Below are 42,336 nucleotides of genomic sequence, written 5' to 3' on the forward strand. Positions count from 1 at the left end.
TACGTACTGACAAGCAAATTTACTGCATCGGCCTCAGAAGCAGTCATAAATTGTCTCCGTCCATATATAGGTACAGAAAATGTAGTGGTAATAGGTGAAACGACTGTTGGCAAAAATGTAGCCATGGAACCATACCAAGATGAGCGTTACAACTTTATTTTATGGCCGGTTGTGGCATACGTTCTCAACTCGGCAGGACAAGCCAACTATGTAAATGGAATCACCCCCGATTTCACATTGAGCGAACGTAACCTCATCTCCCCTCTCTACCCACTGGGAGATACCAAAGAGTATTTATTGAAGAACACTATAGCTTATATTACGACAGGAAGTATGCCCGACCTGCCACAAACAGAAGAACAAGTATCAAAAGGAAAAATCATCTATAACTCACTGCTTCGAAGAAGTATGAACGGCATACGGCTACGGTAGTCCGATTTATCCAGATACAACGCCCTATTTATTAAAGACCGTGTTTAATGCATTTTAAACATGGTCTTGTTTTTTCTGAAAAGAGAGCTTATTAAAAACAAAACGGGCATAACAAATGTTATGTACCCAAATAACCATTAAAAACCTGACTTAACAATGAAAAAAGTATTTATTGCAGCAGCTTTGGCTGCCATGATTGTTTCCTGTGGCTCTAAAGGAAACAAAAGTGCTGAAATAATAGCCGAAAGTGAAAGTGACTCTATTTTCGCTGTGAACGACAGCACACTGGGTGAATTACAAACATATAGCTATGAAGGTATTCTGCCAGCTGCCGATGCCGAAGGTATCAACTATCAACTGACACTTCAGGAGGCAGGCCAAGACTCACTGGGCACGTACAATCTGACGACCACTTATTTAGGAACAAAAGATGGTAACCAGGCATTTACCGACAGTGGTACAGTTGTAACTATTATTGGAACTCCTAATGACAGCACCGCTATCGTTTATCAATTAATTTCCGCTACTCCGGGACACGAAAAGACAAACTTTCTGGCAGAGGGTGACAGTGCACTGACAATGATTGGCAAGGACTTCAAGAAAGCTGTTTCTAAACTAAATTACACTTTAAAAAAGAAACTCTAATTAACCTGGCTGCAAAAAAATTCACTAAAGAACAGACTGTTAGTGAACAAAAACATAAGCTGGCCGTTGTATGAGAGAAACTAGACGAAAAACAATTAGTATTAACTTAAACAAAAACTTGACATGAAAAAATTAATTCCTATCCTACTGGCGGTCTTTGCCTTGGTATCTTGCGAGAAAGACCCGGACATGGACAAATTGGACAATGAGTATCTGGTATTCACCAGTCATGACACTAGTACTAAGTTCAATGACTTCAGTACTTATTATATCCCCGACAGCATCCTGATCATCGGTGACAAGAAAGACCCTGAATACTGGAAGGACGAGAATGCACAGATCATCATCAATGCATTCAAGACTAAGATGAACGCTGCCGGCTACACCGCAGCTAATAAAGACGAAGCCGACCTCGGCCTACAGGTAAGCTACGTAGCAAGTACTTATTATTTCCACGGTTACTATAATGACGGACCCTGGTGGGGCTATTATCCCGGTTATTGGTATCCCGGCTACTGGGGCGGCAATTGGGGAGGTGGATGGTACTATCCCTATCCTATCACTTACAGCTATAGCACCGGTTCATTGCTGGCCGACATGATTAATTTAAAAAATGCTCCGGAAGGACAAAAAGAAAAATTAACTGTTGTCTGGAATGCATACATCAGCGGGTTACTGGGCGGAAGTGGCAGTTTGAATGTAAACCGTACAACGACTGCCATCAACCAAGCATTCACTCAGAGTCCTTATCTGAAAAAATAAACGTAAGTGAAACAAGTATTCATTTAAAATAAAAAGGAAATATGAAAACTATAAAATATTTAACTCTCAGACTGATGGCGGTAGCCGCTATCGCCATAGCCTTTGCCCTGCCGGCAAAAGCACAGGTAACTCCGTTTACCTATTTCAATGTAGACTGGCAGTTCAACGCTCCTATCAGCAATAACTTTGCAAACAAAGCAAGCGGTTGGGGTATGAACTTCGAAGGTGGATATTATATACTGCCGGATTTGTCAATCGGTGCCTTTATCAATTATCATACCAATAATGAGTATATTTCACGTCAGACACTACCAATCAGCAACTCGGCAGCCCTGACAACCGACCAGCAACATTCCGTATTTCAGTTGCCTTTCGGTTTCGCAACACACTATCGCTTCAGTGACGGTGCATGCCAACCTTATATCGGATTGAAGCTGGGTGCCAACTATACCAAAATGTCCAGTGACTTTTACATTTACGAAGTGAAAGACAACACTTGGGGTTTCTATGTATCACCAGAAGTCGGTGTGAATATCTACCCCTGGACAAACAGTATCGGCTTCCATCTGGCAGCATTCTACAGCTACTCTACCAACAAGGGAACCGTATTTAACTATGATATGGATAAATTAAACAATTTCGGTTTCCGCCTTGGTGTGGCATTCTAAAGATTTCTAAACTATTCTGTTAAATAGGGGGATTATCCGTGCGCCAGGCAGGGGTAATCCTCTTTTTTTAATTAATAAAATTAAATTCTGACGGGAGTGTTAATATAATAGTTACTTTTGTATGATATTTATTCAGCTAATACAAAAAATGTATGGAGAAATCCGATAGTATTATTATTATACCCACCTATAACGAAAAGGAAAATATAGAGAACATTATCCGGGCTGTATTCGGACTGGAAAAGTTCTTCCACATATTGATTATTGAAGATAACTCACCAGACGGCACGGCAACCATTGTCCGTAAACTGCAAACAGAATTCCCCGACCGTCTTTTCATGATTGAGCGTAAAGGTAAATTAGGACTGGGTACTGCTTACATTGCCGGATTCAAATGGGCGATAGAGCATCAATATGATTTTGTATTTGAAATGGATGCTGACTTCAGTCATAATCCGAATGACCTGCCAAGGCTGTATAACAAATGTGCCGTTGAAGGCTATGATGTAGCTATCGGTTCACGCTATGTCAGTGGTGTGAATGTAGTGAACTGGCCGATGGGGCGTGTGCTGATGTCCTACTTCGCCTCCAAATATGTACGGATTATCACAGGGTTATCCATACATGATACTACCGCCGGATTTAAATGCTATCGCCGTGAAGTCTTGGAAACAATCGGTCTGGATGGCATCCGTTTTAAAGGGTACGCATTCCAGATTGAAATGAAGTTCACTGCTTACAAGTGCGGATTCAAGATAGCCGAAGTTCCTGTGATTTTTGTCAATCGCGAATTAGGTACTTCAAAAATGAACGGAAGTATCTTCGGTGAAGCTGTATTAGGAGTCATTCAATTAAAACTGGGTAGCTGGTTCCGCAAATACCCGCAAAAGAAAACAGTATGAAACGTACATGGATAAAGAATGCACGGATTGTGAATGAAGGCAAGATTTTTCACGGTTCGATAGTGATTGAGAATGAAGTCATAGCTGAAGTGCTGGCAGAAGAAACAGTTCCCTCCCAGCCTTGTGGAGAAATAATAGATGCGAAAGGCTATTATCTGATGCCGGGAGTTATAGACGATCATGTACACTTCCGTGACCCGGGACTGACTCATAAAGCCGACATACATACTGAAAGCACAGCGGCGGCGGCAGGTGGCGTCACCAGTTTTATGGACATGCCCAACACCACTCCGCAAACTACGACCCTGGAAGCTTTGAATGCCAAGTTTGCGGATGCGGCAACCAAAAGCATCGTAAACTATTCATTCTATTTCGGAGCAACCAATACGAATGCGGATGTACTCCCCACACTAGATAAAAGCCGGGTATGCGGTGTTAAATTATTTATGGGAGCCAGCACGGGAAATATGTTGGTAGACCGCATGGAAGTACTTAGAAAAGTATTTGCCAATGCAGGTATGCTGATTGCAGCACATTGTGAAGAACAATCTATAATCAGTGCCAATACAACAGCCTTCAAAGAAAAATATGGAGAAGATCCTGATATAAAATATCATCCGCAGATACGTAGTGCGGAAGCATGTGCATATTCTTCCTCACTGGCCATCCGGCTGGCAAAAGAAAACAATGCCCGCCTGCACATCCTGCACATCAGCACCGCACAAGAACTGGATTTGCTTGAAGACAAACCCCTGAGTGAAAAAAAGATTACGGCGGAAGCTTGCGTGTCACATCTATACTTCTATGACAAAGATTATGAGACATTGAAAGGACGTATCAAGTGCAATCCGTCCATCAAAACTTCAGAAGACCGGAATGCTTTACGCAAAGCATTGTCTACCAATCTGATAGATGTAATAGGTACCGACCATGCCCCTCACTTACTGAAAGAAAAGGAAGGGGGAGCATTGAAAGCCGTATCGGGTATGCCGATGATACAGTTTTCATTAGTAGCTATCATGGAATTAGTACGCGAAGGCATATTAAGCATAGAGCAACTGGTTCAGAAAATGTGCCATGCACCGGCCGAACTTTATCATATTGAAAGACGAGGCTACATCCGTCCTGGTTATCAAGCCGACCTCGTATTGGTAAATCCGGATCATGAATGGACTGTAACTGCCGACTGCGTTTTAAGCAAATGCGGATGGACTCCGATGGAAGGACAGAAATTCCACACACGGGTAGAAAAAACATTCGTCAATGGTGATCTGGTTTACAGTGACAACAAGGTAGACCAAAGTCATCGCGGACAAGAATTAAGGTTTAAAAGATGATTGTAAATTACAAGATTCACGAAGTAAGCGAATACATTAACTGGATTTATTTTTTCCATGCATGGGGCTTTCAACCCAAGTTTGCCGCCATTGCGGACATACATGGATGTGATTCATGCCGGGCCATGTGGCTCACCGGTTTTGCGGAAGAAGACCGTCCGAAAGCCAGTGAAGCCATGCAGCTTTTCAAAGAGGCAAATCGGATGTTGAATGAACTGGATACAGCGTATCAGACCCACGGAGTGGTCAATATCATGGATGCCAATGCCGACGGAGATGATCTGCTGCTGAACAGCAAGCGTTTTCCGCTTTTGCGTCAACAAACAGCAAAATTGAAAGAAGATGACCCGTTTTTATGTCTGAGTGACTTTGTGCGTCCATTATCATCGGGTATCACAGACAAAATAGGAGCATTCGCCACTACGGTAGATGCAGAAATGGAGCGGCTCTATGCAGAAGACGATTACAAACGTATGTTAGTGCAAACATTGTCCGACAGACTGGCGGAAGCTACTGCCGAAAAACTGCACGAAGATGTACGCAAAAAACTTTGGGGATATGCACCTGATGAAAACCTAAGCGTAAAAGACCTGCATAATGAAAAATATCAAGGGATACGTCCTGCCGTAGGTTATCCTTCCTTGCCCGACCAATCCGTCAATTTCCTATTAGACGAGTTGCTGGATATGAAGCAAATAGGAATTTCATTGACCGAGAATGGTATGATGAAGCCCCATGCCTCTGTATGCGGACTCATGTTTGCCCATCCGGCTTCCCGCTATTTCTCCATCGGAAAAATAGGTGAAGACCAATTGGCAGATTACGCCGCCCGCCGGGGCATGAGTATAGAAGAAACTAAAAAGTTTCTCGCCGCCAATCTATAAAAAACGAATAAATTATGATGCTGATAAAGTTATTTCTGTTTTTTCTACTGCTACTGATATTGCCCGATATGTATATATACAAGGCATATATACGCCGTGTTTCCCAAAAATGGACACATTGGGCTTATTGGCTTCCCAGTCTGTTTCTTTTATTGGGAATGACATTAGTCTTTTCTATACATGAGCCACGTCCGGATTCCATGCAGCGACTTAGCAATTTCTTATTGATTTTTCTTTGTTTCTCCGTACCCAAGGCACTTTTCGTCATTGTTATCCTGTTTATGAAGTTCCTATATATCATCTCCGGCAAAAAACTGTATGGAGGATATGTAGCAGGAGGATTGGCTTTAGCCTCGTTAATATATGTAATATATGGAGCAACCGAAGGAAAACAGCATTTTCAAATCAGGGAGGTAACCATCAGTTCCGATGAACTTCCCAGCGGCTTTGACGGCTACCGCATTGTACAAATATCTGATATCCATTCCGGCAGCTGGACTGGCAACGGTGCTGCTTTACAGAAGGCTGTAAACCTTATTAATGCACAACATGCCGACCTGGTACTTTTTACAGGTGACCTGGTCAATAACGTGGCAACGGAATTGGACGAATTTATCCCTATTCTAGAACAGATAAAAGGAAAAGACGGAGTGTATTCCGTTTTAGGCAACCATGACTATTCCCCTTATATAAAATGGGAAACAGAAGAAGCTCAAGAAGCTAACCTGAACAGCTTGAAATCCAAACAGGCTGCCATGGGATGGAAAATACTCAATAACGATCATGTCATTCTACATCATCATGGAGACAGTATAGCCCTGGCAGGTGTAGAGAACAGCGGAAATCCCCCATTTCCCAATTATGGAGATCTGCAGAAAGCATTAAAAGGAACGGAAGGAATGTATAAAATATTAATGAGCCATGACCCCACTCATTGGCACAGAGAAGTCTTGCCGGAAAGTGATGTACAGCTAATGCTTTCAGGCCACACCCATGAAATGCAGTTCAGCCTGTTTGGCTTCTCTCCTGCTAAATTCGTATATCCCGAACACAACGGTTTATACCAGGAAGGAAAACAATCCTTGTTTGTCAATATTGGTTTGGGCTACCTGATGTTCCCTATGCGCCTTGGAGCATGGCCGGAAATTACAGTAATCACGTTACATAAAATATAAAATAGTTTTTCTATCTTTGTACAACTAAAATTCAGACAAATGAAAGTACTATATATTTTATACCAACTATTCATAGCACTTCCCATTTTGCTGGTATTAACCATACTTACAGCAATAGTTACCATTATTGGTTCATGGATAGGCAATCCGCATTTTTGGGGATATTATCCGGGAAAAATATGGTCACAGCTTTTCTGCTATGTATTACTTATTCCTGTCAAGGTAGTAGGACATCCGGAAGTACTTAAAAAAACATCCTACGTGTTTGTAGCCAATCATCAAGGGTCTTTCGATATCTTCCTGATTTATGGTTTTCTGGGACGAAACTTTAAATGGATGATGAAAAAAAGTCTGCGCAAAATGCCTTTCGTCGGCAAAGCCTGTGAAGCTGCCGGACATATATTCGTTGATAAATCCGGTCCCAAGAAGGTAATAGAAACCATAGAACATGCCCGTCACGTACTACAGGATGGAACTTCTCTAGTGGTATTTCCCGAAGGTGCACGTACTTTTACCGGGCACATGGGATATTTTAAGAAAGGTGCTTTCCAACTGGCAGATGATTTGCAACTTCCCGTAGTACCACTCACTATTATCGGCTCCTTTAATATTCTTCCCCGTACCGGCGGTTTTGTATCCTGGCATCCTATGAAATTAGTCGTACATAAGCCCATTTATCCGCAAAGCCAGGGAATGGAAAACATCAAAGCAACCATGGAAGAGGCTTACAGGGAAATTGAGAAAGACTTACCTGAAAAATATCAAGGAAAAATAGACAATCCAGACCAAGACAGATAAAAAAGGCTCCTCATTAATGGGGAACTTTTAATTTTTCCATATTCGAACGGGCTACTGTCACATAATCCTTTACCAAGGAGTTGTTTTTAAATCGGTCAGGAGCCTCCTCTATAATTTCCTCAATCAAGGGAGTCATGACAGGATAAGGAAAATTGCTGCACAACATAATGAAAACACCCGGTCCCAATACATTATCATAATTCTTCTGGATAAACTCCTTAGCCAATGCATTCATTTCAGCAGCCAGTTTCTCACGTTCTCTCGTTATCTCACGTTGAATTTCATCCGGTGCTTTTCCATCCATAATCATACGGCTCTCCTGACGCTCCAACTCGTATGCTCTGTCATCCAAAGAAGTCTTTTTTCCCACAAAATCATACAGACGATCATTCAACGGAGTTCCGGTAACTACAATACGGGCATTATCAATACTGATGGATATTTTCCCTTTTTCAATGACAAAAGGCATGATGCTCTCATCATCCATATACAAGGATGCCATTGAAGTAGAATCGGTTATACCTTCCATCTTGAACATTCCATGAATTACCTCTGCCGAATCAATACTCAGCATCCGGTCTCCACTAGGAACTTTTACAAATAGCATTTTCCCATCCAGACGAGAAACAGAAGAACTACCTTCTATCTTATACTCACTGGCACATGAAGTAAAAGCCAATAAAGATACCACAGAGAAAAAAAGTTTATTCATGCTTATCTACGCCCCATTACTATTTTTCGCATACAAAGGTACAATCTATAATTTAGTGACAAAAATATTTTATTAAAATTTAAAACTAAATAGAAGATTATTACCGAGAAGGCAATTTATAGTGCAAAGTTCCCTCTTTTTTTCTATTTTTGTAACCGATATAAGGATAAAGAAATAACAATTAGTACACAACATGAAAAAATTCAAACTTTTATTGCTCGCATTGATGTGTGTAGCATTCTTGCCGTCGAAGGCAGACGAAGGTATGTGGCTGTTGCAACTGATGCAAGAGCAGCATTTGGCAGACCGCATGAAAGCACAAGGCTTACTGCTGGAAGCAGACGACATTTATAACCCGAACCGCGTTTCATTAAAAGATGCAGTAGGCATTTTCGGAGGAGGATGTACCGGTGAAATCATCTCACCGGACGGACTGATCCTGACCAACCACCACTGTGGCTACGGAGCGATACAGCAACATAGCTCGGTAGAACATGACTACCTGACTGACGGTTTTTGGGCAAAAAGCCGCAAAGAAGAGCTACCGACTCCGGGATTGAAGTTCAAATTTGTAGAACGCATTGTCGATGTCACAGATAAAGTAAACAATAAAGTAAAATCAGGCGAAGTAAAAGAAGAGGAAACCTTTGAATACGACTTCCTGAAAAAACTGGCCGACGAGGAACTGAAAGCCAGTGACCTGAACGGAAAAGCAGGTATCAGCGCACAAGCTCTGCCTTTCTATGCAGGCAATAAATTCTATCTGATTTATCTGAAAACCTACAGCGACGTACGCATGGTTGCCGCTCCGCCTTCATCCATCGGTAAATTCGGTGGTGAAACAGACAACTGGATGTGGCCCCGCCATACTTGCGACTTTTCCGTCTTCCGCATTTATGCGGATGCCAACGGCGAACCGGCAGAATATAATGAAAACAATGTTCCTCTGAAAGCCAAAAAGCATCTGGCTATCTCACTGAAAGGTATTAACGAGGGTGACTATGCCATGATTATGGGATTCCCCGGAAGCACCAACCGCTATCTGACTCAAAGTGAAGTGAAACAACGGATGCATTCCACCAACGAACCCCGTATCCGCATACGTGGTGTGCGTCAGGATGTACTGAAGAAAGAAATGGCTGCCAGTGACAAAGTACGTATCCAATACGCCAGCAAATATGCAGGTTCCAGCAACTATTGGAAAAACTCTATCGGCATGAATAAAGCCATTATCGACAATAAGGTATTGGAAACAAAAGCAGAACAGGAAGCCAAGTTCGCAGCATTTGCTAAAGCCAAAGGCAACACTGATTATGAAAAAGTAGTCAGCGAAATTGATGCCGCCATCGAAAAGAGTAATCCTATTCTTTATAACTACACCTGTTTCCGTGAAGTCTTTCAAGGAGGTATAGAATTCGGCACTCCTTATCTGATTCTGGACAAGCTGAAAGAAGCAATCAAAAATAAAGATAAAGAAGCGATTAATAAAAATATTGAAACGCTGAAAAAAGTATATGCCGATATACATAACAAAGACTACGATCACGAAGTAGACCGCAAAGTGGCCAAAGCTCTGTTGCCCCTGTATGCCGAAATGGTTCCTGCCAATGCTTTACCTGCCTTCTATACTACCATCCAGAAGGATTTTAAAGGTAACTATGACGCATACGTAGACCATTGTTATGACAATTCCATCTTCTCCAACGAAGCGAATTTCAATAAATTCATCAAGAAACCTACCGTGAAAGCCATAGAAAAAGATCCTATGACTGCATACGTACGGGCTAAATATGACTTGATGGACAAGCTGGGAAACGAACTGGCAGAATCGATGAAAGGCATGGATTTATTACACAAAACTTATGTACGCGGCCTGTGTGAAATGTATTCACCGGAACCCAAAGCTCCGGATGCCAACTTCACCATCCGTCTGACATACGGCAATGTGAAATCATACAATCCCAAAGACGGCGTACACTATAAATACTACACTACGCTGAAAGGTGTCATGGAAAAAGAGGATCCTACCAATCCGGAATTTGTTGTTCCCGCCAAACTGAAAGAATTGTATGAAACAAAAGATTTCGGACGTTATGCATTGCCCAACGGTGATATGCCTGCTTGTTTCCTGACTACCAATGATATTACCGGCGGTAATTCAGGTTCTCCTGTCATCAACGGTAACGGCGAACTCATCGGTGCCGCTTTTGACGGCAACTGGGAATCACTGAGTGGTGACATTAATTTCGACAACAACTTACAGCGTTGTATCGCAGTGGATATACGTTATGTATTATTCATCATCGACAAATTGGGCGGATGCAAACACCTGATTGACGAAATGACTATTGTTGAATAATGAAAAAGATACTATTACTCTCGCTATTTACTTTCACAACCCTTGCCGGCCATGCCGACGAGGGGATGTGGATGCTGACTGATCTGAAAGAACAGAATGCGGCCACCATGTATGATATGGGACTGGATATCAGCATTGATAAAGTATATTGTCCGGACAGCATCAGTCTGAAGGATGCTGTAGTGCATTTCGGAGGTGGTTGTACCGGTGAAATCATTTCTGCCGAAGGTCTTGTGCTGACCAATCATCATTGCGGTTACAGCTATATCCAGCAACACAGTTCGGTAGAACACGACTATCTGACTGACGGCTTCTGGGCTATGAGCCGCAAAGAAGAACTTCCCTGCAAGGGACTGACGGTCACCTTCATAGACAGAATTCTGGACGTCACTCCTTATGTAAAGGAACAACTGGCCAAAGATGAGGACCCGGAAGGACTGAACTACCTGTCCCCCTCCTATCTGAGCAAAGTAGCCAAACGTTTTGCCGAACAAGAAAATATAGAGATCACTCCGTTCACCGCTTTGGAACTAAAGCCTTTCTACGGAGCCAACCGCTATTACTTGTTTATAAAGACCATCTATAAAGACGTCCGTATGGTAGGCGCTCCTCCTTCTTCCATCGGAAAGTTCGGAGCTGACACCGATAACTGGATGTGGCCCCGTCACTGTGGCGATTTCTCCATGTTCCGCATTTATGCAACACCCGACGGTAAACCTGCTGACTATAACGAAAGCAATGTACCCTTGAAGGTGAAAAAACATCTGACCATCAACCTGGGAGGAATCAAAGAGGGAGACTTCACTTTCGTAATGGGATTTCCCGGACGCAACTGGCGATACATGATTTCGGACGAAGTGGAAGAACGTATGCAGACTACCAACTTCATGCGTAAGACCGTCCGCACCGTACGATTGAATAATCTGCTGGAAGAGATGCTGAAAAGTGATAAAGTACGCATCCAGTATGCCAGCAAATACGCCTCGTCAGCCAATTACTGGAAGAATGCTATCGGTATGAACGAAGGACTGGTTCAGCTGAAAGTACTTGATACGAAAAAGAAACAACAGGAAAAGCTTCTGGCTTACGGACGTGAGACGGGTACTGACGCCTACCAGAAAGCCTTCGATGCTATCCGGGAAATCGTGAGCAAACGCCGGGATGCCGTATATCATCAGCAAGCCATTTACGAAGTTTGCAAACTGGGAACGGAATTCTATAAGATTCCTTCCACAGACAAAGTCCTGCAAGCATTGGAAAAAGGATATAAAGTACCTCATGCTACTAAAGAAATCAATCCGCTGGATCATGCATTAAGCACACTGATCAAACAAGCCGATAAATTTTTCAATAAAGACTATAATCCCGAAATAGACCGTAAAGTTTCCAAAGCTTTGCTGAAGACTTACGCAGAATTAATTCCGGCCGAACAGCGCATCAGCATCTTTAAAGTAATAGACAAAGAATTCAAAGGAAACATTGACGCCTTTGTCGATGCTTGTTTTGATACATCCATCTTCCGAAGCCGTGAAGCCTTTGACAACTTTGTGGCAAAGCCGGATGCCAAGACATTGGAAAATGACCTGATGGTGCAATATGCCAAATCAGTAGACCAAGGTTATGCAGATACCGATGCAGCCATGAAAGCCGAAACCGATGCTTATAATCTGGCCCATAAAACCTGGGTAGAGGGTATGATGAAGCTGAAACAGCATGAAGGCACTCCTATTTATCCGGATGCCAACTCCACGTTACGTCTCACTTATGGTAAAGTAGGTTCATACAGCCCCAAAGACGGTATGGAATACAACTATTACACCACGTTGAAAGGAGTGATGGAAAAAGAGGATCCGAACAACTATGAATTCGTGGTTCCGGCCAAACTGAAGGACTTGTATAACAAGAAAGACTTCGGGCGCTATGCCATGAAAAATGGTGAAATGCCCATCTGTTTTGTTACAGGAACAGACAATACAGGAGGTAATTCCGGCTCCCCCGTTTTCAATAACAAAGGGGAATTGATCGGTACCGGCTTTGACCGCAACTACGAAGGACTGACCGGTGACATTGCTTACAATTCCCAGTTACAACGTGCAGCCTGTGTGGATATCCGCTATACCTTATTTATTATTGATAAGTTTGCAGGAGCGAAACACTTGGTAGATGAAATGACCATTGTGGAATAACAATACCGGACAACTATTTTTTAGAACGCGGACCACACGTAACAAGTGTCGTCCGCGTTCTCCTATTTTTCACAAGATAAGCCTCTATAAACGCGGACAAAAAATGACACTGGTTCCTTAACGTTTTTCCTTCTCCAACTCCTGCGGAATACGGAAAGCCGTATAAAGTTCCAGGACAGCGGCAATGGAAAGACAAACAATCCATTCGTTACGTTTCATGGTAAACATCAATACTCCTGTAAAGACCAGTGCGACAGCCCCGAAAATCTGCTGTCTACGCAAACGCTTGATGATAAAATTCCTTCCATCATAACGATTCCCCATGACCTGCACATAGCCGAACATCACAGCACCCAGCGTATACAGATAAGGCGCAAGCTCCCACCGGGTGATTTGCAACACCGCACCTGCCAGCAGCAGGACTGCCCCTGCCATCGAAATTATATTATAAGATTTACTCATTCTTCAAACACAAAAATATCCTCGTCGGGCTTCTTCATCAAATACTTCTCGCGTGCTATTTTCTCCAAAGCCTCAGGATTCGTGGTCAGTTCCTTCAGTTTCTCCGTATCTTCCTCATATTGCTTTCTATATTTCTCTATCTCACTATTCAGCGCGCTGATCTCACTGCGATGCTTTACCCGCTGAATCAAGCTGTTCTCATCCAGAAAACCAATAACTACAATAAAGATCAGCACCGTAATCATATACTTATGGCGCCGGATGTAGTTCCAAATAGTCAGCAATTTGCTCATACAAAGAATCCCTTTTTTGATTTTTGCAAAGATAGAAATATTTCAAGCAATCCTACCCATAAAAACGGATAATTTATGTACTTTTGCAGAACTCATATTAGAAAAAAGAACTCCGCTTATGGAAAATTATATCGTATCGGCACGAAAATACCGTCCCGCTACATTCGAATCGGTTGTAGGGCAACACGCGTTGACCATCACCTTAAAAAATGCTATTGCCACCGGCAAGCTGGCACATGCCTACCTGTTCTGCGGACCGCGTGGAGTGGGAAAAACAACGTGTGCACGTATCTTTGCCAAGACCATCAACTGCCAGACCCCCACTGCCGAAGGAGAAGCCTGCAATCAGTGTGAGTCTTGTCTGGCATTCAACGAACAGCGTTCTTACAACATACATGAGCTGGATGCCGCCAGCAACAACTCGGTAGAAGATATCCGTTCGCTGATTGAGCAGGTACGTATCCCGCCACAAATCGGCAAGTACAAGGTATATATCATTGATGAGGTCCATATGTTGTCGCAAGCCGCCTTCAATGCTTTTCTGAAAACATTGGAAGAACCGCCTCATCATGCCATCTTCATCCTTGCCACAACGGAAAAGCATAAGATACTGCCGACTATTCTGAGCCGTTGCCAGATTTATGACTTTAACCGCATCGGCATCAAAGACACTATCGACCATCTGCAATACGTTGCCAAACTGGAACATATCAACGCCGAACCCGAAGCCCTGACTGTCATCGCACAGAAAGCCGACGGTGGTATGCGCGACGCTCTTTCCATCTTCGACCAGGTAGTCAGCTTCACAGGTGGGAACATCACTTACAAAAGTGTGATTGAAAACCTGAATGTCTTGGATTACGAATATTATTTCAAGCTGACCGATTTGTTGCTTGAAAACAAAGTTCCCGAATCCATGCTGCTTTTTAACGACGTATTGAAAAAAGGATTTGACGGCAGTCATTTCATCACCGGACTATCCTCTCATTTCCGGGATTTGCTGGTGAGCAAGGACCCTTCCACCCTGCAATTGCTGGAAGTAGGCGCCGGTATCCGCGACCGCTATAAAGAACAAGCACAAAAATGCGACCAGAAATTCCTGTACCGTGCCATGAAGCTATGCAATGATTGTGACCTGAACTATCGTGCAAGCAAAAACAAACGTCTGCTGGTAGAACTGACACTGATTCAATGCGCCCAACTCACTCTGCCCGACGCCGATGATGCAAGTGGTGGGCGTGGCCCTAAGAAGATATTAAAACCCCTATTTACGCAGCAAGCGGCTTCCACAGCCGCCACGCAGCCACAGCCTCAGGCTAAAACTGCCGCTGCACAGACCGCAGCAACCGCCGCTCCTCAGACACAGGGTACAAGTACAGCCGGCAGTATGAACGCAAGCCGTCCAAGCCCGCTGCCTCAGACCAGAGAAGAGAAAAAAATCCCGGTGTTCAAGGCGGGCTCACTCGGTATATCCCTGCGCCGTCCTTTGCACGAACAGCAAGCCGCGGAGAAGCAAGAAGCAAAAGCGGCAAGCACCGCTGCCCAAAACGATGCCACATACGAAGATTATATTTTCAATGAAAAAGATCTGGACTATTACTGGCGTGAATTTGCAGCCGCCCTGCCCAAGGAAGAGAAGGCTAACTCCGCACGAATGATGAACATGCATCCGCATTTGTTGAATGACACGACTTTTGAAGTGACAGTAGACAATGATATGGTGGAAAAATATATGGTACAATTGATACCATCGGTTCAGAATCACTTACGCGAACGTCTGCACAACCGGAAAATTACCATGACGGTACGTGTCAGTGCCCCTACCGAGAACATCCGTGCTTACAGCCATGTGGAACGTTTCCAGATGATGAGCAAGAAAAACCCGAATCTGCTGAAATTAAAAGAAGCACTGGGATTGGAGTTATCATAAAACCTATTTAAATAAAAAAATACCGGGAAATCCTTCAAATCCTTCATATTTACACAATACATTGTTTTTCAATGTGTTGTCGTGAAGGATTTTGAAAGGGATCCTTCATAAATGATTCATTGAGCATAAGCTATACTTTTCCAGCCTTTGCGTCAATCAATTTATATCCATAATAATATCCCGATTAGATTGTTTTTACATCCATTATAAAATCAATCTGCCTGAACTATGGGTACTGTTTCTTATTCACCTTTTGTATTCACCACTTTCCGCATTATCATCCATACAGATAAGTGCTGGAAAAAGAAAAATTCTTGAATTGTTCAAATTCAAGAATCTACAACTTTAACTTTTCTACTTTTGCGGAGAGACGGGGATTCGAACCCCGGATACCCTTTTGGGGTATACACGCTTTCCAGGCGTGCCTCTTCAACCACTCGAGCACCTCTCCTTTTTTCGGAGTGCAAAAATAGAACAAATTTTCAAAACCAGCAAATATTTGAGTCCACAATCTATCTATTCATTCCAAGAGATACATCTATAAATCGTGATTACGCATCCGATACTCCGCCAATTCCTCATACTTAGTACCCGGACGGCCGTAATTACAATACGGATAAATGGAAATACCACCGCGCGGAGTAAAAATGCCCGTCACCTCAATATATTTAGGATCCATCAGCTTAATCAAATCTTTCATGATGATATTCACGCAATCTTCATGAAAATCGCCATGATTACGGAAACTAAACAAATACAGCTTCAAGCTCTTGCTCTCCACCATTTTCACATCAGGCAGGTAGGAGATACGGATTTCCGCAAAATCGGGCTGTCCTGTAATAGGACACAAACTGGTAAATTCGGGACAGTTAAAACGTACCCAATAGTCGTTTCCGGGATGTTTGTTCACAAAGGACTCCAACACTTCGGGAGCATAATCTTGCCTGTACTCGGTCTTCGACCCGAGAAGGGTCAATTCATCTTTTCTTTCCATTAAAATCTGTTTTTTTCATATTCATGTTTTCTCTTTCATACCTTGGAATAGAAATTCTCTCCCTGTCAAGTACATCGTTTCACTGAAGTGATGAAACTGTACCACTTGAGTGATGAAACTTCTTCACTTCAGTGATAAAATTTGCTCACTAAAGTGAAACGATATACCCGGCAAGAAAGGAACACCTTTCATACAAAGAGAAAACACCTTCGTTTATCCTAGCATTTCTCTCTTTCCGCCTTTATCTCCAGATACTTTTCCAATCCTTCACGACGGAGCTTACAGGCCGGGCAATGACCGCAGCCATCCCCCGGTACGCCATTATAGCAAGTCAGCGTTTCATGCCGGATCAAATCGAGCACGCCCAATTCGTCCGCCAACGCCCATGTTTCCGCTTTATCAATCCACATCAACGGAGTGTGAAGCACGAACTGCTCGTCCATGGCAAGGTTCAATGTCACATTCAGCGACTTGATAAAAGCATCCCGGCAATCGGGATAACCGCTGAAGTCTGTCTGCGACACACCGGTCACGATATGATTGATCCCCAATTCGCGTGCATAGACAGCTGCAATGCTCAGAAAGAACAAATTCCGCCCCGGCACAAACGTATTAGGGAAACTATCGGCAGGCTTCACCTCATCCATCGTTATCGTAGTATCTGTCAGCGAATTTTTACCCAGGTTGCCTATAAAGGAAACATCCATCGCTTTAAACTCCACCCCTGCCTTTCCGGCAATAGCACGGGCCAGCTCCACTTCCTTCACATGCTTTTGTCCATAGATAAAGCTTAAAGCATACACTTTGCGGAAATGTTTTTTTGCCCAAAACAGGCAAGTGGTTGAGTCCTGCCCTCCGCTGAACACAACCAATGCGTCACTTTTATTCATTGTTGACAATTTTTCAATTTACTAATACGCCAATGTGCCAATTGCCGCGCTATGTGGATATGCTGCGCCATATACCGCATGGTAATTGGCTAACCAGCACACTGACACATCAGCACCTTATTAAAGTTCTTTGATTTTCAATACATTGTATGAGATATGCTCATCAAAGACATCACTGCCATCCACCTTCTTGATGTAATTTACCACACGGATGGTAACGGGCAGGATAATAATTTCATAGAGTGTCTTGAGCACTGCCTGAATAACCATCATCTTTATCAGTTCACCGGCAGGCATCAAACCTCCAAAGGCAACAGGAAAGAAAATCATGGAATCGGCACTCTCACCCACCAAAGTGGAAGTGATGGCACGAAGTGAAAAGTTCTTTCCTCCCGAAGCCAGCTTCATTTTACTCATGACATAGGCATTGAGAAAAGAGCCGACCAAGAAAGCGGTCAGACTGGCTACAGCGATGCGGGGCGCCATGCCGAAAACGAAGTTGAAGCCCTCCTCTCCTTCCCAAAACGGAGCTGCGGGCATCAGAATGGCAAGCTGCGCCAAAGCTACCACCATGAAATTCATGGCAAAGCCCATCCAAATGATAAGACGTGCCTTGCGGAAGCCCCATACTTCGGCTATACAATCATTGATAATGTAAGAGATAGGAAATACAACCAGTCCGGCAGTTGCCGTAATTTTCCAGATCTGGACAACTTTGGTTTCCAATAAATTTGCTGCGACAAGACATACACAAAACAGTATGCCAAGCAACATGAACGATACAGATACAGTATTATTATTCTTCATTTCTCCTGTTTTTTACGTGGTGTTCTAGAATACACGACCGCTATTCACGGCATCATACGTCTATTTTTTAATTCGGGGTGCAAAGATAGAAATTATTTCCGAGTTAACCGGATATAACTGCATTAAATATTCTTATCAAGAAGAAACAGCCTCATCAAATAATTACCTTTTCTATAGCCAAACAGTATGGAACAATGAAAGATGAAGCGTCACAAACAGGTGGGTATCAGTAAAAACGATTTTAGGGGCAGATTGAATCCACCCCTAAAAGACAGGATAAAAAATCCTTTATTCAAACAAAGCAATCGTCTTCTTTATAATTTCGATACACTCCTTTAATTGTTCCTCTGTAATCACCAATGGCGGAGCAAAACGAATAATATTCGTATGTGTCGGTTTGGCCAGCAAACCGTTTTCGGCCAATTTCAAGCAAATCTCCCACGCCAAATCCTTCGTTTCATCATTATTGATTATCAACGCATTCAGCAATCCCTTGCCCCGGACAAAAGAAGCCACACGAGATGTTTCGCACAGTTTTCTCATCTCTTCCCGGAATATCAGTCCCAGCCTGTATGCCCTGTCCGCCAACTGTTCGTCCCGTACTACCTCCAGCGCCGTAACAGCCACTGCCGCAGCAATAGGATTTCCGCCAAAAGTGGAGCCATGTTGCCCCGGACGGATAACATCCATCACTTCATTGCATGATAATACCGCAGAAACAGGACAGGCCCCACCCGATAAAGCCTTTCCCAAAATCAGGATATCCGGATGAACATTCTCATAATCACAAGCCAGCAATTTGCCTGTACGGGCAATGCCGGTCTGCACTTCATCGGCTATAAAAAGTACATTGTGGGCACGGCACAAGTCGTAACATTTTTTCAAATATCCCTCATCGGGTACATAAGCACCTGCCTCTCCCTGAATGGGCTCAACCAGGAATCCGGCCACATGAGGATGTTCGTCCAGCACTTTCGCCAATGCTTCGGCATCATTGTAGGGAATCACGACAAAACCGGGGGTAAAAGGTCCGTAGTTATTGTAAGCGTCCGGATCAATGGAGAAAGAAACGATAGTGGTAGTACGCCCATGAAAATTATTCCGGCATACAACGATTTCCGCCGTATCCTTGGGAAGCTTTTTTACTTCATACGCCCATTTGCGGCAAAGCTTCAATGCGGTTTCTACTGCCTCGGCTCCCGTATTCATCGGTAAGACCTTGTCATATCCGAAATAACGGGTGACAAATTCTTCATACCGTCCCAACTGGCTGTTATAAAAAGCGCGTGAAGTCAAAGTCAGCTTTCGCGCCTGTTTTACCAACGTATCGATAATACGCGGATGACAATGTCCTTGGTTCACTGCCGAATAAGCGGAAAGGAAATCATAATATTTCTTTCCTTCCACATCCCATACAAACACACCTTCTCCCTTATCCAATACCACAGGAACAGGATGATAATTGTGTGCTCCATGTTTGTTCTCAAGCTCCATCAATTGAGCTGCCGATAATTTTGCATCCATAAGCTTTTTATCATTTAATGTTTTTCTTTCTTCAAGAATATTTCCGCCATCATGCAACGGGCACTTCCTCCTCCCAGCGTTTCAATGGTAGGGATGGGCATGGGAAGCAACGCGTTATACTTAGACAGCCGTTGTAACTGGCCTTCATCCAACGAATCGTAAGCACTTTGAGACATCACTAGAAACAATGCGCCTTTCCCGTTCTCCACCTGAAGCATATTTCCGGCAAAATGATGCATCTGTTCCTCGGAGATGGCAATGATTTCTTTCCCTGTCTGCCGCAAGACGTGACAAACCTGCTCACGCTCTTCCACGTCGTCGATGCTGTCCAGACAAACGACCGCATAATCTGTCGCCACACACATCATGACATTGGTATGATAAATGGGCAGACGTTGTCCGTTTACAGTCTGATAAGCATGAAAGGACACCGGACTAAAATTCTGCTCCTTGCAGAACCGACCAAATAAAGCTTCGTCCACCCGTTGCGACAAAGCCGCGTATGCATAACGGTTCACCCGGTCCAGAATGATTCCCCCGGTCCCCTCCAGGAACCGGTTTTCTTCTTCAAAACCTGTATAATCTACCTTCCGACGGATGCAGAACCCCTCCGACTCTATCCGCTGCAAGATATCCGCCCGTCTTTCCGCCCTGCGGTTTTCCGCAAACATAGGATACAGCACCACCGTTCCGTCGTCGTGAAAGGACACCCAGTTGTTCGGAAATATGGAATCCGGAGTATGAGGTATCGGGGTATCCTGCACCGCTATTACCTCTATGCCGTTTGCACGCAACTTATCCACCATGCCCCGAAATTCCTTCAAGGCACAAGCTTGTACTGTTTCACCTGCCGCAACTGTCCGCTGCTGGAAATAATTGTTGGCCGCTGTTTCTTCATTGAACCCGAAGGCCACGGGTTCCACCATCAAAATGTGGTTTGTTGTTTGTTTAGTCATTTTCTCGGATTAATGGTAAGGTGGAGCAGCGCAACAGTCCGCCCATCTTAGATATTTCATAATAAGGTACACGCTCTACCGTCATTCCCCATACCTCTTCCATAAAGGTATTCAGGCGGATAAAGTTCTTTTCAGAAACCACTACCTCAGGAGAGATGGAAAAGACATTCGTATTCATATAGTACATCTCTTCCCGCGTTATTTCAAATACATTCTCCCTGCCGAACAAATCGAGCAGAGTATGATAATCCTGAGGATACATAAATCCGTCCTTATAAATAATCGCATGCCCTTTCCCTACCGGCATAAAGGTACAATCCAGATGCAGAATCCCCGCACGTGGATCTGTATTATGTTTTTTCAGCTCCAAGGGGATGAATATCTTCCCCGGACAGATTTCTTTCAGAAAGGAAAAAGCATACCGGTTGGTACGTGCCGTCTTCATCTGCGGGTAATCGGGCTGGGTATAAAGGCCTACAAACACTATATTATTGTAAAGCACCACATCACCTCCCTCTACGTGCGCCTTTTCGGGAAGGTTGAAAATCTTGTTATAAGCTATCTGATTATAGACCACTTCGTAGGCTTCCTTCTCATCCTCCCGGTTGGGGATGATGTTGGAAACAATAATCTTGTCGTCAATCACAAATCCCACATCACGGGCAAACACCTGATTACAATTCTCCAGTGTCCACGGGCGATAGACCTGTACCCCATATTTCAACAATACGCTTTCAAAGCATCTCATCTCTTTGAAAATATCTTCTTCATGGGGGTATATGTTATGCAATACGGACTCGTATGACTTGGCGTCATAAGTTTCTTCCAGCGTGGGGACCTTCCCTATGGAACCGGGTTGTCCAAGCACCACAGCTTTCAATGTAGAAGTTTCATTCTTTACGTTAAGCTGCATAAATCTAATATATTTATGCAAATATAAGAAGTTTACTCAACTAAACAAATGAATTGCCCGAATAATTCTACCCTATTGATTTATCAATTATATTTGTAACCGAAAAAAGAAGGTAAGATGAAAAAACAAGAACTTTATAACAAGGTGATCGCTTATTTTCAAGAAGCGATGCCTGTTGCCGAAACCGAACTTCATTACAATAACCCATTCGAGTTATTGATAGCTGTTATCCTGAGTGCACAATGCACGGACAAACGGGTAAATATGATCACCCCTCCTCTTTACCGGGATTTCCCGACTCCTGAGGCATTGGCCGCTTCGACGCCGGAAGTGATTTATGAATACATACGGAGTGTAAGTTATCCCAACAACAAGGCAAAACACCTGGTGGGCATGGCGCAAATGCTGGTGAAAGATTTTCATAGCGAAGTACCGGGAACATTGGAAGAACTGGTCAAACTGCCGGGAGTGGGACGCAAGACAGCCAACGTCATCCAAAGTGTAGTATTCAATAAAGCGGCCATGGCGGTAGATACACATGTGTTCCGCGTGAGCCACCGCATCGGGCTGGTTCCTCAAACCTGCACCACACCGCTGGCTACCGAGAAATATCTGATGAAGTATATTCCGAAGGAGATTGTGCCCACCGCACATCATTGGCTTATTTTACACGGAAGATATGTTTGTGTGGCACGGACACCGAAATGTTCGGAATGCGGGTTGAACGGATTGTGCCGGTATTCGTTGAAGCCGGCTTTATAAACAAATTTTCATTCCATCGTATGCAAAATGCACATGCGGCGGCAATAACCGTTCAGCATCAGCATGTAATCCTATATGATGACTCATGTGAATAAAATAGGTTTCCCCGGCTCCTATTCTTTGTGCATTGTCCAAAGCCTCCTTCAAATTCTGGTGGGTATGGTGAGGCTGAGGACGCAATGCATTCATTACCAACACATCCAGTCCTTGCAGCAAATCATATTCAGCCCCAGGCATCGTCAACATATCGGTAATCCATGCCATCCGGCCGATACGGTATCCCAAAATGGGCAGTTTGCCGTGCATTACCCGAAGAGGTGTCACCTCTACTTTGTTTCCTTCGGGATTGCCGATAATAAAAGGAGAATCGGGAACAATTTCCTCTAATGTAATACGGGGAACTCCCGGATAAAGATGTTCGGCAAAACAATAAGGAATACGCTGGCGTAAACGCTCTGCCGTATATTGTTCGGCATAAACCGGCACATCGCGAAAACGACAGAAAGGACGCAAATCATCCAAGCCTCCTACATGGTCATAGTGTTCGTGAGTAATCAAAACGCCGTCCAACGGCTTGAAATCGTTCAACCGTATCATCTGTTCACGGAAATCGGGACCGCAATCTATTAGAATCCGGAGCCCTTCCGTTTCTACCAGTCCCGAACAACGCAAACGGTTGTCCCGGGGATCGCTGCTGGTGCATACCGGACATTTGCACCCTATTTCGGGTACTCCCGTAGACGTTCCGCTGCCTAGTATTGTAATCTTCATATCATACCTTATATAAAATTCACTTCGGGAGAGATAGCCACCCCGAACTTTTGAAGCACAGACTCCTGTATCCGTCTGGCAAGAGCAATCACTTCATCTCCCGTAGCGCCCCCACAGTTCACCAAGACCAATGCCTGTTTAGAATGAACACCCGCGCGTCCTATTTGTTTGCCTTTCCAGCCGCAACGGTCTATCATCCATGCAGCAGGAATCTTCACCCTATTGCCATCCACCTCATAATGTGGCATATCAGGATACTGTTGCTGTACTATTTCAAACTGCCTGCGTGGAACAATCGGATTCATAAAGAAACTTCCGGCATTTCCCTGCACCCGGGGATCGGGCAACTTGGCTTCACGCACGGCAATAATCACCTTCCTTACATTCTCCAATGCCACCTCACCTCCTCGCTTTTCCAATTCGCCACGCACATTTCCATACTCCAGATTAAAAACCGGCTGTTTACTTAAACGATAGGTGACGTAAGTCACTATATATTTACCTTTCAAATCTTTCTTGAAAATGCTTTCACGATAAGCATAACGGCATTCCTCTTTGGTAAAAATCCGTTTCCTGCCGGTTTCCACCTCGACGGTTTCCACACTTACAATCAAATCTTTTGCCTCAACACCATACGCACCGATATTCTGAACGGCAGAAGCACCCACTTCACCGGGAATCAATGACAGATTTTCAGCACCATACCAACTGTTTTTCACGGTATATGCCACAAAATCATCCCACACCTCACCGGCTCCTGCCCTTACCTCTATTTCCTGTTCGTTTTCAGCAACCACCTCATACCCCCGGATAGCCGAATGCAGGACAGTTCCCGCATAATCACCTTTAAAAAGCAGATTGCTTCCTCCGCCAATATGCAACCAGTTACCGGCCATCAGTTTTTTATCCGACAAGATGGATTGCAGCTCTGTCACCGATTCATATTCCACAAACAAAGATGCCTTCACATCCATACCAAATGTATTATGAGGCAACAGAGAGTAGTCTTTTATTTCCTTCATTTACAATCAAATCAATCGCTCAGATCCTCAAACTGCATCAGTTTCCACAAACCGTGGCGCCGTTCAAAATAGAGCGTATTATTAAATCCATTGCCAAAACCTTTCATTTCAATCACCTTCGTATTGGAATGCACATTCTCGTTCTGGCCATAGTTTACATTAGTCAGATTCTCACGAGGCAATACAGGCTGGAATGCGAACCATTGCCCGGCCTCCAAAGTCGTTTCCAATATCTGAAACTCGTCTTCGGGATCAGCGGTCACAAACTTCAACGGTTCGTGCAAACGAGACAACTGGAAAACAGAATCATTGGCAAAACGTTCATAAAACTCAAAGAAGTCCTCCTTACCGGTATCCTCTCTCGGCATATCCGCAAAATCTATGGCTTCCAGTTTCCACAGCCCCTTCAGCCGCTCAAAATAGTACCGCTTGATTTTTCCCTTCTTCAAGTAAATCCATTCTATCTTGACACTGGTTAGACCCGTATCTTTCTCCATTTCCATGTCTTCCGCCTTATCGAACAGAACTGTATAGGCATCCTGCCGGCTGAATAAAGGATCGTGTTTCCATTGCTCCTTTTCAATGTGCTCTTTCTTTTCCATTGTATAATACGGCAAAGGGAACACGATGCGTGACAATTGTAATTTTTCATCACTGGCAAAATTGTAGAAAAAGTCGGCAAAACTTTCGTCGGCCGTAGCGGGAACCATTGGTTCTTCCTCTACCACAGCCATCGCTTCTGTTGTGTCCGGGGTTGCAGTCAGCGAATCAATCTCCTCAGTAAGCGTCTCGAAGGGGTCCATTTTCTTTTTCCCACCTCCACAGGAGCTTATCAGCATAAGCAGACAAACTCCGATTATAAGTTTTCTCATTTTCTATATTTAGAAAAAATCGATGCAAAAATATCGTTTTTTTTAGTTTTCAGCAAAATATATGGGTTTAATTCGCTAACTTTGCGGTCATTAAAAAATAAAGAAGAAACTATGTTAGCTAAAATAGAACAATTACTTCAGGAAATTGAAGGCTTGCAAGCAGCCAATGCGGAAGAATTGGAAGCCTTGCGCATTAAATATCTTAGCAAAAAAGGAGCGATTAATGAGTTGATGGCAGACTTCCGCAACGTACCTGCCGAGCAGAAAAAAGAGGTGGGTATGAAACTGAACGAGCTGAAGAACAAGGCTCAGGAGCGTATCGCCTCATTGAAAGAAGCTTTCGAAACCCAAGATAACAGCGCAGCCGAAATGGATCTTACCCGTACGGCTTATCCCATCGAACTGGGAACACGTCACCCGCTGAGCATTGTAAAGAATGAAATCATTGATATATTCCATCGGCTGGGCTTCAGTATTGCCGACGGTCCCGAAATAGAAGACGACTTGCACGTATTCACTGCCATGAATTTTGCCGAAGACCATCCTGCACGTGATATGCAAGATACTTTCTTCATCGAAGCCAATCAGGAAGATGTGAAAAAGAACATCGTACTTCGCACTCACACCTCTTCCGTACAGGCAAGAGCTATGGAACATTCGCAACCTCCTATCCGCATCATCTGTCCGGGACGTGTATACCGCAATGAAGCGATCAGTTATCGTGCCCATGCATTCTTCCATCAAGTGGAAGCACTCTACATTGACAAGAATGTATCATTCACTGATTTGAAGCAGGTATTGCTGTTGTTTGCCAAAGAAATGTTCGGCGAAGATACTCAAATCCGTCTGCGTCCGTCCTATTTCCCGTTCACCGAACCAAGTGCCGAAATGGATATCAGTTGTAATATTTGCGGCGGAAAAGGTTGTCCGTTCTGTAAAGGCACAGGCTGGGTGGAAATTCTGGGATGTGGTATGGTGGATCCGAATGTATTGGAAGCCAACGGCATTGACAGCAAAGTTTACTCAGGCTATGCGCTAGGTATGGGTATTGAACGCATTACCAACTTGAAATATCGTGTAAACGACTTACGATTATTCTCTGAAAACGATACCCGCTTCCTGAAAGAATTCGAAGCAGCCAATTAATAATGTGTCAATGTGACCATGTGCTGATATGCCAATTGCCATGCGGAATAGAACGCGGTCAATTGGCATATTAACATATTGCCACATTAGCATATTGATACATTGACATATTAGCACATTATTGCTTATGAAGGACAAGCTGATTACCAAAAATTATATAGAAATACTGGCAGCCAATTTTCTATTATTCTTTGGATTCTGGTTACTGATGCCTGTATTGCCTTTCTATCTGGCAGAAGTTTTCGACGCCAACAAAACAACCATAGGGGCCGTACTTTCCTGTTACACCATTGCCGCCCTGTGCATACGCCCCTTTTCCGGCTATCTGTTAGATACATTTGCCCGCAAACCACTTTATCTGTTGGCTTATTTCACTTTTACCGCCATCTTCGGAGGATATCTCATTGCAGGAACACTAACCTTATTTATTTTATTCCGCATTATACACGGAGTATCATTCGGCATGGTGACAGTCAGCGGAAATACCATTGTCATTGATATCATGCCTTCTTCACGTCGTGGGGAAGGATTAGGATATTATGGGCTGGCAAACAATATAGCCATGTCCATCGGACCGATGACCGGACTCTTCCTACATGATGCAGGAGCAGACTATACGCTTATCTTCTGTTGCTCATTAGGTTCCTGCCTGATAGGATTTCTATGCGCCTCATTGGTAAAGACCACCTACAAACCTCCTGTAAAACGAGAACCGATATCATTGGACCGCTTTATTTTGCTTAAAGGAATACCGGCAGGTTTCAGTCTGTTATTACTATCCATCCCTTATGGCATGACCACCAATTACGTTGCAATGTATGCCAAGCAAATAGGTATCCAGTCATCCACCGGTTTCTTCTTCACCTTCATGGCGTTGGGAATGGCAGTTTCCCGTCTTTTCTCCGGACGCCTGGTAGACCGGGGAATGGTTACTCAAGTTATTGAAGCCGGCCTGTATCTGGTCTGCTTCTGTTTCTTCGGTTTGAGTTCATGCGGATGGCTGACAACATGGAGTCTGCAATGGACCACTTATTTTCTGTTCACCATAGCTCTTTTACTAGGTATTGGGTTTGGAACCATGTTCCCTGCCTATAACACGCTGTTTGTGAACTTGGCCCCCAACAACCAGCGTGGTACGGCAACCAGTACCTACTTGACTTCGTGGGATGTAGGTATAGGCGCCGGCATGTTATTGGGCGGATATATAGCAGAAATAGCCACCTTCAAGATGGCCTATCTATTCGGAGCCGCACTCACTGTTATTTCGTTATTTTATTTTAGAAGCAAAGTGGCTCCCCACTTCCACCGACATAAGTTGCGCTAATCCTTATATGTCAGTACCATGATATGGGAAAGCCGGTCGTTCACAACCGACAATTGGGTTGAAAGAATAAACGAATGGAATAAAGGAGCATTCTCCAACAGAAATGCCGGCAAATAAGGCTCGAAACGTTCCGGGTTGCGGGAAATCTTGTTCATGTCCGCCACAAGCATAAAGGCTGCATCACGTGAAAGATTGGCTACACATTCATTGAACAATGTCCTGCTATTTCTTTCGTAGGCCTCTTCCATATAATTTGCCATGGAATCTTTATCAGCAGAAATAATCAAACTATCTTCCCTTATATCCGGAATATTCTTCAATTTTTCGGCCATCTGGTTCACACAGCCGCATGAATCAGGCATAAAAGTATCTCCGGTGAGGTACACCACATCACTGTTCATGTGAAAGTCAAACTCACTCCAACAGCCACTGTTATCCTGCAAGAAAGGCATAGACGGTGTACGTCCGTATAAAGTCAGGAAGTTATGCGTTTTCTTTTTCTGCATCGCTTTGGCAAACACGGGATCATTACTCAATGCTTTCTCTTCATCCTCACGCGCATCAATCACTTTCTCTATCAAACTCTTCTGATAACTCACCACATAGAATCCCGCCTCGCTATAGACAGCTAGAAAATCATTATTGCCCAATGGATAGACTGCTATAGTTTTTCCTCTGTATTTCTCTTTTTTAGGTGAAAAACTTCCCGGAGTTCTCTCTAACAACATATCTCCCAATGTTTCCTTATCATCAGCCCCCATACGGAAATATACCACCTGGTCACGCGGAGTACCCGGAGAATGGAAACTGACCACCACCCGGCTCATCTTACTGCTCAGACCATGAGCAGTGTTAGTGGTATATTCGTTCAAACCTCCCAACACATAATTAAACAAACCGGGAAACTGGAAATTACCCAGTTCTTCAGAATAGTTCAATTGAGGAAATTCATTCAGAAAATAATTAATATTATCACTCTCCAACACACCGATGCAATCAGCCGGTACAAGTGAGAAGAGATTGATCTCACGACTCTTATCCGTCAGGCTTAACTTAGCAAAGCCGTAAAAGCCCACAGCCGTACAAAACAATACCACTGATAGCACCATACCCAACTTGGCAACTGTCCGCAATCTCATACCCTACCTATATTTATATTTTTTTTGCAAATATAGCAAATTATTTAAGGAAACAAACAAAAATCTTCAAAATTCCACCTTCTTTCTTATTATCCGTAAATGGTTCCGGTAGAAAATTCCAACGCTCCCCATTTAATCATAGCGTTAAATAACCTAACAAAAGAATAAGAGGATAGTTCTTCCGGCCGGATATCTTTTTCTTTTATAATTCCGTTGTCAATCAATGCTGTACGGCAAGTCCCTCTCAACAAAGGTAATTTAGGTGTGAACCAATCCTTACCATCAAACAAGGCAATATTAGCTATGGAAGTATCGGTCAGCAGTCCGCGTCTGACAATTAAAATATCATCCCGTTCTCCACGGCAGGCAAAAAGCCGGTTTAAAGCTTCCCTGTCTGTACTTTTATAAGTATAATCTATATCATCCGAATAAACCAACTGCAAAGAATGTACCGGACGCATCTGATAGGCTTCATAACTAATTTCTTTTATTCCACCTCCATCATAAATCACCCTACATTTCATTCCGTTCATCTCCGGTGTCAATTTCAGGTATTCACCTAATTCTATGCCGGCACAGTCCGGCCAGAAATGATGAAGGGTATTGTTCAGTCTTTCATTATGATAAGACAAATTACACGCTTTTCCTTGTTCTATCCGTATAGTTTCAATAAATGGGTACATAAATCTTCTGTATCATTTCATTATATTCACTTTGTAAATCACTCTTTGAAGTAATTCCTCCCCCCGCCTTATAATAAAGATTCTCTCCTTCCTGTTCTAAAAAACGGATCATCACCGCACTGTCTAAAGTCCTGCCGTCACAATAACCCATTATGCCCGTATAAAATCCACGCTCATAATTTTCCGCTTCTTCAATAATATCCATCGTCTTGGATTTGGGCGCTCCGGTTATGGAACCGGCTGGTAACAAACGAAATATAATATCTCCTATATGCGACGGGTAATCATCGGGCAAGACACCACATATTTCGGAGCTTGTCTGAAAGATAGGTCCCTTATTGGTTTCAAGCCGGTCACAATAACGATAGCGGACAACCCTGACCTGTTCCGCCACCATACTCAAATCATTACGAATCAGATCTACAATGGTAGCATGTTCGGCAGTTTCCTTAGGATCATCCATCAACAGTTTTTCCGCATTAGGCAAGGTAGCGTCAATCGTTCCTTTCATGGGGAAAGATTTTATCTCGCCATCTTCTATACGAACAAAAATTTCGGGTGAGAAACAGACCAGTTTATCTTTCAACCAAAGTCTATAAAGCGCTTTGGAGTACCGGAACACATCCTCCAAAGTAAGATTAGTACTGACAGGAACCTTGCAAGTCAAATTAGCGAGATAGCTGTTACCTGCCAGAATATTCCGTTTTACGATTTCAAAAGCCTGCCGGTAGTCTGTCAAAGACATTGGAACAAAGTTCCAGTCTATCTGCCCACTGTAACTTTCTGTTACAGTATCCACATTTTTCACTCCATTAAAGTTATAACGGCAACGGGTAGAATCAATCCGACTTATTTCCTCTATCAAGGAACACTGCTGTTTATAATCTATAATAAAAAGGAAAGGCTTCCGGCTACCCGCCAGCTCATTCATACGTTTTATAGCTTCCGGTCTTTTATATTGTTGCATTTTTAGCTGTTAAATTATCTTGTAACAATCATTTTTCAAGGGGAACAAAGTTAAGAATTTAAAGTAAACTGTTATCTTAACATAGAGAAATTCTTTCTTTTACTTGTTTTATTCAATAAGAGATGTAAAGTCAGAACAATAATGCCAGTGACGGTAAAAAATTATGCCGGGAACATCTGTAAAGACAATCCCCGGCTTTTTAATATACTTCAGGTATCCTTCCTTAAAGAGAAAGCTGATTTTCTGAAAAAGGACATACCTTTCCCTACAAAAGAAAAGAAAATCAAGTTTTAAATGAAATGCTAATCACTTAACATCATAATAAATTATCAATTTTCAAACTATTTTTTCAAGAACTTCTCGGCACGTCCCGGAGAAAATAATTCCCACAATGAAGCCACTGTCCATCCCGGAGCAAAAATATCATTATAATAGCCTTTACCATTCTTACCGTAGTCCCAGTTAGTATGCTGGACAACCTCCGGATAATATCCTGTTTTGGCAATACCACATCGATGCCCTTCATAGGGTAACAACTGACGCATTGATGTACTGATTACCTGAGAAAAATCCGAAAAACGCTTTTCATTATATTCTTTTGCCAACCAGTTCAATACGTCAGCGAAATCAAAGATAAAGACATCAATATGGTTATTTTCTACAGAAACATTTCCCCAGCCTCTAGTTTTCAACCCTAAATCACCCAACATCTGACCGGGGGCAAAAGGGACATCCCATGTATAGTACCATGACAATGCAAAATAAGCTGCCTTCCTCGCCAACCCAGCATAATGGGCTCGTTCAGCTCCTTTTGTAGCTAAAGCCAAATAGTAAGCGGCAGTTGACGCATACAAAGATGCCTCTTTATCCTCGCAATTAGCATCCAAAGTAGAAGAAAAATAATCGGACTTCGAAATCAATTCCTTTTCCAAATACTCCACCGTATGTTTTGCACTTGCCAAATACCGTTTATCCTTAAAATATTTATATCCCATAACCAATGGCAAAGTTGCCGAAGGGGTACTTCCCCCACTCTTGTCTACAATAGAAAAGTCATCTTTAAACTTACGAGGAAAACTACCGTCCTTATTTTGTAAACGCAGAAACATATCCAACATACTTTTTATACGCTTTTCCCACTCAGGATGTTTACGACCTTGCAGTCTTTCGTAATTCAAAAAATGAAGCAGGGCATATACCCCTTCAGACTGACGGCGGATACTATGAACAGACTCTACAAAATTACGCCTATAATGTACTACTTCATTAAAGAAACCCGTTTCCGAAAATCCATTCTGCAAATAAGAATCAAAAATTTTATAAGCATTCGTCACCAAATCCGTACGACGCTGCTGTTCTCCATATTCCAATGCATTAAAAGCATTCAACAAAGTACGTCCCACAAAACCCACTTCGGCAACATCCGTTTGGTCACAAGTAGCTGTACGCAATTCCACCCCCGAATAATAATGAGTAGGAGTATTTCCGACAAAACTTTCCACGAAGAAATTACTCATCACTTCCTTCATTTTCTCAGGAGAATAAGGTGTATTTACAATTTGAGGACAGTTTGTATCATAAGAATATTCCCAAATATGCTGCACACATTCTGAAAAATCAGCAATTTCCGACTCATGTAATTCCCAAGTCAGAGAAAGACTCTCACCTTTACGTAATAATTGATAGGCCTCAACCGAAGGAGCCAATGTCAATTTACGAATATAAGTTTTAGGAGCTTCCTTGTAAGGAAACCCAAAAGACAAAGAAGCGATACCCGAGAGGTTTTCAAATCCTGTATAACCTATAGAGGTTTTACCAGACAATATCACTTCCCCTTCCTTATGGGTAGTCAAAGCATCCGAAGCCATATTATCCAGCCGGATAACAGAATATGTTTTCCTATTCTTTTCATCAAAAATAGCAGTCAAGGGAGTACTTAAACGGTCTTCACGAACCAACCAGCTATCCGAGGTATGAAAAGACGGCGCTTCTTGAGGAGAACGCAAGTTACGACGATACCAAAATCCAGGCATATAAAACAAACAATCATCATGATGACAACCAGTCATTACCTGCTCACCAAAATTGAAATAAACATCATCCAATGCAGTCATAAAAATGACAATACGCTGGTTGCCGTCTTTTTCTTCAACATTCTGATAAATCACCACAGGTAATTTATCGGCCGCCACCCACTGATATTCAAAATTACTATTATCCAATTGCTGCAAAGTCAGCGGATACCGCTTCGCATCATTACCAGGCACTTTCAAAGCAATGGAAGCCGAAACATTTTCCGGTGTATAGTTCACAGCTTCCGCACAAGTCATTCCTGCCAGACACACCACACTACATACAAAGTTTTTCCAATTCATATTTTTATGTATTTATTAATTACAATACAGGTTTTTCCGATTTCAATGAGGGAGAATCCGTAGCTACCACAGGCCATCCGTCTTTCCAACTTATTTTATCCATCATCAAAACACGCCCTTCAGGATGCTTTGTGGCCACTGCATGATAAAATACCCAATCATTACCCACTTTATCAGTCACAATCTCCGAATTGTGTCCTGTTCCCACAAACGAACTATTCTTATGAATCAACACTTCATGTTGGTTATCCATCATTGTCCTCCCGTTCTTATCAACATAAGGTCCAAACAAATTTTCTGAACGAGCAACTACAGTAGTGTAAGTGCTATTCAATCCTTCACAGCAAGTCCCTATGGAAGCAAAAAAATAGTAAAAACCTTCTTTTTTATGAATATAAGTTCCTTCATAAGCTGTACCAGCCACCTGCCGAGGCTTCTTCCCTTGTTTTATTGAAAGACCGTCCTCACTTAATTCAATGCCATAAATGCCCCGAAAGCTGCCCCAAAACAAAAATTTCTTTCCGGCATCTTCTATATAGAAAGAGTCAATAGAATTCTGTACATTAATCTCGTTACTCCGAAACATCAGACCATGGTCTTTAAATGGCCCCGAAAGTTTGTCTGCCGTAGCGCAACCGATACCACAGGTCCACTCACCTCCCCATTTAGACATAGAATAATAAAGTACATACGTATCACCTATCTTATTGATATCCGGAGCCCATAAGCCTCCACCCGGTTCAAAATCAGGACGCGTTCGATCCGTGAATGCTGTACCTACCCATTCCCAATTAATCAAATCCTTGGAACGATGGATCGGCAAATTACGAATATCTTCGGTTGCATACAAATAATAATAACCATCACCACCTTCTATAATAGTAGGATCGGGCAGACTATAATCTATCACCGGATTCCAGTAATAGCTGGTTTTATCACCATCAGGTATTTCTTCTTGCGCAGACGATGATGAGCAAGACACCAAACAAAAGCAGATAGACAGGATCAAATTTTTTCTCATTGCAGTAATTTAGGAGTTATATATTCTTTACTGATTCTCATACGGTCTGTTCCATTCACATTCTCAAAATTTACCGTACCAATATACATAGCACGCGGATGAATATTACTTTTATCTTTGTGGGCATGGAATACAATACGAAGTTTTCCCTCTTTATCAGTGAACATGGCGCTATGCCCTACACCTACCAACCCACCAGGATTTTGCAATAATGGATTTTCGTCGTATTTAGCCCATTCCCCCATTATATCGGTAGCTGTAGCACAACCTACACCATAGAATGGACTTTCATAACTATTCGCAGAATAAGTCATATAATAAATTCCATTGTGTTTGAGAATATAAGAACCTTCATTGACTCGAGGCCACACTTCCTCCCAAGCCTGTGAAACATGAATACAAGGACGCATCGTTTCTTTCTTAAGGGTTATCAAATCTTTTTCCAACTCGGCTATCCATACATTATTCCCATCATTAAAACGGACAAATGACAAATAAGGAGTACCGTCATCATCCATGAAAAAAGAATTATCAATACATTTCTCCTCAACAATCATAGGTTCTTGCTTATTTTGTATAAATGGTCCTACAGGGGAATCTGCCACTGCTACACAAATATGCTCATCTGCCGAATAATACATATAAAATTTACCATTCACTTCATATACTTCCGGTGCCCAAAACCAACGGTCTGCCCATGAATCCTTCTTATTCAAAGCCAGCCCTTTATATTTCCACGTTTTTAAATTATCCGAGATATAAACCTCTATTCCTTCATCCGAGTGAGTACCATAAGCATAATAAGTCCCATTGTGCAACAATATAAACGGGTCACCCAGTGGAACAGGTATTTCCAGCTCTTCCACAATTATTTCATTCACATTCTTATATTCTGAGGAACATGACTGACAAGAAGTCAATGTCCCCAACATCAATAACCAAATAAAAATCATTTTTTTTTTCATAATACTAGTCAGTTTCCTATATGATAATACAATATTCCTTTATATACCGGAGAATAATTTCCAGAACAAAATCCTACACAAGAAGCAGGATAATGAATATCCAATCTCCCTAATTCTCTTCCGTCAACAAAAAGATAGAGCTTATTTCCCCTTCTCACCGCACGGAAATTATAAGATTCCTTTAATTGTTCTTGAATTCCCAACTTATAAATATGCCGTTCCAAATCCTGAGCGTCTTTATTAATAAAACGAATACCTTCCGTTTTTATCGGAGTAAAAGACAAACGATTATAAGCCAGATGCTCTGCCACCGTCGCCCCGCTGTTATTCAATGGATACCATTTTCCCTCATTCAAATATTCTATTGTAAATTTACTAAACATATCGTCTACAAACTCCGCCTTATTCCCTACTTCATGACGGTTCAGGTAAAGGGCATTTATCCATGAAGGCGATATAAAACGATAACATTTTTCGACAAAATCAGTATACTTCACATCAGGATAAACCATTTGTAAATGTTCCAACGGATATTTTTTATCAAGTATCTGTTGTCCTTGTTTTACAACTACCACTTCCAGCATACGCGTGATACCATTAAATTGAGCTTTTACATAGTTATCTTTATCCACATAAACCGGATAGCTTCCTGACATCTTACAATCGGACAAACCTGAAAGTTGAAAACTAAATTCATAATGATCAAGAAAATCACCTTTCAATATTTCTGAATGTTCTTTTAACTGTATCCGGTCATCATCAAATCCGATAGTATAAGTCACCCCTTCGAACAAAGCTTTTTTAGTCCGATCAAACACTCCGGGAACACCGGGTTCCGTCACAGGAATAATCTTTGTAAACAGATGTTTTTGAGGAGATGGTATTTCATCCAACCATACTTTTAAACAATCCTGATTACGTTCAATACGTAAATGATGATAAACACCCCAACGAAAATCTTTAGGCAAAGTGAAATATTCCTCCTTTTCTTTACCATTAATAATGGTACGCAAATACCAATTGTGGTTCTTTGTATCGAAACCGATATAAGCATTATTATCCACATCTTTCCACCACGCAATGATACCAGCATCTCCATCTGTTTTGACTGCTGTTTCAAACATATAAGTTGTAGAAGGTTTCACTTGTTGCAGCACTCCAAAAGAAGGTGTTTCCCCTTTCATTGAAAAAGTGGGCAAAGAAGGTTCCGGATGATAGCCATCTGTACAAGGACCGGTTATTCCTTCAACAAATAATGTTTTATTAAAGAAATGAACACGGTTAATATACTGCCCCCTACACTCATTATTTTTATTAGCCATATATATAAGCCACCATTCAAATCCATTGGGCCCCCTTAAAATATTAGGTTGTCCCGGGGTCATCAAAATATCATCTGCTGTTTCACTCCTCATATCAAACAAAGAAACATCAAAAAATTGGGCACGCCCTTTATTTGTTTCTACAGCAAGCAAGTTCTCTCCTTTTTTCAGAAGCTCTCGTTGCTTTTCATCAAGGTTTACCATACAATAATCCCGTCCCTGTTTTTCGTAAATCAATGTTCCATTCAAATATATTTTTGTATCTCCGTCATGAGCAACCCTGAGTGCTAAATTTCCCACCTGTTTGCCAACAAAAAAAGATTTACGTAACCACAATGAAGGAGATGTCCACCAAGTACCTAAATGACGAGTGGTAGATCCTTTTATCTCTTTAGATGAGAATCCACATTCTCCTTTCTTCCAATCGGAAGCCTGATATACCGGAAGCATCCAACCGACTCCAGGATTATTTTCTGTATAATCAAACAATGGCTCATAAGTGATGCCATATCGTAAAAGATCCACATAATTCTCTTCCAGTAGAATTTGATTAGAATTTACTACCGGATAGCTATATTTATTCCCATTTTGAAAACTTAAAGGTGAGTCTGCCTCCGCAACCCCCAATTGATAATTCCCCCACTCAGTAGAGGTATGATTGGCATTATACATCAAATAGTATCGGTCTCTGTATTTCATCACCCAAGGTCCCTCTGCCACTCTGTTATCCATGGTCTCCCATGTATCCGGCAATGATGCAAACAAGCACACTGGTTCTCCGGCAAATTCCGCCGGATTCTTCATTTTACGTCCCCAAATAGTATTTCCATCAGTAAAACGCACCATATACATATATAATTGTCCGTCATCATCTTTAAAAACCTTAGGATCAATGCGATTATCCATCCAAGTTTTTTTATCAGGCTCTATATAGGGCCCCAACACATTTTTACTTTGAGCATGTACAATGTGAACAGCATGCTTATCCTTACCCCAATAATTGACAGACCAATATAAGTGAAAATCACCATTCAAACAAAACATATCATTGGCGTGAATCTGCTCATTACCGGCACCACTTCCTTTACTCCAGCCATTATCCATAGTCACGACATGAACAGGTTTACCCCAATGAACCAAGTCGTCGGAAACATAAAAATCCCCATTGGTAAATACTCCACCTATATAATACTTACCATTATATTTCATCACACCGGCATCCGCTACTCCGGGAAGCACCGGATTCTGTATGTTTTGCGCGAATAAAGTACCGCAACAAGCAAAAGCACAGAAGATCAGTATTTTTTTGCAGACAAGCATAAATGATACTAGTTAAATAAAGACTATGCCGGAAGTATTATAAAAAGAAAAAACACTCCGACACAGTCTTTCTTTTTTATTAATAATTAGGATTCTGAGTTAGTTGAGGAACATCATCAATCTTACTGATTTCAACTTCCGATGTAGGGATAGGCATACGTTTGTGTTTGCCAATCACAAAATTGTTGAAGTCCTTGTCACGAGCTTTCAGCTCGTCAATACCAGCCTGTGAATCAAGCAATCCCCAGCGCTTCAAATCCGCCCAACGCCAGCCTTCGAAACAAAGTTCCAAAGCACGTTCCATCTGAAGACGTTTGATAAAGACCTCCTTTGAACTTAAACAATCCTTCCACCGACTATCTTTCAGTTTGGATAACCCTGCACGTTCTCTTACCTTATCAACATAAACAGCCGCATCAGAAGCCGAAGTTCCAGTTTCAACCAAACACTCCGCATAACTCAATAAAACATCAGCATACCGCATAATACGATAATTATTACGTGCGAAATAGTCTTCACGTTCACGATAGTAAGAAGTATTGTATTTGCGAATATAACAATCCTCTGTGTCCTGTCCCCACTCATCAAACCATTGTGACGCATCTTCATTGGCATAGTATTTTTTTGACTGATCAGGAAAATCATCTCCAAAATGTTTATAAAGAATACTATTGTATAAACGCAAGTCATTTCTGCCATCAACCCTTCTCTCTTTCAAGAACTCATCTACTAGCCAACGACGCGCTTTACCATCGCCCCAACCCGTACCATGAGTGCCACCGGGTGCATAAAACTGAGTACGCTGGAAACCAAAGGCCATACTGGCATCATTGCCTGTGCCCCCCTTATTTTGATCATCAAACTGAATTTCAAATATTCCCTCCTGATTATTTTCATTCAAATCGGTAAAATTGTCTTCACGGTTATCAAGCAAACCATACAAAGAGCCTTCCCTATCAATCAGCCATTGCAACTGTTCTTTGGCCCTATCATATTTATGTTGTTGCATATAAGCCTTGCCCAACAAAGCTTTAGCAGCACCTTTTGTCGCTCTGCCTAAATCTGCCGCATCCCATGCCTCCGGCAAATTCTCCATTGCAAACGTAAGGTCTTTTTCTATCTGATCCCAAATTTCCTGTTCTGAAGCGTCCTTAGGTATGTAATCAGCATTTTGAGGTTCAAGAACTAATGTCCCTTTCTCCCACAAAAGATTTATCTGAAAATACCACAGAGCACGCAAAAAGGAAGCCTGTGCTAAAAGTTGGTTCTTTTGAACCTCATCCATTTCAATCGCAGGCACATTAGCCAAAACCTGATTACAACGAAAGATCCCTACATAAAAATGCTCCCAATGTACCTTATTACCCTCATAGAAATCATAATTATTATAAAGAAAACGCGTCCAGTCACCTAATTCTATCCAAGGAGACGAACTCCATCCTTCATCTGATGACAGATCGTAACGAAAAGACAACCAACGCATCCAAGTCCCTTCTTTATATAAGAAACTGTAACAAGCATTTACTCCAGCTTTTGCATCATCCGCCGATTTCCAAAAAGTAGTATTGGTTACTTCATTCGGATTTTCTATATCCAATAAACTTGAGCTGCATCCGGTAGCACACAAAGCCAAGACACCAGCAAATAAAAATCTATATATTTTCTTCATATCAGTATACTAATTTATAAGTTAAAAGGTCAAATCCAAGCCAAACATAACAGAACGAGTATTAGGATATGAAAAACTATCCGTTCCACTATTCCAAATATTAGTGTTTATAAAATCAGGATCAAGCCCGGAATAGCCTGTAAAAGTGAGCAGATTACTACCGGTAGCATATAAACGAAGTTTGTCAATACCCAAATTCTTCAACCATTCCTTTTTAAGATTGTATCCGATAGAAATATTTTTCAGTCTGAAATAAGAACCGTTTTCAAGGAAACGATCCGCATCCCATGAATTACGTTGGTCACCATAAATTATACGTGGCGTATCAGAATTCTGATTTACCTGATAAGGTTCTTCTCCCTTCTTGAAGCGAAGATAATTGGAATTGTCCGAGAACAAACGTCCTTGCCATTTGGATACATTATAAATTTTATTACCAAATTGCCCATTCCACATCATACTGAAATCAAAGTCTTTCCATTCAGCATTCAAGACCAATGACATTTGCATCTTTGCCCACGGACTTCCGCAAAATTGACGGTCATCCGCCGTAATCTGTCCATTATTATCCGTATCAATATATTTCACATCACCTAATTGCGGACGTTTCCCGGAAATCATAATAGGTTCGCCATCAGGAGTTACATAATTATCTATTTGTTCTTGTGTTTTAAAAATCCCATCGGTTTTATACAAAAAAAATTCTGCCAACGGACCATTCAACCTCGTTCTTGCCTGACCTGAATCAATAAAAGGTTTTTCATATCCTAAACTTAATACTTTATTACTCAAAGTTGTAATATTCAACAATGCACCATATTTGAAATCTGAAACTTGATCTTTCCACCCCAAGCTCAATTCAAATCCACGATTGCGCAAACTAGCCGCATTTGCTTTAGGTGCCCCTTCTTGATTACCGGTAGAGATGGCAATAGGCATTTCCGTCAAAACATCCTTAGTCTTTGAATGATAATACTCGGCACTGAAAGTCAAACGTGAATTGAGAAAACTAGCGTCAAAACCAATATTTACGGTTTCTTTGGTTTCCCAAACAAGATTGGTATTCACTAATTTTACTTGAGTGGCTCCAGGTACAATAGCTCCACCAAATACCGTCACAATGCTTTGATTAATAGTACCAACATAATCCCAATCACCGATAGAAGCATTACCCAAACGCCCCCAATTTCCCCTGATCTTCAAATCATCAATCCAAGGTACCTTAAAGAAACTTTCCTTAGAAATTCTCCAGGCAGCAGAAACAGAAGGAAAATTACCCCAGCGATTTTCCTTAGCTAAACGAGAAGTACCATCCCGACGGAAAGTAGCTGTCAGATAATATTTGTCATCATAAATATAATTAACACGTCCCAAATAAGAGATCATGGCATTCTCACTAATACTATTAGTATTCTGTTGGTTACTTTGTCCAGCATTTAACACTGTCAGATAATCACCATTACCTAACATAGGAAAATTAAGACGGGAAGCCCATAACCCCTCCCACTCATGATGTTGGTAAGTAGTACCTAATACTGCATCGACATGATGTTTTCCAAAATCCTTGTTAAAATTCAACGTGTGCTCAATCAGCATATTATAAGTATTATCACGTGCTTTCTGGCTCTCCGGATCACGATGTTCCTGATTTTGTTGCCAATTACCTTCACCACGAAACCATGAATTTTCATAGAAATACAAGTCAACGCCCCCATTGAACTTATAAGAAAGAAACTCGAAAGGTTTGAACTCCAACCACAATGAACCATTCAGACGATTTTGTCTCATATGGCGTTTTTCCAAATTTTCACGTGCAATGGGATTTACACCGAAAGTATTATATTTAGCCGCATCTCCATATCCATAACCACCTGGATTATTCTCATCATAAACCGGAATAGTAGGCATCATACGTAAAAAGTCATTATAAGTATTTGTCTGGTTCGGATCTGTATTAGTTAATGAGTAGGCCAAGTTCTCACCGAATGAAAACCAACCTTTTTTCCCCTGTGTGTTAACACGGAAACTATAACGATCAAACGTATTTCCATAAGATACACCATCATTATTATAGTAACCAGCTGAAACAAAATAACTACCCGAATCTCCACCACCGGATAAAGATACATTATAATCCTGTACCAAAGCTGTCTTCAATACCTCATCCTGCCAATTGGTATCATATTCGGAATGCTTCTGAGTTGTTGTTATGGAGGCTATACCATCTTTTATCGCTTCTTTATAAGCTATATCATTATATTTAATGTACTCTGCCGCATTCATCAAATCAAACTTCGGACTCCACTCCAATGTTTCTTTCACACTCACATTCACCTTCATAGGACCACTCACCCCTTTCTTAGTAGTAACAATAATCACCCCATTAGCAGCACGAGAACCATATATAGCGGCAGCGGAAGCATCTTTCAAGATCTGAATAGATTCAACGTCAGCCGGATTAAAGTCAACTCCCGGATCAGTTATCATCCCATCGACCACCCACAACGGAGCATTATTACTTAATGAACCCACACCACGAATTTGAATAGAAGCATCCTCACCTGCTCTACCACTACTACGAACGTTTACACCTGTAGCAAGCCCCTGCATCTGACTGACAAGTGTTCCAGCTGAGCTTTTTTTCATCTCTTTGGTATCAACTACTGCTACTGCACCCGTCAGATCAGATTTCTTCACAGTCTGATAACCAATTATAACCACCTCTTCCAAAGCCTTGGAATCATCCTTCATTATCACGTGCAAAGGTTTTCCCTTGTAAACAATCTCTTGGAGGGTCATCCCTATATATGAGAAAACCAATGTTTGTCCATTTTCTCCAGTAAGAGTAAACTTACCATCCAAATCAGTAGTAGTACCGGTAGAAGTACCCTTAATAACCACATTCACACCAATTAAAGGCAAGTTGTCTGTGTCTACTACGGTTCCGGTCATTGTTACGTTCTGCGCATAAGCAGTCATCGTAAAAATAGTCAGAAAGAAGACTAATAATTTTTTAATCATTTTTTATAGAATTAGATTTGTAAAATTGTGCGGAGATTTCAGTTCCGCTTTTTAATTAATCACAAGTATGTTCATAAATATACATACAACAGATAGAATTTAAAGGTCACATTCTTGTTATGTCATAGGCATTTCTTTTTTCACAGTATTACATGAATCATATTCTCAACTTTTTGTGATGCAAATGTATTCCAAACTCCCCGAATGTGCTAGAACTATTCAACCAATTAATAGAATAATACATTCAAAAAGGAGGTGTGTCGTAATGCACGATGCACCTCTTTTTTTGTTCATCACTATACAAATCTGTTCACTTTCTTTAAGCTGC

Annotated in this window: 36 protein-coding genes and 1 tRNA gene (1 of these 37 running past the window's edge); 15 read left to right on the forward strand and 22 right to left on the reverse strand. The window is 42.0% G+C overall.

Features of this window, described 5'->3' with window-relative positions; translation table 11 throughout:
• From AB5062_RS06145 to AB5062_RS06185, 9 genes are all read left to right on the forward strand, one after another.
• On the forward strand, window positions 1–432 hold the 3' end of the coding sequence (locus AB5062_RS06145) for a S41 family peptidase (protein WP_138272076.1). Its footprint begins 966 nt before the window's first position; 432 of the gene's 1,398 nt are visible here — the last part of the coding sequence; its start codon lies off the left edge, out of view; the stop codon is at window positions 430–432.
• Between the two features lie 156 nt (window positions 433–588).
• On the forward strand, window positions 589–1,077 hold the full coding sequence (locus AB5062_RS06150) for a copper resistance protein NlpE N-terminal domain-containing protein (RefSeq protein WP_117615971.1): 489 nt from the start codon (window positions 589–591) through the stop codon (window positions 1,075–1,077).
• A 123-nt stretch (window positions 1,078–1,200) separates the two neighbouring features.
• Window positions 1,201–1,839, forward strand: coding sequence for a DUF4136 domain-containing protein (locus tag AB5062_RS06155; protein WP_005846090.1), 639 nt, complete (start codon window positions 1,201–1,203; stop codon window positions 1,837–1,839).
• A gap of 41 nt (window positions 1,840–1,880) precedes the next feature.
• On the forward strand, window positions 1,881–2,507 hold the full coding sequence (locus tag AB5062_RS06160; RefSeq protein WP_016270045.1) for an outer membrane beta-barrel protein: 627 nt from the start codon (window positions 1,881–1,883) through the stop codon (window positions 2,505–2,507).
• 152 nt (window positions 2,508–2,659) lie between these two features.
• The gene (locus tag AB5062_RS06165; protein ID WP_368326840.1) at window positions 2,660–3,409 is read left to right on the forward strand and encodes a polyprenol monophosphomannose synthase; all 750 of its coding nucleotides are present in this window, start codon (window positions 2,660–2,662) and stop codon (window positions 3,407–3,409) included.
• Window positions 3,406–4,746, forward strand: coding sequence for a dihydroorotase (locus AB5062_RS06170; RefSeq protein WP_005846084.1), 1,341 nt, complete (start codon window positions 3,406–3,408; stop codon window positions 4,744–4,746). Before AB5062_RS06165 ends, AB5062_RS06170 begins: the two co-directional genes overlap by 4 nt.
• A complete protein-coding gene (locus AB5062_RS06175) occupies window positions 4,743–5,630 on the forward strand; it encodes a vitamin B12 dependent-methionine synthase activation domain-containing protein (protein WP_011965540.1) in 888 nt (295 codons plus the stop codon). The genes AB5062_RS06170 and AB5062_RS06175 overlap by 4 nt, the downstream gene beginning before the upstream one ends.
• Window positions 5,631–5,644: 14 nt before the next feature.
• Window positions 5,645–6,805 carry a metallophosphoesterase gene (locus AB5062_RS06180; protein WP_022508436.1) on the forward strand — a complete coding sequence of 387 codons (1,161 nt, stop codon included), beginning with the start codon at window positions 5,645–5,647 and terminating at the stop codon, window positions 6,803–6,805.
• Between the two features lie 39 nt (window positions 6,806–6,844).
• Window positions 6,845–7,603, forward strand: coding sequence for a 1-acyl-sn-glycerol-3-phosphate acyltransferase (locus AB5062_RS06185; RefSeq protein ID WP_008671012.1), 759 nt, complete (start codon window positions 6,845–6,847; stop codon window positions 7,601–7,603).
• Window positions 7,604–7,616: 13 nt separating this feature from the next.
• Here the strand turns inward: AB5062_RS06185 and AB5062_RS06190 are convergent, their stop codons facing one another.
• Entirely contained in the window at window positions 7,617–8,315 is a 699-nt protein-coding gene (locus AB5062_RS06190) for a DUF4369 domain-containing protein (RefSeq protein ID WP_032945909.1), read from the reverse strand.
• A gap of 193 nt (window positions 8,316–8,508) precedes the next feature.
• On the opposite strand from AB5062_RS06190, the gene AB5062_RS06195 reads away from it, so the two are divergent.
• Together AB5062_RS06195 and AB5062_RS06200 are read left to right on the forward strand one after the other, a co-directional pair.
• The gene (locus AB5062_RS06195; protein WP_117870022.1) at window positions 8,509–10,674 is read left to right on the forward strand and encodes a S46 family peptidase; all 2,166 of its coding nucleotides are present in this window, start codon (window positions 8,509–8,511) and stop codon (window positions 10,672–10,674) included.
• Window positions 10,674–12,860 carry a S46 family peptidase gene (locus AB5062_RS06200; RefSeq protein ID WP_011965537.1) on the forward strand — a complete coding sequence of 729 codons (2,187 nt, stop codon included), beginning with the start codon at window positions 10,674–10,676 and terminating at the stop codon, window positions 12,858–12,860. The genes AB5062_RS06195 and AB5062_RS06200 overlap by 1 nt, the downstream gene beginning before the upstream one ends.
• Window positions 12,861–12,977: 117 nt before the next feature.
• Here the strand turns inward: AB5062_RS06200 and AB5062_RS06205 are convergent, their stop codons facing one another.
• Together AB5062_RS06205 and AB5062_RS06210 are read right to left on the reverse strand one after the other, a co-directional pair.
• Window positions 12,978–13,295: a hypothetical protein gene (locus tag AB5062_RS06205; RefSeq protein ID WP_005846069.1), complete on the reverse strand. Its 318-nt coding sequence runs from the start codon at window positions 13,293–13,295 to the stop codon at window positions 12,978–12,980.
• A 23-nt stretch (window positions 13,296–13,318) separates the two neighbouring features.
• On the reverse strand, window positions 13,319–13,615 hold the full coding sequence (locus AB5062_RS06210; RefSeq protein ID WP_005846067.1) for a septum formation initiator family protein: 297 nt from the start codon (window positions 13,613–13,615) through the stop codon (window positions 13,319–13,321).
• Window positions 13,616–13,733: 118 nt separating this feature from the next.
• Here AB5062_RS06210 and AB5062_RS06215 point away from each other — a divergent pair, with 118 nt between their 5' ends.
• Window positions 13,734–15,545, forward strand: coding sequence for a DNA polymerase III subunit gamma/tau (locus tag AB5062_RS06215; protein ID WP_368326839.1), 1,812 nt, complete (start codon window positions 13,734–13,736; stop codon window positions 15,543–15,545).
• Between the two features lie 363 nt (window positions 15,546–15,908).
• Here the strand turns inward: AB5062_RS06215 and AB5062_RS06220 are convergent.
• The 7 genes from AB5062_RS06220 to AB5062_RS06250 all read right to left on the reverse strand — a co-directional run bounded on the left by AB5062_RS06220 (window position 15,909) and on the right by AB5062_RS06250 (window position 21,629).
• Window positions 15,909–15,996: transfer RNA gene (locus tag AB5062_RS06220), tRNA-Ser, on the reverse strand.
• 87 nt (window positions 15,997–16,083) lie between these two features.
• Window positions 16,084–16,539 carry a preQ(1) synthase gene (queF, locus tag AB5062_RS06225; protein ID WP_005846060.1) on the reverse strand — a complete coding sequence of 152 codons (456 nt, stop codon included), beginning with the start codon at window positions 16,537–16,539 and terminating at the stop codon, window positions 16,084–16,086.
• A 218-nt stretch (window positions 16,540–16,757) separates the two neighbouring features.
• Entirely contained in the window at window positions 16,758–17,429 is a 672-nt protein-coding gene (queC, locus tag AB5062_RS06230; protein ID WP_117849095.1) for a 7-cyano-7-deazaguanine synthase QueC, read from the reverse strand.
• 120 nt (window positions 17,430–17,549) lie between these two features.
• On the reverse strand, window positions 17,550–18,236 hold the full coding sequence (locus AB5062_RS06235; RefSeq protein ID WP_005848691.1) for a queuosine precursor transporter: 687 nt from the start codon (window positions 18,234–18,236) through the stop codon (window positions 17,550–17,552).
• A gap of 288 nt (window positions 18,237–18,524) precedes the next feature.
• A complete protein-coding gene (gene rocD / locus AB5062_RS06240; protein ID WP_005848693.1) occupies window positions 18,525–19,760 on the reverse strand; it encodes an ornithine--oxo-acid transaminase in 1,236 nt (411 codons plus the stop codon).
• A gap of 14 nt (window positions 19,761–19,774) precedes the next feature.
• The gene (gene ctlX, locus AB5062_RS06245) at window positions 19,775–20,716 is read right to left on the reverse strand and encodes a citrulline utilization hydrolase CtlX (RefSeq protein WP_228683661.1); all 942 of its coding nucleotides are present in this window, start codon (window positions 20,714–20,716) and stop codon (window positions 19,775–19,777) included.
• On the reverse strand, window positions 20,709–21,629 hold the full coding sequence (locus AB5062_RS06250; protein ID WP_005846048.1) for a dimethylarginine dimethylaminohydrolase family protein: 921 nt from the start codon (window positions 21,627–21,629) through the stop codon (window positions 20,709–20,711). Before AB5062_RS06250 ends, ctlX begins: the two co-directional genes overlap by 8 nt.
• A 117-nt stretch (window positions 21,630–21,746) precedes the next feature.
• Between AB5062_RS06250 and nth the strand changes: the two genes are divergently transcribed.
• Complete coding sequence (gene nth / locus AB5062_RS06255) at window positions 21,747–22,391, forward strand: endonuclease III (RefSeq protein ID WP_005846047.1); 645 nt, start codon at window positions 21,747–21,749, stop codon at window positions 22,389–22,391.
• Here the strand turns inward: nth and AB5062_RS06260 are convergent.
• From AB5062_RS06260 to AB5062_RS06270, 3 genes are read right to left on the reverse strand one after another with little or no spacing between them, the layout of a single operon-like run.
• Window positions 22,386–23,162 carry an MBL fold metallo-hydrolase gene (locus AB5062_RS06260; protein WP_005846045.1) on the reverse strand — a complete coding sequence of 259 codons (777 nt, stop codon included), beginning with the start codon at window positions 23,160–23,162 and terminating at the stop codon, window positions 22,386–22,388. The genes nth and AB5062_RS06260 overlap by 6 nt on opposite strands.
• Before the next feature lie 8 nt (window positions 23,163–23,170).
• Window positions 23,171–24,184, reverse strand: coding sequence for a UDP-N-acetylmuramate dehydrogenase (gene murB, locus AB5062_RS06265; protein WP_032945913.1), 1,014 nt, complete (start codon window positions 24,182–24,184; stop codon window positions 23,171–23,173).
• A gap of 11 nt (window positions 24,185–24,195) precedes the next feature.
• Window positions 24,196–25,056 carry a DUF4348 domain-containing protein gene (locus tag AB5062_RS06270; protein ID WP_032945916.1) on the reverse strand — a complete coding sequence of 287 codons (861 nt, stop codon included), beginning with the start codon at window positions 25,054–25,056 and terminating at the stop codon, window positions 24,196–24,198.
• Window positions 25,057–25,167: 111 nt separating this feature from the next.
• Here AB5062_RS06270 and pheS point away from each other — a divergent pair, with 111 nt between their 5' ends.
• Entirely contained in the window at window positions 25,168–26,202 is a 1,035-nt protein-coding gene (gene pheS, locus AB5062_RS06275) for a phenylalanine--tRNA ligase subunit alpha (RefSeq protein ID WP_005846037.1), read from the forward strand.
• A 127-nt stretch (window positions 26,203–26,329) separates the two neighbouring features.
• Window positions 26,330–27,526: an MFS transporter gene (locus AB5062_RS06280; protein WP_005846035.1), complete on the forward strand. Its 1,197-nt coding sequence runs from the start codon at window positions 26,330–26,332 to the stop codon at window positions 27,524–27,526.
• Here AB5062_RS06280 and AB5062_RS06285 read toward each other — a convergent pair.
• The 9 genes from AB5062_RS06285 to AB5062_RS06325 form a co-directional block, all read right to left on the reverse strand.
• The gene (locus AB5062_RS06285) at window positions 27,523–28,665 is read right to left on the reverse strand and encodes a hypothetical protein (RefSeq protein ID WP_005846032.1); all 1,143 of its coding nucleotides are present in this window, start codon (window positions 28,663–28,665) and stop codon (window positions 27,523–27,525) included. The two genes, AB5062_RS06280 and AB5062_RS06285, sit on opposite strands and share 4 nt — an antisense overlap.
• An 89-nt stretch (window positions 28,666–28,754) precedes the next feature.
• Window positions 28,755–29,348 (reverse strand): aminotransferase class IV family protein, encoded by a 594-nt coding sequence (locus AB5062_RS06290; RefSeq protein ID WP_008668411.1) that lies wholly within the window; start codon window positions 29,346–29,348, stop codon window positions 28,755–28,757.
• Window positions 29,332–30,315, reverse strand: coding sequence for an aminodeoxychorismate synthase component I (locus tag AB5062_RS06295; protein ID WP_117693958.1), 984 nt, complete (start codon window positions 30,313–30,315; stop codon window positions 29,332–29,334). The genes AB5062_RS06290 and AB5062_RS06295 overlap by 17 nt, the downstream gene beginning before the upstream one ends.
• 341 nt (window positions 30,316–30,656) lie before the next feature.
• Entirely contained in the window at window positions 30,657–32,690 is a 2,034-nt protein-coding gene (locus AB5062_RS06300; RefSeq protein WP_005846023.1) for a hypothetical protein, read from the reverse strand.
• 19 nt (window positions 32,691–32,709) lie between these two features.
• Window positions 32,710–33,711, reverse strand: a complete 1,002-nt coding sequence (locus AB5062_RS06305) for a family 43 glycosylhydrolase (RefSeq protein WP_117814953.1) — start codon at window positions 33,709–33,711, stop codon at window positions 32,710–32,712.
• Window positions 33,708–34,676, reverse strand: coding sequence for a glycoside hydrolase family 43 protein (locus AB5062_RS06310; RefSeq protein ID WP_011965527.1), 969 nt, complete (start codon window positions 34,674–34,676; stop codon window positions 33,708–33,710). Before AB5062_RS06310 ends, AB5062_RS06305 begins: the two co-directional genes overlap by 4 nt.
• An 8-nt stretch (window positions 34,677–34,684) precedes the next feature.
• A complete protein-coding gene (locus AB5062_RS06315) occupies window positions 34,685–37,318 on the reverse strand; it encodes a family 43 glycosylhydrolase (RefSeq protein ID WP_005839129.1) in 2,634 nt (877 codons plus the stop codon).
• A gap of 79 nt (window positions 37,319–37,397) precedes the next feature.
• Complete coding sequence (locus AB5062_RS06320; RefSeq protein ID WP_005839127.1) at window positions 37,398–38,987, reverse strand: RagB/SusD family nutrient uptake outer membrane protein; 1,590 nt, start codon at window positions 38,985–38,987, stop codon at window positions 37,398–37,400.
• A gap of 21 nt (window positions 38,988–39,008) precedes the next feature.
• The gene (locus AB5062_RS06325) at window positions 39,009–42,008 is read right to left on the reverse strand and encodes a TonB-dependent receptor (protein WP_005839124.1); all 3,000 of its coding nucleotides are present in this window, start codon (window positions 42,006–42,008) and stop codon (window positions 39,009–39,011) included.
• Window positions 42,009–42,336 lie beyond the last annotated feature (328 nt).

This window comes from Phocaeicola sp. RTP21359st1_B8_RTP21360_211022, from assembly GCF_040911965.1.
GTDB classification, from domain to species: domain Bacteria; phylum Bacteroidota; class Bacteroidia; order Bacteroidales; family Bacteroidaceae; genus Phocaeicola; species Phocaeicola vulgatus.

Coding starts and splice junctions, on each gene's coding strand:
- AB5062_RS06325 (WP_005839124.1), bottom strand. CDS start 42,008: ATGATTAAAAAATTATTAGTCTTCTTTCTGACTATTTTTACGATGACT.
- AB5062_RS06150 (WP_117615971.1), top strand. CDS start 589: ATGAAAAAAGTATTTATTGCAGCAGCTTTGGCTGCCATGATTGTTTCC.
- AB5062_RS06215 (WP_368326839.1), top strand. CDS start 13,734: ATGGAAAATTATATCGTATCGGCACGAAAATACCGTCCCGCTACATTC.
- AB5062_RS06290 (WP_008668411.1), bottom strand. CDS start 29,348: ATGTACCCATTTATTGAAACTATACGGATAGAACAAGGAAAAGCGTGT.
- AB5062_RS06305 (WP_117814953.1), bottom strand. CDS start 33,711: ATGAGAAAAAATTTGATCCTGTCTATCTGCTTTTGTTTGGTGTCTTGC.
- queF (WP_005846060.1), bottom strand. CDS start 16,539: ATGGAAAGAAAAGATGAATTGACCCTTCTCGGGTCGAAGACCGAGTAC.
- AB5062_RS06205 (WP_005846069.1), bottom strand. CDS start 13,295: ATGGCAGGGGCAGTCCTGCTGCTGGCAGGTGCGGTGTTGCAAATCACC.
- AB5062_RS06180 (WP_022508436.1), top strand. CDS start 5,645: ATGATGCTGATAAAGTTATTTCTGTTTTTTCTACTGCTACTGATATTG.
- AB5062_RS06190 (WP_032945909.1), bottom strand. CDS start 8,315: ATGAATAAACTTTTTTTCTCTGTGGTATCTTTATTGGCTTTTACTTCA.
- AB5062_RS06270 (WP_032945916.1), bottom strand. CDS start 25,056: ATGAGAAAACTTATAATCGGAGTTTGTCTGCTTATGCTGATAAGCTCC.
- AB5062_RS06285 (WP_005846032.1), bottom strand. CDS start 28,665: ATGAGATTGCGGACAGTTGCCAAGTTGGGTATGGTGCTATCAGTGGTA.
- AB5062_RS06300 (WP_005846023.1), bottom strand. CDS start 32,690: ATGAATTGGAAAAACTTTGTATGTAGTGTGGTGTGTCTGGCAGGAATG.
- AB5062_RS06315 (WP_005839129.1), bottom strand. CDS start 37,318: ATGCTTGTCTGCAAAAAAATACTGATCTTCTGTGCTTTTGCTTGTTGC.
- rocD (WP_005848693.1), bottom strand. CDS start 19,760: ATGGATGCAAAATTATCGGCAGCTCAATTGATGGAGCTTGAGAACAAA.
- murB (WP_032945913.1), bottom strand. CDS start 24,184: ATGAAGGAAATAAAAGACTACTCTCTGTTGCCTCATAATACATTTGGT.
- AB5062_RS06260 (WP_005846045.1), bottom strand. CDS start 23,162: ATGAAGATTACAATACTAGGCAGCGGAACGTCTACGGGAGTACCCGAA.
- AB5062_RS06195 (WP_117870022.1), top strand. CDS start 8,509: ATGAAAAAATTCAAACTTTTATTGCTCGCATTGATGTGTGTAGCATTC.
- AB5062_RS06155 (WP_005846090.1), top strand. CDS start 1,201: ATGAAAAAATTAATTCCTATCCTACTGGCGGTCTTTGCCTTGGTATCT.
- queC (WP_117849095.1), bottom strand. CDS start 17,429: ATGAATAAAAGTGACGCATTGGTTGTGTTCAGCGGAGGGCAGGACTCA.
- nth (WP_005846047.1), top strand. CDS start 21,747: ATGAAAAAACAAGAACTTTATAACAAGGTGATCGCTTATTTTCAAGAA.
- AB5062_RS06310 (WP_011965527.1), bottom strand. CDS start 34,676: ATGAAAAAAAAAATGATTTTTATTTGGTTATTGATGTTGGGGACATTG.
- AB5062_RS06200 (WP_011965537.1), top strand. CDS start 10,674: ATGAAAAAGATACTATTACTCTCGCTATTTACTTTCACAACCCTTGCC.
- pheS (WP_005846037.1), top strand. CDS start 25,168: ATGTTAGCTAAAATAGAACAATTACTTCAGGAAATTGAAGGCTTGCAA.
- AB5062_RS06250 (WP_005846048.1), bottom strand. CDS start 21,629: ATGCAGCTTAACGTAAAGAATGAAACTTCTACATTGAAAGCTGTGGTG.
- AB5062_RS06320 (WP_005839127.1), bottom strand. CDS start 38,987: ATGAAGAAAATATATAGATTTTTATTTGCTGGTGTCTTGGCTTTGTGT.
- AB5062_RS06175 (WP_011965540.1), top strand. CDS start 4,743: ATGATTGTAAATTACAAGATTCACGAAGTAAGCGAATACATTAACTGG.
- AB5062_RS06280 (WP_005846035.1), top strand. CDS start 26,330: ATGAAGGACAAGCTGATTACCAAAAATTATATAGAAATACTGGCAGCC.
- ctlX (WP_228683661.1), bottom strand. CDS start 20,716: ATGACTAAACAAACAACAAACCACATTTTGATGGTGGAACCCGTGGCC.
- AB5062_RS06295 (WP_117693958.1), bottom strand. CDS start 30,315: ATGCAACAATATAAAAGACCGGAAGCTATAAAACGTATGAATGAGCTG.
- AB5062_RS06165 (WP_368326840.1), top strand. CDS start 2,660: ATGGAGAAATCCGATAGTATTATTATTATACCCACCTATAACGAAAAG.
- AB5062_RS06235 (WP_005848691.1), bottom strand. CDS start 18,236: ATGAAGAATAATAATACTGTATCTGTATCGTTCATGTTGCTTGGCATA.
- AB5062_RS06185 (WP_008671012.1), top strand. CDS start 6,845: ATGAAAGTACTATATATTTTATACCAACTATTCATAGCACTTCCCATT.
- AB5062_RS06170 (WP_005846084.1), top strand. CDS start 3,406: ATGAAACGTACATGGATAAAGAATGCACGGATTGTGAATGAAGGCAAG.
- AB5062_RS06160 (WP_016270045.1), top strand. CDS start 1,881: ATGAAAACTATAAAATATTTAACTCTCAGACTGATGGCGGTAGCCGCT.
- AB5062_RS06210 (WP_005846067.1), bottom strand. CDS start 13,615: ATGAGCAAATTGCTGACTATTTGGAACTACATCCGGCGCCATAAGTAT.